Origin of the sequence: Buchnera aphidicola (Brevicoryne brassicae) (assembly GCF_005082825.1) — a bacterium.
Classification (GTDB): Bacteria; Pseudomonadota; Gammaproteobacteria; order Enterobacterales; family Enterobacteriaceae; genus Buchnera; species Buchnera aphidicola_AK.
Map to the genome: position 1 here is coordinate 499660 of NZ_CP034882.1, position 57671 is coordinate 557330.

Annotated in this window: 49 protein-coding genes, 3 tRNA genes, 2 rRNA genes, 1 other RNA gene and 2 pseudogenes (2 of these 57 only partly in view); 26 read left to right on the forward strand and 31 right to left on the reverse strand. The window is 25.4% G+C overall.

Translation table 11 applies throughout. From position 1 onward, the window contains the following. From mscS to recD, 4 genes are all read left to right on the forward strand, one after another. Positions 1–156: the final stretch of a small-conductance mechanosensitive channel MscS gene (mscS, locus tag D9V66_RS02310; RefSeq protein WP_158365833.1), read on the forward strand. Its footprint begins 690 nt before the window's first position; the window shows 156 of its 846 coding nt (coding positions 691–846); its start codon lies beyond the left edge, outside the window; the stop codon is at positions 154–156. A gap of 75 nt (positions 157–231) precedes the next feature. After that, positions 232–3459, forward strand: coding sequence for an exodeoxyribonuclease V subunit gamma (gene recC / locus D9V66_RS02315; RefSeq protein WP_158365834.1), 3228 nt, complete (start codon positions 232–234; stop codon positions 3457–3459). A 10-nt stretch (positions 3460–3469) separates the two neighbouring features. Beyond that, complete coding sequence (gene recB / locus D9V66_RS02320) at positions 3470–6982, forward strand: exodeoxyribonuclease V subunit beta (RefSeq protein WP_158365835.1); 3513 nt, start codon at positions 3470–3472, stop codon at positions 6980–6982. Between the two features lie 24 nt (positions 6983–7006). Then, positions 7007–8836 carry an exodeoxyribonuclease V subunit alpha gene (recD, locus tag D9V66_RS02325; protein ID WP_158366041.1) on the forward strand — a complete coding sequence of 610 codons (1830 nt, stop codon included), beginning with the start codon at positions 7007–7009 and terminating at the stop codon, positions 8834–8836. Between the two features lie 44 nt (positions 8837–8880). On the opposite strand, the gene argA is transcribed toward recD, so the two are convergent. Continuing rightward, a complete protein-coding gene (argA, locus tag D9V66_RS02330) occupies positions 8881–10209 on the reverse strand; it encodes an amino-acid N-acetyltransferase (protein ID WP_158365836.1) in 1329 nt (442 codons plus the stop codon). 180 nt (positions 10210–10389) lie between these two features. Continuing rightward, positions 10390–10466 (reverse strand) — tRNA-Met (locus D9V66_RS02335). A gap of 116 nt (positions 10467–10582) precedes the next feature. Between D9V66_RS02335 and mltA the strand changes: the two genes are divergently transcribed. From mltA to nusB, 5 genes and pseudogenes are all read left to right on the forward strand, one after another. Beyond that, positions 10583–11656, forward strand: a complete 1074-nt coding sequence (mltA, locus tag D9V66_RS02340; protein WP_158365837.1) for a murein transglycosylase A — start codon at positions 10583–10585, stop codon at positions 11654–11656. Between the two features lie 48 nt (positions 11657–11704). Continuing rightward, positions 11705–12187: a 6,7-dimethyl-8-ribityllumazine synthase gene (ribE, locus tag D9V66_RS02345; RefSeq protein WP_158365838.1), complete on the forward strand. Its 483-nt coding sequence runs from the start codon at positions 11705–11707 to the stop codon at positions 12185–12187. A 34-nt stretch (positions 12188–12221) separates the two neighbouring features. Next, the gene (gene thiL, locus D9V66_RS02350) at positions 12222–13193 is read left to right on the forward strand and encodes a thiamine-phosphate kinase (RefSeq protein WP_158365839.1); all 972 of its coding nucleotides are present in this window, start codon (positions 12222–12224) and stop codon (positions 13191–13193) included. Positions 13194–13260: 67 nt separating this feature from the next. Continuing rightward, positions 13261–14346 (forward strand): annotated as a pseudogene (ribD, locus tag D9V66_RS03250) (bifunctional diaminohydroxyphosphoribosylaminopyrimidine deaminase/5-amino-6-(5-phosphoribosylamino)uracil reductase RibD). Between the two features lie 31 nt (positions 14347–14377). Then, the gene (gene nusB, locus D9V66_RS02365; RefSeq protein WP_158365840.1) at positions 14378–14809 is read left to right on the forward strand and encodes a transcription antitermination factor NusB; all 432 of its coding nucleotides are present in this window, start codon (positions 14378–14380) and stop codon (positions 14807–14809) included. Between the two features lie 54 nt (positions 14810–14863). On the opposite strand, the gene dxs is transcribed toward nusB, so the two are convergent. The 3 genes and pseudogenes from dxs to D9V66_RS02380 form a co-directional block, all read right to left on the reverse strand. Further along, positions 14864–16693 (reverse strand): 1-deoxy-D-xylulose-5-phosphate synthase, encoded by a 1830-nt coding sequence (gene dxs, locus D9V66_RS02370; protein WP_158365841.1) that lies wholly within the window; start codon positions 16691–16693, stop codon positions 14864–14866. Between the two features lie 19 nt (positions 16694–16712). Beyond that, a pseudogene (locus D9V66_RS02375) lies at positions 16713–17557 on the reverse strand (polyprenyl synthetase family protein). Between the two features lie 29 nt (positions 17558–17586). Next, a complete protein-coding gene (locus tag D9V66_RS02380) occupies positions 17587–18759 on the reverse strand; it encodes an MFS transporter (RefSeq protein ID WP_158365842.1) in 1173 nt (390 codons plus the stop codon). A gap of 72 nt (positions 18760–18831) precedes the next feature. Between D9V66_RS02380 and D9V66_RS02385 the strand changes: the two genes are divergently transcribed. Beyond that, positions 18832–19176 carry a TusE/DsrC/DsvC family sulfur relay protein gene (locus tag D9V66_RS02385; protein WP_158365843.1) on the forward strand — a complete coding sequence of 115 codons (345 nt, stop codon included), beginning with the start codon at positions 18832–18834 and terminating at the stop codon, positions 19174–19176. 26 nt (positions 19177–19202) lie between these two features. On the opposite strand, the gene cyoE is transcribed toward D9V66_RS02385, so the two are convergent. The 5 genes from cyoE to cyoA are packed head-to-tail and all read right to left on the reverse strand — an operon-like array spanning position 19203 to position 23926. After that, positions 19203–20060 (reverse strand): heme o synthase, encoded by an 858-nt coding sequence (cyoE, locus tag D9V66_RS02390; protein ID WP_158365844.1) that lies wholly within the window; start codon positions 20058–20060, stop codon positions 19203–19205. A 19-nt stretch (positions 20061–20079) separates the two neighbouring features. After that, positions 20080–20406, reverse strand: coding sequence for a cytochrome o ubiquinol oxidase subunit IV (gene cyoD / locus D9V66_RS02395; RefSeq protein WP_158365845.1), 327 nt, complete (start codon positions 20404–20406; stop codon positions 20080–20082). After that, positions 20406–21026: a cytochrome o ubiquinol oxidase subunit III gene (gene cyoC, locus D9V66_RS02400; RefSeq protein WP_158365846.1), complete on the reverse strand. Its 621-nt coding sequence runs from the start codon at positions 21024–21026 to the stop codon at positions 20406–20408. Before cyoC ends, cyoD begins: the two co-directional genes overlap by 1 nt. Next, positions 21023–23011, reverse strand: coding sequence for a cytochrome o ubiquinol oxidase subunit I (cyoB, locus tag D9V66_RS02405; protein WP_158365847.1), 1989 nt, complete (start codon positions 23009–23011; stop codon positions 21023–21025). Before cyoB ends, cyoC begins: the two co-directional genes overlap by 4 nt. Positions 23012–23029: 18 nt before the next feature. Continuing rightward, positions 23030–23926: a ubiquinol oxidase subunit II gene (gene cyoA / locus D9V66_RS02410; RefSeq protein WP_158365848.1), complete on the reverse strand. Its 897-nt coding sequence runs from the start codon at positions 23924–23926 to the stop codon at positions 23030–23032. A 253-nt stretch (positions 23927–24179) separates the two neighbouring features. On the opposite strand from cyoA, the gene D9V66_RS02415 reads away from it, so the two are divergent. The 6 genes from D9V66_RS02415 (at position 24180) to D9V66_RS02440 (ending at position 32530) form a co-directional block, all read left to right on the forward strand. Beyond that, positions 24180–24485 carry a BolA family protein gene (locus D9V66_RS02415; protein WP_158365849.1) on the forward strand — a complete coding sequence of 102 codons (306 nt, stop codon included), beginning with the start codon at positions 24180–24182 and terminating at the stop codon, positions 24483–24485. A 168-nt stretch (positions 24486–24653) separates the two neighbouring features. Further along, positions 24654–25976: a trigger factor gene (gene tig, locus D9V66_RS02420; RefSeq protein WP_158365850.1), complete on the forward strand. Its 1323-nt coding sequence runs from the start codon at positions 24654–24656 to the stop codon at positions 25974–25976. 51 nt (positions 25977–26027) lie between these two features. Beyond that, positions 26028–26654, forward strand: a complete 627-nt coding sequence (gene clpP, locus D9V66_RS02425; protein WP_158365851.1) for an ATP-dependent Clp endopeptidase proteolytic subunit ClpP — start codon at positions 26028–26030, stop codon at positions 26652–26654. Between the two features lie 95 nt (positions 26655–26749). After that, positions 26750–28036: an ATP-dependent protease ATP-binding subunit ClpX gene (gene clpX, locus D9V66_RS02430; protein WP_158365852.1), complete on the forward strand. Its 1287-nt coding sequence runs from the start codon at positions 26750–26752 to the stop codon at positions 28034–28036. A 187-nt stretch (positions 28037–28223) separates the two neighbouring features. Continuing rightward, on the forward strand, positions 28224–30557 hold the full coding sequence (gene lon / locus D9V66_RS02435; RefSeq protein WP_158365853.1) for an endopeptidase La: 2334 nt from the start codon (positions 28224–28226) through the stop codon (positions 30555–30557). A gap of 125 nt (positions 30558–30682) precedes the next feature. Continuing rightward, a complete protein-coding gene (locus D9V66_RS02440) occupies positions 30683–32530 on the forward strand; it encodes a SurA N-terminal domain-containing protein (protein ID WP_158365854.1) in 1848 nt (615 codons plus the stop codon). A gap of 84 nt (positions 32531–32614) precedes the next feature. Here the strand turns inward: D9V66_RS02440 and queC are convergent, their stop codons facing one another. Further along, entirely contained in the window at positions 32615–33310 is a 696-nt protein-coding gene (gene queC / locus D9V66_RS02445; RefSeq protein WP_158366047.1) for a 7-cyano-7-deazaguanine synthase QueC, read from the reverse strand. A gap of 244 nt (positions 33311–33554) precedes the next feature. On the opposite strand from queC, the gene D9V66_RS02450 reads away from it, so the two are divergent. Together D9V66_RS02450 and D9V66_RS02455 are read left to right on the forward strand one after the other, a co-directional pair. After that, positions 33555–35300, forward strand: a complete 1746-nt coding sequence (locus D9V66_RS02450; RefSeq protein WP_158365855.1) for a SmdA family multidrug ABC transporter permease/ATP-binding protein — start codon at positions 33555–33557, stop codon at positions 35298–35300. A gap of 25 nt (positions 35301–35325) precedes the next feature. Beyond that, positions 35326–37068 carry a SmdB family multidrug efflux ABC transporter permease/ATP-binding protein gene (locus D9V66_RS02455; RefSeq protein WP_158365856.1) on the forward strand — a complete coding sequence of 581 codons (1743 nt, stop codon included), beginning with the start codon at positions 35326–35328 and terminating at the stop codon, positions 37066–37068. Between the two features lie 4 nt (positions 37069–37072). Here D9V66_RS02455 and ffs read toward each other — a convergent pair. Further along, an RNA gene (ffs, locus tag D9V66_RS02460) (signal recognition particle sRNA small type) lies at positions 37073–37168 on the reverse strand. A gap of 201 nt (positions 37169–37369) precedes the next feature. On the opposite strand from ffs, the gene dnaX reads away from it, so the two are divergent. The 4 genes from dnaX to adk all read left to right on the forward strand — a co-directional run bounded on the left by dnaX (position 37370) and on the right by adk (position 41725). Beyond that, the gene (gene dnaX, locus D9V66_RS02465; RefSeq protein ID WP_158365857.1) at positions 37370–38455 is read left to right on the forward strand and encodes a DNA polymerase III subunit gamma/tau; all 1086 of its coding nucleotides are present in this window, start codon (positions 37370–37372) and stop codon (positions 38453–38455) included. A gap of 267 nt (positions 38456–38722) precedes the next feature. Then, the gene (locus D9V66_RS02470) at positions 38723–39052 is read left to right on the forward strand and encodes a YbaB/EbfC family nucleoid-associated protein (RefSeq protein WP_158365858.1); all 330 of its coding nucleotides are present in this window, start codon (positions 38723–38725) and stop codon (positions 39050–39052) included. A 75-nt stretch (positions 39053–39127) separates the two neighbouring features. Then, entirely contained in the window at positions 39128–41002 is a 1875-nt protein-coding gene (gene htpG / locus D9V66_RS02475) for a molecular chaperone HtpG (RefSeq protein WP_158365859.1), read from the forward strand. Positions 41003–41077: 75 nt separating this feature from the next. Beyond that, entirely contained in the window at positions 41078–41725 is a 648-nt protein-coding gene (gene adk / locus D9V66_RS02480) for an adenylate kinase (protein WP_158365860.1), read from the forward strand. Positions 41726–41730: 5 nt separating this feature from the next. On the opposite strand, the gene D9V66_RS02485 is transcribed toward adk, so the two are convergent. After that, a tRNA-Arg gene (locus D9V66_RS02485) sits at positions 41731–41804 on the reverse strand. A gap of 152 nt (positions 41805–41956) precedes the next feature. Here D9V66_RS02485 and folD point away from each other — a divergent pair. Next, positions 41957–42817, forward strand: coding sequence for a bifunctional methylenetetrahydrofolate dehydrogenase/methenyltetrahydrofolate cyclohydrolase FolD (gene folD / locus D9V66_RS02490; protein ID WP_158365861.1), 861 nt, complete (start codon positions 41957–41959; stop codon positions 42815–42817). A 9-nt stretch (positions 42818–42826) separates the two neighbouring features. Here the strand turns inward: folD and cysS are convergent, their stop codons facing one another. Beyond that, positions 42827–44212, reverse strand: a complete 1386-nt coding sequence (cysS, locus tag D9V66_RS02495) for a cysteine--tRNA ligase (RefSeq protein WP_158365862.1) — start codon at positions 44210–44212, stop codon at positions 42827–42829. A gap of 219 nt (positions 44213–44431) precedes the next feature. On the opposite strand from cysS, the gene ybeD reads away from it, so the two are divergent. After that, positions 44432–44695: a DUF493 family protein YbeD gene (ybeD, locus tag D9V66_RS02500; RefSeq protein WP_158365863.1), complete on the forward strand. Its 264-nt coding sequence runs from the start codon at positions 44432–44434 to the stop codon at positions 44693–44695. Between the two features lie 93 nt (positions 44696–44788). On the opposite strand, the gene cspE is transcribed toward ybeD, so the two are convergent. The 7 genes from cspE to D9V66_RS02535 all read right to left on the reverse strand — a co-directional run bounded on the left by cspE (position 44789) and on the right by D9V66_RS02535 (position 50610). Beyond that, the gene (cspE, locus tag D9V66_RS02505) at positions 44789–44998 is read right to left on the reverse strand and encodes a transcription antiterminator/RNA stability regulator CspE (protein ID WP_009874442.1); all 210 of its coding nucleotides are present in this window, start codon (positions 44996–44998) and stop codon (positions 44789–44791) included. 206 nt (positions 44999–45204) lie between these two features. After that, positions 45205–45320, reverse strand: a 5S ribosomal RNA gene (gene rrf / locus D9V66_RS02510). A 94-nt stretch (positions 45321–45414) separates the two neighbouring features. Beyond that, a 23S ribosomal RNA gene (locus tag D9V66_RS02515) occupies positions 45415–48330 on the reverse strand. Positions 48331–48484: 154 nt separating this feature from the next. Further along, positions 48485–48557 (reverse strand) — tRNA-Glu (locus D9V66_RS02520). A gap of 138 nt (positions 48558–48695) precedes the next feature. Then, on the reverse strand, positions 48696–49514 hold the full coding sequence (gene aroE, locus D9V66_RS02525; protein WP_158365864.1) for a shikimate dehydrogenase: 819 nt from the start codon (positions 49512–49514) through the stop codon (positions 48696–48698). Further along, complete coding sequence (locus D9V66_RS02530) at positions 49507–50034, reverse strand: Sua5/YciO/YrdC/YwlC family protein (protein WP_187308387.1); 528 nt, start codon at positions 50032–50034, stop codon at positions 49507–49509. Before D9V66_RS02530 ends, aroE begins: the two co-directional genes overlap by 8 nt. Positions 50035–50136: 102 nt before the next feature. Further along, a complete protein-coding gene (locus D9V66_RS02535) occupies positions 50137–50610 on the reverse strand; it encodes a DUF494 family protein (RefSeq protein WP_158365866.1) in 474 nt (157 codons plus the stop codon). Positions 50611–50872: 262 nt separating this feature from the next. Here D9V66_RS02535 and def point away from each other — a divergent pair, with 262 nt between their 5' ends. Beyond that, the gene (gene def, locus D9V66_RS02540) at positions 50873–51382 is read left to right on the forward strand and encodes a peptide deformylase (RefSeq protein ID WP_158365867.1); all 510 of its coding nucleotides are present in this window, start codon (positions 50873–50875) and stop codon (positions 51380–51382) included. Between the two features lie 15 nt (positions 51383–51397). Beyond that, positions 51398–52342, forward strand: coding sequence for a methionyl-tRNA formyltransferase (fmt, locus tag D9V66_RS02545; protein ID WP_158365868.1), 945 nt, complete (start codon positions 51398–51400; stop codon positions 52340–52342). 81 nt (positions 52343–52423) lie between these two features. Here fmt and rplQ read toward each other — a convergent pair whose 3' ends face one another. The 10 genes from rplQ to rpsE all read right to left on the reverse strand — a co-directional run. After that, on the reverse strand, positions 52424–52816 hold the full coding sequence (gene rplQ / locus D9V66_RS02550) for a 50S ribosomal protein L17 (RefSeq protein ID WP_158365869.1): 393 nt from the start codon (positions 52814–52816) through the stop codon (positions 52424–52426). A 42-nt stretch (positions 52817–52858) separates the two neighbouring features. Next, on the reverse strand, positions 52859–53848 hold the full coding sequence (locus D9V66_RS02555; protein WP_158365870.1) for a DNA-directed RNA polymerase subunit alpha: 990 nt from the start codon (positions 53846–53848) through the stop codon (positions 52859–52861). Between the two features lie 28 nt (positions 53849–53876). Then, entirely contained in the window at positions 53877–54497 is a 621-nt protein-coding gene (gene rpsD, locus D9V66_RS02560) for a 30S ribosomal protein S4 (RefSeq protein ID WP_158365871.1), read from the reverse strand. 27 nt (positions 54498–54524) lie between these two features. Further along, on the reverse strand, positions 54525–54917 hold the full coding sequence (gene rpsK, locus D9V66_RS02565) for a 30S ribosomal protein S11 (RefSeq protein WP_158365872.1): 393 nt from the start codon (positions 54915–54917) through the stop codon (positions 54525–54527). 17 nt (positions 54918–54934) lie between these two features. Continuing rightward, positions 54935–55291, reverse strand: a complete 357-nt coding sequence (rpsM, locus tag D9V66_RS02570; RefSeq protein WP_158365873.1) for a 30S ribosomal protein S13 — start codon at positions 55289–55291, stop codon at positions 54935–54937. A 99-nt stretch (positions 55292–55390) separates the two neighbouring features. Beyond that, on the reverse strand, positions 55391–55507 hold the full coding sequence (gene rpmJ / locus D9V66_RS02575) for a 50S ribosomal protein L36 (protein ID WP_158365874.1): 117 nt from the start codon (positions 55505–55507) through the stop codon (positions 55391–55393). Positions 55508–55542: 35 nt separating this feature from the next. Then, a complete protein-coding gene (gene secY / locus D9V66_RS02580; protein ID WP_158365875.1) occupies positions 55543–56862 on the reverse strand; it encodes a preprotein translocase subunit SecY in 1320 nt (439 codons plus the stop codon). Positions 56863–56873: 11 nt separating this feature from the next. Then, complete coding sequence (rplO, locus tag D9V66_RS02585) at positions 56874–57308, reverse strand: 50S ribosomal protein L15 (RefSeq protein ID WP_158365876.1); 435 nt, start codon at positions 57306–57308, stop codon at positions 56874–56876. A 4-nt stretch (positions 57309–57312) separates the two neighbouring features. Beyond that, the gene (gene rpmD / locus D9V66_RS02590) at positions 57313–57492 is read right to left on the reverse strand and encodes a 50S ribosomal protein L30 (RefSeq protein ID WP_158365877.1); all 180 of its coding nucleotides are present in this window, start codon (positions 57490–57492) and stop codon (positions 57313–57315) included. Positions 57493–57502: 10 nt separating this feature from the next. After that, a protein-coding gene (gene rpsE / locus D9V66_RS02595) for a 30S ribosomal protein S5 (protein WP_158365878.1) crosses the window boundary here: on the reverse strand, positions 57503–57671 show its 3' end. It continues 335 nt past the right edge of the window; 169 of the gene's 504 nt are visible here — the last part of the coding sequence; its start codon lies beyond the right edge, outside the window; the stop codon is at positions 57503–57505.

The window sequence follows — 57671 nt, forward strand, 5'->3', positions numbered from 1 at the left end:
TCTTCTTTAAATTTTATAGTACGTTGCTGGAGTAATACAAATGATTTAAACATAGTATACTGGGACTTAATGGCTGAATTTAAAAAAGCACTAGATAAACATAATATTAATATTCCTTATCCTCAAATAGATGTTCATCTTTACAAGAAAAAATAATATACAAACAAAAATTATTTTAAAATTTGTTATATTTTTTAATATTTATTTAAAAACAATTAGGTATTCATATTTATGTTTATCATTTATAAATCAAATAAACTTGATGTATTATTATCGAAAGCATGTCAAATTATTCAAAAAAAACCACTTTCCAATATTTTTGAAAAAGAAATTTTTATTCACGATAGTAAAATATTATTTCAATACTTAAATGTATTCTTTGCTAATAAAATAGGAATATCTACAAATCTTGAATTATATCATCCTAAAAATTTTATATGGAAAATTTTTGAAAAAATTTTATACAAAAAAAAAATAAAAAATAGATTTACTAAATCTAGTATAACTTGGGATATTATGAATATTTTAAATAATAAAAACTTTTTTAAATATATTAGAAAAAAAGATAATATATCTAAAAAATTTAAATTTTCATATTTAATGGCAAATATATTTGAAAAATATCTTATTTATCGTCCTAATTGGATTAATGAATGGGAAAAAAATGAAAAAAGATTATTTATTGATAAAAATGAAAGATGGCAAATTAAATTATGGCAAGAAATAAAAAATCATAGAAAAAAAAATCATCAATCAATCTATCATTTTTCAAATTTATTTAATAAATTTCAATCCTTAGAAAACGAAAAAAAAATACAAAAAAAAGATTTTCCCAATCGTTTCTTCATCATTTCTTCTTTTGCATTAAACCCTTCATATATAAAAATTTTTAAAATAATTAGCCAGTACACAAACATTTACTTTTTATATCTCACACCTTTTAAAAAAAATATATTTCACTTTGATTTAATTCAAAACAGTAATATTTTATCAAAAGAAAAAACAAGAAAAGAAAATATCTTAAATCATACAATATTATCGTTATGGGGAAAATATGAAGAATATTACATTCTAAAAATTATTTATTCTAAAAAAACGAAAAAAATCAATTACTTTCAAAAAACAGAAAACACTAATTTACTAAATAATATTAAAAATAATTTTCTTGAATTTAATTCCTTAAAAAATAACAAAACAAAAAGAAAAATGTTATCTTTAACAGATGATTCAATTTCTATAAATATTTGTTATAATATACATAACGAAATTGAAATTTTATATGAAAAACTATTGATATTTTTTAATAAAAACAAAAATCTTAAACCTAATGATATAGTAGTTACATGCTATTCAATTACTAAGTATGTTTCATCTATCAATTCAATATTCAAATCAAAAAATATTAAAGAAAACATTCCATTTTTTATTTCTACAAAATTTTCTAAAAAAACAGAAATAATATTATTATTCTTTAATAAAATATTAGATTTACCAAACAGTCGTTTTGAAAATGAAGAAATATTAGAATTTTTTGATATTCCAGAAGTGGCAAATAATTTTAATATTTCAGAAGAGGATATAAATATTTTATATTATTGGATAGAAGAAGCTAACATTCGATGGGGTATCGATTGTAAACATAAAAAAAAATTATTTTTTCCTGAAAACGAAGAAAATACGTGGAGTTGGGGTATCGAAAAATTACTTCTTAGTTATGCCACTAATCATACAAAAGGTATTTGGAACGATGTTTTATCGTGTAGTATCATCAATGGTTCTAGGGCAGAACTAATAGGAAAACTAATTATTTTTATAAACACACTTAAAAAATGGCAAAAAAAAACATCTAAATTAAAATATCCTTCATCTTGGCGTTCATTATTTAAAGACTTAATTAAAGATTTTTTCGAAAAAAAAAATAGAATAACAGAAGATATTCAAATTCTTTATAAAAACTGGATAGAAATGATTGATGATATTTCATCATGTAATTATAACAACAAAATTTCAATTAAAATATTAAAAAAAAATTTTACTCGTAAAATAAACTATAAAAATCAAAAATTCTTACCTGGAGTAATAAATTTTTGTCATCCATATGATGTATGCTATATACCTTTCAAAATAATATGTATTATTGGCGCAGACTCCCAAAATATTCCTAAAAAAAACAATGTAGATAGTTTTATTAATTTATTACATAAATATCCATGTATGGGTGATACAGACGTTTATGAAAAATATTGTTATTTATTTCTTCAAAGTATTTCTTGCACTCAAAGATATTTTTACGTAAGTTATGTTGGATATTCTATTAAAGATGAAAGTAAAATACATCCTTCAATATTAATAGATCAACTATTAAATTACATAACATTAAATTTCTTTATTTTTAATAGTCATCGTCTAAACATAGAAGACAATAAAAAGAAAATTACTAATCATTTATGTAAAACATATAAAAAACAATATTTTTATAGAAAGAAAAAAATAAAAAATACTCAAGATGTATTTAAAAATATAATTATTAAAAAAAATAAAAACGAAATATGTAATAAAAAATTATCAAAAAATAATTTTTTTAATCCAATCACTTTAAAAGATTTAATTTATTTTTGGAAAAATCCCATACGTTATTTTTTTAATAATTATTTAAAAATAAATTTTATTTCTAAAAAAGAAAAAATTAATAACACTGAGCCCTTTTCAGTAAAAAAACTAGATTCTTTTAGAATAAAAAAAATTTTATTAAATAAAATAATTAAGAAACAAGATACTAAAGAATTCTTACAATATTATACTCTTTCTGGTAAATTACCTTATGGTTTTTTTGGACAATGTTTTCTTAATAAAATAAAAACAGAAATGGAATCTATAGCTAAATTAGTTATAAAATATAAATCATTAACAAAAGAAAAAAAAATTGATTTAACTTTAAAAAAATTTCGAATAAATGGTGTTTTAGATGAAATACAAAGTAATGGTTTACTACGTTGGAAACCAAATGCAATTAATTATAGTGATCGCATTGGTTTATGGATAGAACATTTAGTTTATTCTTTAATAGAAGGTTTTGGAGAGAGTAAAATCATAGGTTATAAAAATCAAATATGGTCTTTTTCTCCTCTTGATCCTCAAACAGCATATAATTATCTTTATCAGTATATCCAAGGATATATAAAAGGTTCAAAAGAAATTATTTTATTAACAAAATCAGGTTCATCATGGCTTGATCAAGTTTATGATATAAAAAATAATTTTATTAAAAATGATGATAATACAAAAACAAAAGGATACAAAAAATTATTAGAAACTTGGATCGGAAATAATTATATTGAAGGAGAAAAAGAAGATTTATATGTCAAAAAAACAATTGAAGCGTTAGATAAAAATAATATAGAAAAAATTTGTCACACAGCTAAAACATGGTTGATTCCATTATTAAAAAATAAAAAATAAATAAAAATATATGAATTCTTATACTCCACAAAAACTGAATATTTTTAAAATACCACTTCATGGAGTTAATTTAATAGAAGCATCGGCGGGAACAGGAAAAACTTTTACCATTATATTATTATATTTACGTTTATTATTAGGTATAGGAGAAAAAAATAATAAAGTAAAAAAACTTTTAATACATGAAATACTAGTAGTTACTTTTACTAATGCTGCAAAAGAAGAATTATACTTACGTATTAAAGATGCCATTCAAAATTTATATTTAAATTGCATCAAAAAAACACAAAAAAAATCTTTTTTTAGCTTTTTTTTAAAAAAAATACATAACATAGAAGAAGCAATTGATGTACTAAATGAAGCTCAAAAAAATATAAATAATTTATCAATTTATACAATACATGGATTTTGTCAAAAAATATTACAATCATATACCTTTGATTTTAATTTTATTTTTGAAGAAAAAATTGTTGAAAATGAAGAAAATTTATATTTACAAGCTACACAAGATTTTTGGCGACGTTTTTTTTATAAATTACCAAAAAATATAATTAATATAATTAATAAAGATTATAAGAACCCAGAATGTCTTTTAAAACAAATCAAACCATTTTTAAATATAAAACCACTAAATTTTAAAAAAAATATTTTTAAAAATGAAACATTAATTGTATATCACGAAAAAAATATACAAGAAATCAATGATTTTAAAAAAATTTGGTTAATTCATCATCAAAAAATATTACAAAAAATTAATAAATTAATAATAAATAAAAAAATATATAGTCAATTTAATATTAATAGATGGGTTAATGATATTACAAAATGGTCAAAAAATACTACTAAAGATTATATCATTCCAAATTCATTGAAATATTTTACAAAGCAATATATAGAAAAAAACACAATAGGAAGCATTAATTTACAACATGTTTTTTTTGATGAAATCAGAAATATACTAAACAAAAATTTTTCACTAAAGAATATTGTTTTGTTTTATGCGATAAAAAATATCCCTAAAATTTTATCTAAAGAAAAAGAAAAAAAGTCATTACTAGGATTTAACGATTTATTAAGCTTTCTTTTAAAAACTATAAAGAAGGAAAATATTTTAAGAAATGTAATCAGTAAAAAATATCCTGTAACGTTTATTGATGAATTTCAAGATACTAATATTGAACAATATAAAATATTTGACTTAATATATAAAAAAAAAGCAAAAACAGCATTATTTCTAATAGGAGATCCAAAACAAGCAATATATAGCTTTAGAGGAGCTGATATTTTTTCTTATCTATATGCAAAAAACAAAATAAAAAAATACTATTATTTAAATACAAACTGGCGTTCTTCAATTAATATGTGTAAAGGTATTAATTATTTATTTTCTAAAAATAACAACCCATTTATATTTGAAAATCTTTCATATATACCTGTTTTACCTGCTTATGAAAATTCAAAAATGGATTTTAAAATTAAAGGAATTTCTCAAACTTCACTAAGTTTTTTTTTACAAGAAAAAAAAGAAGTAAATATAGAAAATTATCAAATTTGGATTGCAAAACAATGCGCAAATGAAATTAATTATTGGTTACATTGCGCAAAAATAGGAAAAGCTAAAATAACTACTAAAAAAGGAGAAAAAAATTTAAAATCTAGTGATATTGCTATATTAGTTAGAAATGGAAAGGAAGCAGATATTATTCAAAAAGAATTAAATAAATTAAATATAGTTTCTATTTACTCCTCTCATAAGAATAATATATTTCAAACTTTTGATGCTCAGGAATTTCTATGGATATTAGAATCTATTTTAGAACCTACTAATGAAAAACTATTGCAACAATCTATTTCAACAAATATTTTAAATACAATATTTTCTAGAAATAAAAAAAAATCAAGAAATGAATATTTACATTTTATAATAGAAAAACTATATAAATATCAAAGCATCTGGAATAAAAAAAATATATTTCATATGACTAAAACCATAATATTAGACTATCAAAATACTTTAAGTTCTTTAAAAATGGATGTAGTAAACTATCAAACAATTTTAAATTTTTTACATATAGCAGAATTATTAGAAGAAAAATTTAGATGTTTTGTAAAAAAATTTTTTTTGGTAAAATGGCTAGAAAAAAAAATACAGAAAAAAACACAACCTTCGTACAGTGAATTAGTTAAATATTTTAATCAATCTCAATCAGTTAAAATTATTACTATACATAAATCAAAAGGATTAGAATACCCTCTTGTTTGGATACCTTTTAGTATAAATTTCACTCAATCAACATTACCTTTATATCACAATAAAAAAACCTTTAAAATGTTTTTTGATGAAACAAAGCACAATAAAAGTGTAGCAAAATCAGATAAAGAAAGATTAGCAGAAGATATTCGGTTTTTATATGTGGCAATTACAAGATCAATTCTTCATTGTAGTATTGGAATAGCATGCTTAAAAAAGAAAAGAAAAAAAAATATTAATAATAATGATCTTCATTTAAGTGGTTTAGGATATATTATTCAGAATGGCAATCCTATGAATTATGAAAATTTATTTAATAAACTAAGTGAATTAAAAAAAAACAATATTATAGAGATTAAAAGCAAAACGATTGATTTCAAATCAACTTTAGAAAAAAAAGAGAATATTTCTTTAATACAAGATCCTATTTTATTAAATAGAAAAATTGATAATGTTGAAAAAATAACTAGCTTTACTAAACTAAGTCAAGAAAATAAATTATTCGTCTATAATAATCAAGAAATTATTTTAGCAAATTTTTCAATAGAAAAAAAATCAAATAAAAATCATTTAGAAATACATAATTTTCCTAAGGGAAATATGTCTGGAATATTAATCCATGATATATTAAAAAATTTAAATTTTTCAAAGGAAAAAAAAATAAATTGGTTTGTTAAAATTTTAGAAAAATATAATATATCTCAAAAATGGTCTTCAATATTAATGTCTTGGACATATGAGATTATAAATACTCCTTTACATAATCAAAAAATTATTTTATCAAAGTTAAAAGAAAAGTCATATACAAAAGAGTTAGAATTTTTTTTACCTATTAAAAATATTTTATGTTGTAAAAAATTAAACAAAATCATTCAAAAATTTGATCCTATATCTACACTTGCTCCAAAAATATTTTTTAATCCTGTTTCAGGAATATTAAAGGGATTTATTGATTTAGTTTTTTTTTGGAATCACAAATATTACATAATAGATTATAAATCTAATTGGTTAGGAAAAAATGAAAGTTTTTATTCTTATGAATATATAAAAAAAGAAATTATAAAAAAACGATATGATATACAATATCAAATATACACTATAGCAATAAATCAATATTTAAAAACAAAAATAAAAAACTATGATTACAAAACTCATTTTGGTGGTATATTTTATATTTTTTTACGAGGTATAAAAAATAAAAAAAATAATGGAATTTTTTATATTTTTCCAGATAATTTATTAATAGAAGAATTAATTGTTTTAATTTCATAAACAATAGGTTATAAAACAATGAGTATATTTATATTAATGAAAGAAGCTCTACAAAAAAAAATGATACGGCCAATTGATTTTTATTTTGGAGAATTTATTTCACAAAAAAATAGTATTTTGATGTTAGTCGCAACCTGTGTAAGCTATGAAAACAGCAATGGTCATATTTATTTGCCAATTAAATATTTTAAAAAAAATTATTTTTTTTCTGTTTTTAATCAAAAACTAGTTGAAAAAATTTTAATTATTTTAGGAAAAAAAGCAAAATGGGAAGAAGAATTACTAAAACATTCATCTGTTGGTAACGGTTCTATTTTAACCCCTTTGGTTTTATTTAAAAAAAAAATATATCTTTATAAAATGTGGAAAGCTGAAGATAATATTTTAAAAATTTTAGATAAAGAATATAAACCAAAAATTAATAAAAAAATATGTTCTAGAATATTAGATAATTTATTTCCTACTAATAAAAAAAATATACAAAAAATAGCAGTAGCATTAACTTTAATAAATAATATAACATTTATTGTTGGTGGTCCTGGAACTGGAAAAACTACTACTATATTAAAAATAATTATTGCATTAATAAAAAGCTCAAAAAAATCAATAAAAATTCAATTATCTGCACCTACTGGAAAAGCAACAACGCATTTAAATGAAATTGTAAAAAATAATATTTTTAATCTTTATCTTTCCGAAAAAGAAAAAAAAAATATCCCTTATAATGCTTTAACAATACATAACCTGCTAGGTATTCAAAAAATATCCCAAAAAAGTTTTTTTGAAAGAAATAGTGTATCACGTTTAGATGTACTAATTGTTGATGAAAGTTCAATGATAGATATTTTAATGATGGAAAAAATATTTTGTTCAGTATCAGAAAATACCAAATTAATTTTTATAGGTGATCATAAGCAATTACGTCCAATAGAAGCAGGTTTTATTTTAAAAGATATTTGTTACTATGCTAATTATGGATATAATTCAAAAACTTTAGATTATATTAAAGAACTAACAAAGTATATTTTTTTAAAAAAAAGTAATAAAAAAAAATCAAATTTTATAAGTAATAAGATATGTACATTAAAAAAAGTTTATAGATTTAATAAAAATTCAGGAATTTATTTTTTATCAAATGCTATTTACAAAAAAAATAAAGAAATTATTGCAAATTTATTTAAAAATACTATAAAAAACATTTTTTTTCATGAAACAAATTCTATTAAACAATACAAAAAAATGATCGAATATATTACTTCTAATTATAAAAATTTTTGGGATAAAATACACAAAAAAACTAAAATAAAAGAAATAATAAAAACTTTTCAAAGTTATCAAGTATTATGTATGTTAAACCATAGCCCATTTGGTGTATATGCTTTAAATCAACAATTAGAACAAGACATGCATAAAAAAAAAATGATTAAATATTTTTACGTTAATGATAAAACATGGTACATCGGAAAACCTATTGTAATTACTAAAAATAATGAATGCTTAGAAGTATTTAATGGGAATATAGGTATCACAAATGTCAGTGAAAAGGGTATTTTACAAGTATCTTTTTTACAGGCAAATGATAATATTCAAAATATTCCAGTAAAAATTTTAAGAGATTATGAGACGGCTTGGACTACCACTGTCCACAAATCTCAAGGATCTGAATTCACTAACACAATTTTAATATTACCAAATTTTTATTCACAAATTTTAAACAAAGATATTTTATATACTGGCTTAACAAGATCTCGAGAAACATTAAATATTTTTTCAACAAAAGACATTTTTCTAAAAACAATTGCAAAAAAAATAGATATAAAAAATAGTTTAATAGATAGAATTAATGATTTTTAATCATACTTAAAAAAACTTTTAATAAAATCTTTGAAAAAGATATTTTAAAATACATCAGTTATTAAAATTTTAGAACCACGCTGATAATTATACATTTTCTTTTTGCTTTCAGGAAGTGTTTCAATATTAGCTAAAACAAAACCTTTCTCTTGAAACCAATGAATACTTTTAGTAGTCAATACGAAAATTTTCTTTAAATTCATTTTTTGAGCACGAATTTTTATTTTTTTTAATAAAAGATTTCCTCTAGAAGAATTTCGATAGTCTGGATGAACTGCTACGCAAGCCATTTCTCCTATTTTTTCTTTTATAAAAGGATATAATGCTGCACAAGCAATTGTTAAATTATCACGTTCAATAATGGTAAATTTATCTATTTCTATTTCTAACTGTTCTCTTGATCTGCGAACTAAAATTCCTTTTTTTTCTAAAGGACGAATTAATTCTAATATACCCCCAATATCATTAATACTTGCTTCTCTAATTTTTTCTGCAGATTCCATTACTATTTGTGTACCAATACCTTCACGTGAAAATAATTCTTGTAATAATGCTCCATTTTTATGATAACTGATTAAATGACTACGATTTACTCCACTTTTACATGCCTTTATCGCTCCTCTTAAAAAACGCACGGTTGAAGAAATATAATCACCTAAATTTTCTAATTTTTTAATTTTACTTCTAATTTCATCTGGAAGTAATTCAGAAATAGTTTTACCTTTATCATTTATAACTCCTTGTTTACAACAAAAACCTATCATTTTTTCTGCTTTTAAAATAATACTAACTTGAGTTGCTATTTCTTCAGAAGTTACATTAAAACTTTCTCCTGTAACCGAAACTGCAACAGGACCAATTAAAACTATAGATCCATTTTTTAATTGACAATCAATTGCATTTTTATCGATTCTTCTAATTCGACCACTGTGACAATAATCTATACCGTCATCTACACCTAATGGTTGAGCAATAATGAAATTACCACTTACTACATTAATGTTTGCTCCTTGAAGAGGAGTGTTATTTAAACTCATTGATAAACGTGCTGTAATATCTAGTTGCAATCTTCCTGCTGCTTGTTTTACTTGTTCTAAAGATGCTAAATCAGTTATACGTATATATTTATGATAAATAATTTTAATGTTTTTTTCACTTAAAATAGCATTAATTTGAGGGCAAGAACCGTATACGACTACTAAACGAATACCTAAACTATGTAATAATCCTATATCATTAATGATACCAGAAAAATTTCCATATTTAATTGCCTCACCGCCTAACATTATTACAAACGTTTTACCACGATGAGCATTAATGTAAGGAACACTGTGACGAAAACCCTGAACTAATTCAGTAGTACGTTCTTTCATGACAATCCTCTTGCATTTTTACTGCAACCTATATATTATTTTTATACACATATAATTGAAATAGTAAGAATTTTAAAAATAAATAAAAATATTAATTTATATAAAAAAATTTGGAAGGTTTTTAAAAAAAGATGGGATTTAAGTTAAATTAAAAATTTTAAAACTTGACTGGTAATAAATTGGTTGCGGGGGCTGGATTTGAACCAACGACCTTCGGGTTATGAGCCCGACGAGCTACCAGACTGCTCCACCCCGCGTTTATAAACAGAATAATACACCTTTATAAAAAATAATACAACATTTTTTTATAAAAAAATCATTTTTATTTAAAATAAATATTACTAAAAAAATATATTTTATATATAATAAAAAAATGAATAAAATAGAAAAAATAATATTTTTAATCTTGTTGTCTATATTTTTAATAAGTTGTAAAAATAAATCTTTTAACCGAGGACAACAATATAAAAAAATACTAGTAAAAAATGTAACAAAAATTAAAAAAATAAATATTACAAGCAAAATAATCAATCAAGAATCATTTCTTATTCAAATTAAAGCTATTAAAAAATCATCTCCATCTTTATATTTAAAAAATAAATCTATATATAATAAAATTACATATTGGCTAAAAAAAAACTCTAATATTAATGAATTTAATAAATTCGGTATTAATTCATTTCAAATGAAAGGTATAGATAACTATGGAAATGTTAAAATAACCGGTTATTATACTCCAATAATAGAAGCTAGAAAAATCAAAAAAGATAAATTTAAATATCCGATATATTCTATGCCTTATGATATTAAAAAACATCAATTTTTACCGAAAAGAAAAGATATATATAATGGAATTTTAGATAAAAAGTATATTTTAGCTTATAGCAATTCTTTAATAAATAATTTTATCATGGAAATTCAAGGAAGTGCTTTTATAAATTACGGTAATAAAAAACCATTAACTTTTTTCAGTTATGCAGGAAAAAATGGTTGGCCTTATAAATCCATTGGTCAAATTTTAATTAATCGGGGTCAAATAGAAAAAAAAAATATGTCTATGCAAGAAATTAAAAAATGGTGTAATAAACATACACAGAAAGAAATACAAAATTTATTTGAAGAAAATAAATCGTTTGTATTTTTTAAAGAAACAAAAAGAAAACAAGTATATGGCGCAAGTGCTATTCCATTAATATCTAAAGCTTCGATAGCCGCAGATAGTTCTATAATAAAAAAGGGTAGTGTGATCTTATTACAAATGCCTATATTAAACAAAAAAGGTATATTTATTAACAAATATGAGATGCGTTTAGTTATTGCATTAGATGTAGGAGGTGCCGTTAAAGGACAACATTTTGATGTTTACGAAGGAATTGGAGAAGAAGCAGGAATATTAGCAGGATTTTATAATCATTATGCATATGCTTGGATATTAAATACAAAATAATTAAAAAAAATTATATCATTCACATACTTAAAAACTAACTATAAAAATATGAACATAATTCAATCAGGAATTACAGCAAAAAATGCTTCTGTTGCTATAATCATTGCTCGATTTAACGAATTGATTAATAAATACTTATTATCAGGAACAATAGATACATTAACAAGAATAGGCCATATAAATAAAGAAAACATCTTAAAAATCTATGTTCCTGGAACATATGAAATACCTGTTGTCGCTAGTTATATTGCAAATTCTAAAAAATATGATGCAATTATTGCAATAGGAACAATTATAAAAGGAGAAACTGATCATTTTAAATATATTTCTGGCGATACTAGCAGTAGTCTTTTAACTATTAGCACTAAATATTTTATACCTATAACATCAGGAATATTGACAACAAAAAACATTGAACAATCTCTTGAAAGATCAGGGGCAAAAATGGGTAATAAAGGTTCTCAAGCTGCTTTCGCTGCATTAGAAATGATTAACGTCATGAAAAATTTAAAAAAATCACTGAAAATATAGCATATTTTATGTTTTTAAAAATTGATTATAAATTATGAAATTTACCGAATTTGAAATTATCTCTCAATATTTTCAACGTAATCAAAAAAAAGATTTCAATGAAATTCAAGGAATTGGAGATGATAGTGCTTTGTTAAAAATACCAAAAAACTACGTTCTTGCAATTAGTACTGATACATTAGTTAAAGGAATTCACTTTTTACAAAACATCACCCCTGAAGATTTAGCATTTAAAACAGTAGCAGTAAATTTAAGTGATCTTGCTGCGATGGGTGCTCAACCAAAATGGATAACTTTATCTATTACATTACCAAAAGCTAATAATATATGGCTGGAAAAATTTAGTAATAGTTTTTTTAACATATTAAATCAATACAATACAAAATTAATCGGTGGCGATACAACACGAGGTCCTTTAAGTATTACATTAAGTGTATATGGAATATTAAAAAAAAATACGGGACTATTAAGAAGTAATGCCAATATAGGAGATTTAATTTATGTTACTGGAAGTCTCGGTGAAAGTGCAGCAGGTCTTTTTTTGCTTAAAAAAAAATTTTTTATAAAAAACTCAATTATACGAAATTATTTAATAAACAAACATCTTCGTCCTACTCCGAGAGTTTATGAAGGAATAGCTATCAAGGACGTTGCCAATTCTGCTATTGATATATCAGATGGATTAATTTCTGATTTAGGTCATATATTAAAAAACAGTCAATGTGGAGCAAATGTTAATTTAAATAAAATACCAATTTCTACAATTTTAAAAGACAATTTTCAACATCAAAATTACTTAGATTGGGCATTAAACACAGGAGAAGATTATGAACTGTGTTTTACTATATCTAAGAAAAATATTAAAAAACTAAATATAATCATTAAAAATTTTTCGATAGATTTTACATGCATTGGTTATATTACACCTTTCGAAAAAGGTTTTAATTTGTTATATAATAACAAAAGAGTTGTATTTAAAAAAACAGGATTTAATCATTTCGATTAAAAATCATTTTAAAATAATATTTTTTTAAAAATATATTTCGGTTAAAAAAATGAACGATATATTTTATATGAAAAGAGCAATAAAAATTAGCAAATTAGGTCAATTTACTACTTCACCTAATCCTAATGTAGGATGTGTAATAGTAAAAAATAATAAAATAATTGGAGAAGGATGGCATAAAAAATCAGGAGATCATCATGCAGAAATAAATGCATTAATGATAGCCGGTAATAAAGCAAAGGGAGCAGATGTTTATATAACACTTGAACCATGTAATTATTTTGGAAAAACACCACCATGCTGTGAAGCGCTAATCAAGGCTGGCATCAATCGTGTCATCATATCAAACATAGATCCTAATCCTAAAGTTTCTGGTCGGGGAGTCTTATACCTTAAAAAAAATGGTATTGCTGTTACAACAGGTTTATTATCAAAAGAATCAGAAAAATGTAATAAAGGTTTCTTTAAAAGAATGAAAAGTGGATTACCATGAATACAACTTAAATTAGCAATGTCTATAGATGGTAGAATAGCCATGCAGAGTGGTGAAAGTAAATGGATTACTTCAAAATATGCGCGTCAAGATGTTCAAAAATTTCGAGCAAAAAGTTCAGTAATTTTAACTAGTAGTTCTACTATACTAAAAGACAATTCTTTATTTAATGTACGTCATAATGAACTTGACAAAAATACATTGTCAATGTTCCCTAAAAAAATATTTCAACATCCAATTAGAGTAATTATAGACAGCAAAAATCGTCTAACACCATCATATAAAATTTTTAATACAGAAGGAAAAATTTGGTTGATGCGTTTAAAATCAGATAAACGTTTATGGCCTGAAAATACAAAGCAAATCATAACAAAAGAATATAATAAAAAAATAGATATTTTATCTGTTTTAAAGTTTTTAGGAAAATCAGAAATCAACAATGTATGGATAGAAGCAGGAAGTACTTTATCTGGATTCTTATTAAATAAGAATTTAATAGATGAGTTAATTATATATATAGCACCTAAAATACTTGGACATGAAGCCAAACCATTGTGTTTTATTTATAATAAACTTAAATTAATTGATTCTCTTCAATTTCAATTCCAAAAAATTTGCAAAATAGGTCCAGATATAAGATTGATATTACATCCTAAATAATTTTAATTAATAATTAAGAGATTTTTTGTTTATGAAACCATCTTCTCGAAGAAAAGCTCGAGCACGTGCTTTACAAATACTATATTCTTGGGAAATATCTCATAATAATATTAAAGAAAGTGCTATACAATTTTTAAAAGAAAGAAATCAAAAAAATATTGATATCACATATTTTTATGACTTAATCTTTGGAATTACACGTAATTGCAAAAATATAGATAATTTAATGAAACCCTATTTATTTAGATCATTAAAAGAATTAGGACAAATTGAAAAGGCAATTCTTAGAATTTCTTTCTATGAATTATATAATCGAAAAGATATACCTTATAAAGTTTCTATTAATGAAGGAATAGAATTAGCAAAATTATTTGGTTCTAAAGATAGTCATAAATTTATAAATGGTGTTTTAGATAAAGCAGCAATAAAAATAAGATATAACAAGACCAATATTATTATATAATATTTGTTTGTTAATAATTTTGTTTTATAAAATGTAAAACAACAAAAATTTATACTATTGTCTTAACCAATAAAAAATTTGTTTATGGATTCCTTCTTTATCCAATTGATAATCATGTCTAATTTCTTCTTGAGTACCCTGTGGAATAAACGTATCTGGTAATCCAATATTTAACACTGGTAATAGAATTTTTTTGACCATAATAAATTCGTTTACCGCACTGCCTGCTCCACCAGAAATCACGCCTTCTTCAAGAGTAATAAAAAACTGATGATTAGAAGAAAGTTTTAAAATCATATTTTTATCTAAAGGCTTAACGAAACGCATATCAACTAATGTTGCATCTAGACTGTTTGCCGAAAAAAAAGCATTTTTCAATAAAGTACCAAAATTTAAAATTGCTATTTTTTTTCCCATTCTTTTTATAAGAGATTGTCCTAATGGAATTTTATTCATTGGCATTAATAATGCTCCAATACCATTTCCTTTAGGATATCTTACTACACTAGGTCCCTTATTATGCATATAACCAGTATAAAGCATTTGTCTGCATTCATTTTCATCACTAGGCGTCATAATAACTATTCCAGGAATACATCTTAAATACGCTAAATCAAAAATTCCTTGATGAGTTTCTCCATCGTTGCCAACAATACCACCTCTATCAACTGCGAATAAAATAGCTAATTTTTGCAATGCAACATCATGTATAAATTGATCGTAAGCTCTTTGTAAAAAAGTAGAATAAATAGAGACAATAGGTTTATAGCCACTAATCGAAAGACCTGCAGCAAAAGTAACTGCATGTTGTTCAGCAATAGCAACATCAAAATATTGATTTGGAAAAAGACGAGAAAACTTAAGTATACCAGAGCTTTCACACATTGCAGGAGTTATAGCTATTAACTTTTTATCTGATTTAGCTATTTCACAAAGCCAAGATCCAAAAACATCTGAATAACTGATAACAGATTCCGAAACTAATGGACTACGAGGAGGAATAGAATGCCACTTAATAGGATCTAATTCTGCTGGAAGGTAACCTTTTCCTTTCTTAGTAACAAGATGTAATAAATAAGTACCTTTTTTACATTTGATTTTTTTTAATATATCAATAATAGAAAAAATATTATGTCCATCAAATGGACCTAAATATTTAAAACCCAAATTAGAAAATATTGAATTAAAAGAAAAAAAATTACTATTAATATTTTTTTTTTTAAAAAATAATTGTTTTTGAAAAAAATCTATTTTTTTTCTATTATTTTTATTTTTTCTATAATTTCTCAAAAATTCTAAATGATTACTTAAAGCTCCGACATTTTTTGAAATAGACATTTGATTATCATTTAATATGACTAACAAATTAGATTTAATTGTACCAGCATGATTCATCGCTTCAAATGCCATACCTGCTGTCATTGCACCATCACCAATGACACAAATAGTTTTTCTGTTTTTACCTTCTTTTAAAGCAGCAATAGACATTCCTAAACCTGCGCTAATAGAAGTAGAAGAATGACCGACATTTAATATATCATATTCACTTTCTTCTCTACAGGGAAATGAATGTAAACCATTTTTTTTCCTAATACTTTTAATTCTTTTACTTCTTCCAGTTAATATTTTATGAGGATATGCTTGATGTCCTATATCCCATATTAGATTATCAAATGGAGTATTATAAATGTAATGTAATGCTACAGTAATTTCGACTACACCTAATCCAGAAGCAAAATGTCCTTTAGAAAATGTAACAACTTCTAATAAATATTCACGCAATTCAAAACATAATTGAGGTAACTGATCAATGGGCAATAATCGTAAATTTTCTACTGAACTAGCAAAATACAAAACTGGATATTTTTTAGAATTAAAATTCATTACATACTCTTTAGTGAATTTATTTAATGTCTTTAATTATAAATTTTGTCAATTGTTCTAAAAAACTAACGTTAAAACCTTTTTTCTTTAAATTATTCAACGCTAAAAATGCTTTTTCATATAACTCATTTATTTTTATTTTTGATTTTTGTATATTTTGTATTAAAGGATAAGTGTCATTTTTTAAATCTGAGATATCATCTTTAATTTGAAATGCTAAACCGACACAAATTGAAAAAAAATCTAAAATTGATAAAATAGATTTAGAAAAATTATATGAAGAAAAATATGCTAAACGTACAGCAGAACGTATTAAAAATGCTGTTTTATATAAATTAATGCTTTCTATGTTATGTAAATTAAGTTCTTTTTTTTTTCTAAATCTAACATTTGACCAATACACATTCCAGATGAACCAATCGCACTAGATAATTCAGTAATCATATTTATACGTTTAAAATTAGAAACTCCTGGCATAAAACTTTTAGATAGAATATTAAAAGCAAGACTTTGAAAAGCGTCACCAGCAAGTAAAGAAACATTTTCATTATACTTAATATGACAAGAACTTTTTCCTCTTCTTAAATCATCATTATCCATACAAGGTAAATCATCATGAATTAAAGAATATATATGAATACATTCAATAGCTGAAGATATTACATCTAATGTAATCAGATTTACTCTAAACATTATTCCAGTTCCATATACTAAACAAGGACGCAATCTTTTTCCACCTGGAAACATACTATATTTCATAGCTTTTAAAAGATTATATTTTTGAAAAGGCAACTTATTTAATACATGAGATAACTTCTTATTTACACGATATTTATATATATTATATAGATGAAGAAAATTCATTTTTAAACACCTAAAAAATCAAAAAATAATTATTTTATAAACAGTCTATTTCTTGAATAAAAACTACAAATAAACCACACAGAAACAATAAAGATTTCAAATAAAAACATCTGTGAGATAGTTAAAAAACTATACAACCATCCACTTATAATCCCGCCAAATGATATACCTAAAAATTGACTAGTAGAATAAATACTCATTACACTTCCTTTATAACAATTTAATTTTTGTTTTCTTAAATTTTCAGGAAGAAAAACTTCAAGAAAATTAAAAGAAATAAAAAAAACTTGTAAAGCAATTATAAAAAATAATAAATTATTTTTAGAAATAATAAAAATAATTTCTGATAAAAAAATAAAAAAAATACAAATTTCAATAATATTTTCTAAAATAGTTTGTAATTTACAGTAAAATATAAAAAAAAACAAAAGAAAAAAAGAAATTAATATGGTAATTAAGTATATTTTCCATTGATCATTTACATTACAACCAGATATTTCAAACTGATCAGGTATTATCATAAAATTCATCATCAATAAGAAATGCAAAAAAAATACACCTAAATAAGATTTAAAAAAAGTTTTATTAAAAATAAATTTTAATAATTCTTGATATGAACTTTTTTTCTTGGATTTTAAAATGTTTTTTTCTGAAAGCGGTAACACAAAAAAAACAAATATTATAGATATAATGGATAAACATGAAGATATCCAAAAAACAGAAAAAAAACCAAAATTGTGAACAATTATAGGTCCAGTAACCATAGAAATTAAAAAAGAACATGCAAAACTTAGACCTATACAAGCAATTGATTTGATATAATTTTCTTTACGAATTAAATCAGATAAAAAAGCCATACATACACCAGAAATTGCACATGAACCTTGCAAAAATCTACCAATAATTAATCCCCAGATAGAATGAAAATTAGCAGATATAATATTCCCAATTAAAAATATGAATAAACCTAATATAATTATTTTTGTTCGACTGAATTTATCCGATAAAACTCCAAATGGAATTTGAAAAATAACTTGAGCAATTCCATATATTCCCATTGATAAACCAACTAAAAATTTATTACTACCATCTAAAAGAATACCATATTTACTCAAAACAGGAACTACCATAAACATTCCTAACATACGTAATAAAAAAATCATACAAAAACTAAATGTAACTTGTAATTCTAAAAAGTTCATTTTATAATTTTCCATACTTAATTTTTTAATTAAATTTCATATTTAATAACAATATTTTTTTCTAAAAAAATAATGAATACTCAAAATAAAACTTCATATACATATCAAGAAGTCGCAAAAGATCAAGAAGGTTATTTAAAAAGAAGTAAAGATTGGACTATAAAATTAGCAAAAGAAATTGCAAAAAAAGAAAATATTCACTTAAATTCTGATCATTGGAAAGTGATAATATTCATACGAAATTTTTATAATCAGTTTAATATTACACCATCAATGAGAATGTTAATCAGTAGTATAAAAGAAGAAATAGGAGAATCTAAAAGCAACAGTATCTATTTGTTTACACTTTTCCCTAAAGGACCAGCTGAACAAGCTAGTAAAATTGCTGGAATACCTAAACCTGTAAGGTGTTTATAAAAAAACTCATGAGATATTATTAATATTTAAAATAAAAAATCTATTGATATTAAAATGTTAAATATAATAACTACTAAAATAGAGTAATAAAATAATTGAATTGCATTTTTTTTATTATTATCTTTTTTAAGATTAAAAAAAGATAAAAACAACCAATAAAAATTAAAAATAGAAGAAAATAATAAAAATATAAAACTTGTATATCCTAAAAATGTCAATGATGAACTAAAGAAAGTAAAACTAAAAATATAATAAAAAATATGTCTTTTTGTAATAAAAACACCTTTAATAACAGAAAAAACGGGAATATTAGCTTTTTTATAATCCTCTATTCTAACAATAGAAATAGAATAAAAATGAGCCATTTGCCAAAATATAAAAATAGAAAACAATAAAACAGAACATAAATCAATAGTATTAGTGACTGCAGTATAGCCAATTATAGATGGTGTAGAACCTGAAAAACTTCCAATAAATGTTGAATAAATTGATTTTCGCTTATATAAAAGGGTATATAAAACTATATAAACAAAAAATCCAAAAATAGACAAAATCATTGATAAATAATTTACTAATAAACCTAATATAAATATTCCTGAAATCCCCAAAAAAATAGCAAAGACTAATACTAATGTAGAAGAAAGTATTTCTTTTGGTAAAACTCTGTTACTTGTACGTTTCATTTTTTGATCTATATCACGATCAATTAAATTATTAAAAATACAAGCAGATGAAATTACTAAAGATGTACCTATAACAGTATAAAAAAATAAACATAAACAAAAAAATGAACGGCTAGAAGCAAATAAAAAACTTCCTATTATTAAAATAACATTTCCAAAAACAATTCCAGGCTTTATTATCTCCAAATAATATTTAAACATAAATAATATATTCTTATTTTTAACAATTCAACAAAACATGATGATTTAAATTAGACATAATCCATACAGAACCAAACAAAACAATGAATATTATCATTATTACAAACAATAACGTTATTATATTCCATATTCCTTCTGAAGAACAATTTAAATGTAAAAAATAGAAAAAATGAATAACAATTTGAATTATTGCTAAAATTAAAATAATTAAATAATTTACTTCACTGGAAAAAATTTTTTCTGTTGCTATAAAAAAGGATAATACAGTTAATATTATAGAAAACAAGAACCCTAATAAATAAGATGTTACTTCTTTGTCAATATTTAACTTGATGGAATTATACATTAAATAGCTCCATTTAAATAAACAAAAGTAAAAACACAAATCCATATAATATCTAAAAAATGCCAAAAAATACTAAGACATAAAATTCTAGTACAAATAGAATTGGTTAAACCTAGTTTTTTTATTTGACAAACAATTGATATTATTAAAATTAAACCAAAAAAAATATGAACTCCATGAGTTCCTACAAGAGTAAAAAAAATAGAAAAAAATGCATGTTGATCAGGACCAAAATTATTCACTAAAAGATCATAAAATTCATTGAATTCTATCAACAAAAAAATTAAACCTAAAATAAAAGTTATTATTAAATATGAATAAATCATCTTAATATTTTTTTTATTCATAGCTAATACGACAAATCCACAAGATAAAGAACTTAATAATAATAAAAACGTTTCTAAAAAAACAGAAGCTAAATTAAAAATTTTATTATAAACTAAATTAGTTGATATATTCGAAGAAATAATAGCATAAACAGCAAATAACACTGCAAACATAATACAATCACTCATCAAATATATCCATAGACCAAATAATTTATTACTTTCTGTTTTTTTTTCTTCCACGTTTAATTTCCTAGAATTTAAATTTATACTATTTTTTTTATCTTCTATCATTTTAAACCTGCTTTTCGAATATTTTCCCAATATTGATCTTCAATTTTTTTTATTTCTTCTACTGATACAGTACGTTCGGTTTCTTCATCAATGCTTTTTATAAATAAAGCAATAATAATCGCAAAAAAAGACGAAAAACACAACCAATTAATATGCCATACTGCTGCAAAACCAAATAATAATGAAAACACACTGATCAAAAAACCTAATCCTGTATTTTTAGGAATATGAATTTCATGATAATTAAAATTATTTAGTATTGTTTTTCTATCTTGTTTTTTTTTCATTTCCCAAAACTCATCTCTAGAACTAACTCTAGGAATAATAGCAAAATTATATACTGATGGAGGTGAGCTGGTAAACCATTCTAGAGTTCTACCATTCCAAGGATCTCCAGTTAAATCTAAATTATCATAACGATCTCTTACTGAAACAAAAAACTGAATGATTTGACATACAATTCCTATTGCAATTAAAACAGCTCCAACAGCGGCAATACATAATAAAACATGAAAATTAGAATCAATATTTTGACTTAAACGACGAGTCATTCCCATAAGTCCTAAAAAGTATAAAGGTATAAAAGCTACAAAAAAACCTAAAATCCAAAACCAAAAAGCACGTTTACCCCATACTTCATTTAAAGTAAATCCAAACAATTTAGGAAACCAATAATTAATTCCAGAAAAACATCCAAAAACAACACCACCAATAATTACATTATGAAAATGTGCAACTAAAAATAGACTGTTATGTAAAATAAAATCAGCAGGAGGAACTGATAAAAGTACACCGGTCATTCCACCAATAGAAAAAGTTACTAAAAACCCTAAAGTCCATAAAACAGAAGAATGCATATATATACGACCTTTATACATAGTAAATAACCAATTAAAAATTTTTACTCCAGTAGGAATAGCTATTATCATAGTGGTGATGCCAAAAAAAGCATTTACATTTGCTCCTGCACCCATAGTAAAAAAATGATGAAGCCAAACAATAAAAGATAAAATTGTGATAGATAATGTTGCCCATACTAAAGAAACATATCCAAATAGACGTTTTTGAGAAAAAGTAGCAACTACTTCAGAAAAAACTCCAAATACAGGTAAAACTAAAATATATACTTCTGGATGACCCCAAATCCATATTAAATTAACATACATCATTGCATTTCCACCTAAATCATTAGTAAAAAAGTGAAAATTAAAATAACGATCTAAAGTTAATAATATAAGAGTAATAGTTAAAACTGGAAATGAAATTACAATAAGAATATTGGTGCATAAAGCAGTCCAAGTAAAAACCGGTATTTTAAAAAAAGACATACCAGGTGCTCTCATTTTTAAAATTGTTACTAAAAAATTAATCCCTGTTAATGTAGTTCCAACACCTGCAATCTGTAAACTCCAAATCCAATAATCTACACCTACACCTGAGCTATATTGTATACCAGATAAAGGAGGATAAGCCAACCAACCAGTTTGAGCGAATTCTCCTATTCCTAAAGATAAAGTGAGTAATACAGTACTGCTTACATTTAACCAAAAACTCAAATTATTAAGGAACGGGAAAGCTACGTCACGAGCTCCAATTTGCAATGGTACAACTAAATTCATTAAACCAATAACAAGTGGCATAGCTACAAAAAAAATCATTATTACACCGTGAGCTGTAAATATTTGATCATAATGATGGGGTGGCAAAAAACCTTTATGACCTGATGATGCAATCACTTGTTGAGTACGCATTAATATTGCATCTACGAACCCCCGGAATAACATAATAAATGCAAGTATTCCATACATAATAGATATCTTTTTATGATCAACTGTAGTAAACCATTCAGACCATAAATATTTCCATTTTTTATAATAAGTAATACTTGATGCAATTAAAAATCCAATTAAAATAATTGCAGTGTATGTCACCATAATAATAGGTTCATGATATGGTATAACATCAAATGTTAATTTCCCAAACATTTTCTTAATATCTCCATATTAATACTTTTTATTAATAGTATATTTATTCAAAATACTCAAATTTTTTAAAGAATATTGATTAACAATCTGATTAAATAAATCTTTTTTAACATAGGAAAAATACTCTACTGAACAATTTTCATTGGGTATAGATATTACGTTAAACATTTTTGATGTGTTTAATTTATTAGGTGATTTTTGTATTTTTTTTATCCAATTTTTAAATATAACATCATTTAACGCAGAAATTACAGTAAATTTCATATTAGAAAATCCTCGACCACTGTAATTAGAGGATATACCTTTATATTTTCCTGGACTATTAGAAATTAAATTTAATTTTGTCACCATTCCTGGCATAGCATATATTTGACTTCCAAGAGATGGAATAAAAAATGAATTCATAACAGAATTAGATGTAATCTCAAAACTTATAGGTCTATCAACAGGTAACATAATTTCATTAATTGTGGCAATATGGTAATCTGGATAAATAAATAACCATTTCCAATCTAGTGCAATTACATTTATTTTAATAGGTTTATAAAAAGATACTATGGGTTTTTTTGGTTCTAATTTATGAGTATAATCCCATGATAAAAATGCTAAAAAAGAAATTATTAAAATAGGAACGCTCCATATAACTATCTCTATTTTTTTTGAATCAGACCAATCAGGTTCATATGTTTGATTTTTATTTTTTGAGCAGTATTTAACTGGAAAATATATACTCATAAAAATTACAGGAATGATGATAAATAACATCATTATAAATGATATTAATATTAACGAAGACTCTTCTACAGCAATTAATCCATGAGGATCTAACAATAAAGTATTACATCCATTCAAAGAAAAAAATATTATGATTAATGATAATTTTTTAAAAAAATTATTATAAGTGAAACATGTCATTCAAAACCTCAAAATAATGTAATATTTATTAGCAAAAATTTTTAAAAAAATATTTTTTCATTAAAAACTTTATTAAAAAAATCTAAAAAACCAATTTTTTATAAAAGTTAATAATTTGCGAAATAATTGAATTATTTTTTAAAAATTGATAAAATTTAAAAAACAAAAACATATTTATAAAACAGTTAAAAATATTTTTTCTGAATTTTTTATAAAAAAATTATAATAAAAAAACAGGATATAACATTAATTAATGATTTTAAAAAAAATAAACCAATATCTCATATCTAAGTTAAAAATAAATTTTATTAAAATTTATGACGATAGCTTATTCCATAATCGTTCAAAAAAAAATATTACGCACGTAACAATAATTATTGTTAGCAATGATTTTATTAATCGACCAATTATAACTAGACATCGTATGATTTTTTCTATTTTATCAAAAATAACAAAAGAAAAAATATATTCAATAACATTGAATACTTATACTTCTGATGAATGGAAAGTTAAAAAATACAAAAAAATTAGTATTTCTAAGTGTTTTAAAAAAAAATGATATTTTATCCGATTACTAAAAAATTATTATACGATATATTAAAATTATTAAAAAATAAAAAAACAACTATTTTTAATAATAACTTTATAAAGAAAATATTTCTAAAAATTTTAAAAATACAAAATATCTACAATAGATTAATAAAAATAATCGTTTGAGGTAATTAAGATGAAATTTTCTATGGAAAAAAATAAAAATGCAGGTCATCGTGTTACAATTCATATTCCAAATAAAACAGTGAATAATGCAATTTTTACAGAATTTATAAATATTAGAAAAAAAACAAACATCAATGGTTTTAGAAAAGGAAAAGTTCCTATACATGTTATCAAAGAAAAATATGGTAATACAGTTTATTATGATGTATTTAAAGATCTAATGCAAAAATTTTTTTATGAATTTATACATAAAGAAAAAATAAACATTATTGGTATTCCAAAATATTATATGAATCAAAATATAGATAAAAAAAAAGAATATTTTGAATATTTTGTAATATATGAAACATATCCAAAATTTGAAATAAAAGATATAGCATCTATAAAAGTAAAAAAAATAATTGTAAATATCACAGATGAAGACATTAAAAAAAGTATAGAAAAAAACAAACCCACAAAAATAAATTGGAATAAAGTTGATAAACCCATTAAAATTTATGATCGTGTAACAATTAATTATAGTGTTTATAATGAAAAAAATCAAAAAATAGAAAAATTCAGCAGAGAAAATATTATATTTATTGTATTTAAAAATAAATTAGTTACTCAATTAGAAAATAAAATAATCAATCATTTCGTTAATGATATTTTGTTTTTTAAAATTAATTTTCATGAATTTCATCCCGAAAAAGAACTACAAAATAAAGATATAACATTTAAAATTCAAATAAAAAAAATTGAAAAATTACAAGAAATAGAAGAAAAAAATACCAAAAAAGATAATGAAAAAATAAATAAATTAGAATATCAAACCTTAAAAAACAATCTTAATAATGAAATACACAAAATAACTGAAAAATATCTAGAAAATCAAATTATAGAAAATATAATTAAAAAAAAACTCATAGTAATACCTCCAATTTTACTTCAAGAAGAAATTAAAAACTTATATCAGCAATATAAAAAAGATTACAAAAACAACAATCATAGTATCTTAGAACAAAGATACCATTTCAATATACATTTAAAAGCAAAAAAAAGACTATACCTAAGAATTATTATAGAAAAAATTATTTTTGAAAATCAATTGGTTCCAAATGAAAAAAATATAGAATTACTAATAAAAAACATATCTTCAAATTATAAAAAATCATTAGAACTTATTGATTTATATAATCAAAACAACGATTTTAAAAACACAATAAGATACATAGATTTAAAAAATCAAGCTATCTCTTTATTAAAAAAAGAAATAGAAATCGTTAAAACAAAATGGAATTTTGATCAATTCATAAATTACAACTGGAAGATTCATAAAGAATTATTTAACTAAATTTATAGTTTGATATTAATTATTTAAAATCAATATTTTTAGGAATAAAAAATGTTATATACTGAAAACAACAATAGTCATAAAAATTTTTGTACAACATTAATCCCTATGGTTGTTGAACAACATTCTAGAGGAGAGCGTTCATATGATATATATTCAAGATTATTAAAAGAAAGAATAATTTTTATCACCGGTGCTATTGAAGATAGTATGGCAAATAATATTATAGCTCAGATATTATTTTTAGAGGCTGAAAATCCAAAAAAAGATATATTTTTATATATTAATTCTCCAGGAGGTGTTATTACATCTGGTATGTCTATTTATGACACAATGCAATTTGTTAAACCAGATATTAATACTATTTGTATTGGCCAAGCATGTTCAATGGCTGCTTTTTTACTAACATCTGGAACTAAGGGGAAAAGATTTTCTTTGCCTAACTCAAAAATTATGATTCATCAACCATTAGGAGGGTTTCAAGGGCAAGCTTCAGATATTGCTATTCACGCTCGAGAAATAATACAAATGAAAAAAAAATTAAATAAATTAATGTCATTTCATACAGGACAAAGTATAAATAAAATAAATAAAGATACAGAACGTGATTGTTTTTTATCAGCAAATGAATCAATTAAATACGGTTTAATTGATGTTATTTTAACTCAACGTCAATAAAAAAATAAAATTTATAAACACATGTTAATTGCTAAAAAATTTATAGAATCTATTTACTCAAAAAAAATAAAAAATATAAAAAAAGAGGTTAAAACATGACTGATAAGAGTAAAGATGATTCTAAGAAGTTTCTTTGTTGCTCTTTTTGTGGAAAAAACCAAAAAGAAGTACGAAAGTTAATAGCGGGTCCAACAGTATATATATGTGACGAATGTATTAAACTATGCAATGATATTATAACTGAAGAACTAAAACAAATAAAAACAACAGAAACTGAAAACCAAATAAATTATTTACCTACACCTCATGAAATAAAAAAATATCTTGATAATTATGTTATTGGACAAGATTACACAAAAAAAGTTTTATCTGTTGCAGTATATAATCATTATAAACGTCTACGTAATTATAGTAAAAATTTAGATTCAGTTGAATTAGGTAAAAGTAATATTTTATTAATAGGTCCAACTGGTAGTGGAAAAACATTATTAGCAGAAACACTTGCTAAATTATTAGACGTACCTTTTATTATTGCTGATGCAACAAGTCTTACAGAAGCTGGATATGTTGGAGAAGATGTAGAAAATGTCATACAAAAATTATTGCAAAAATGTAAATATAACGTAAAAAAAGCAGAATTGGGTATTGTCTATATAGACGAAATAGATAAAATAGCAAGAAAATCCGATAACCCATCTATTACTAGAGATGTGTCTGGAGAAGGAGTTCAACAAGCCTTATTAAAATTAATCGAAGGAACACTAGCATCTGTTCCTCCTCAAGGAGGAAGAAAACATCCTCAACAAGAATTTTTACAGGTAGACACCTCAAATATTTTATTTATATGTGCAGGAGCATTTTTAGGGTTATCAAAAATTATTTCTAAAAGACTCAATACAAGAACAGCAATAGGTTTTAATGCCAGTGTTAAAAAAAATGAAAAAAAAACATCAGAAGATGCAGTATTAAAACAAGTTGAACCTAAAGATTTAATAAAATTTGGATTAATCCCTGAATTTATTGGTCGCTTACCTATAATCACTATATTAAATGAATTAAATGAAGATGCATTAATAAAAATATTATATGAACCAAAAAATGCTTTAATTAAACAATATAAAACTCTATTTAACTTAGAAAACGTAAAATTAGAATTTGATAAAAAGTCTGTTATAGCTATTGCAAAAAAAGCAATGCAAAAAAAAACAGGTGCTCGAGGATTAAGATCTATTATTGAAAACATTTTATTAGATATAATGTATCAATTACCGTCTATGATTAATACAGAAAAGGTATTAATCAACGAATCAGTTGTAAATTACAATTCATTACCAAAAATAATATATGGAAAAAACAAATCAAAAAAAGCATCAGGTGAATAAAAACATATAAAACGTCTGATGATCTAAAAACAAAAGTAATTCCTATTTATTTTATCAAACGCTCTTAGCGTTGAATATCAAGCGATAATCCCGATATACTTTAACTGATTATAGATATAACTGCATATTTTACTTTTAACTTGCAGTTTTTAAATAAATAGCGGAAATTCAACTAAGAGAGAGCTCTATGAATTCTGAGCGTTCTGAACGCATTAAAATCCCAGTTTTACCGTTAAGAGATGTAGTTATATATCCTCATATGGTGATTCCATTATTTGTAGGTCGTAAAAAATCAATTAAATGCATAGAAAATTCTATGGATAATGATAAGAAAATCATGTTGATTGCACAAAAAGAAGCTTCTAAAGATGAACCGACCAAAAACGATTTATTTAATATAGGAACTATTAGTTCAATTTTACAAATGTTAAAATTACCAGATGGTACAGTAAAAGTATTAGTAGAAGGATTACAACGTGCCTGTATTGTAAATTTAACAAATAATGGACAGCATTTTATTGCAGAGGTTGAATTAATTGTTTCATCTACTATTTTAGACAAAGATCAAGAAATATTAATTCGCACAACAATTAATCAATTTGAATCTTATATCAAATTGAACAAAAAAATTCCATCAGAAATATTAAATACTTTAAATAACATTAAAAATTCTGAAAAACTAGCAGATACTATTGCTGCTCATATGCCATTAAAACTAAATGATAAACAGTCAATTTTAGAAATACGCAATGTTAATGAAAGATTAGAATTTTTAATGGCAATCATGGAGACTGAAATAGATTTGTTACAAGTAGAAAAAAGAATTAGAAATCGTGTTAAAAAACAAATGGAAAAAAGTCAAAGAGAATACTATTTAAACGAACAAATTAAAGCTATTCAAAAAGAGCTTGGTGACATGGATGAAATTCCAGATGAAAACAAAATTTTAAAACGCAAAATTAAAGCTTCAAAAATGCCAAAAGAAGCAAAAGAAAAAACTGAATCAGAACTTCAAAAATTAAAAATGATGTCTCCTATGTCAGCAGAAGCAACAGTAGTACGAAGTTATATTGATTGGATGATACAAGTTCCTTGGAGCACAAGGACAAAAACAAAGAAAAATATTGAAGAAGCTAAAAAAATTCTTGATGTTGATCATTTTGGACTTGAAAAAGTAAAAGATAGAATATTAGAATATTTAGCAGTACAAAGCAGAAAAAATAAAGTTAAAGGACCTATTTTATGTTTAATTGGACCACCTGGTGTGGGGAAAACATCATTAGGAAAATCTATTGCTAGATCCACAGGTAGAAAATATGTAAGAATGGCTTTAGGAGGAATAAGAGATGAAGCAGAAATTAGAGGACACAGACGTACATATATAGGTTCGATGCCTGGAAAATTAATTCAAAAAATGGTGAAAGCAAAAGTTAAAAATCCTTTGTTTTTACTAGACGAAATCGATAAAATGTCTTGCGATATAAGAGTAGATCCAGCATCTGCTTTACTAGAAGTACTAGATCCAGAACAAAATATGACATTCAATGATCATTATCTAGAAGTAGATTATGATCTTTCAGATGTTATGTTTGTTGCTACATCAAATTCTATGAATATACCTGCTCCATTACTTGATCGAATGGAAATTATTCGTCTTTCTGGTTATACTGAAAATGAAAAATTAAATATAGCAAAAAAATATTTATATCCAAAACAAATAGAGAGAAATGCTTTAAAGAAGAACGAATTAACAATAACTGACTGTGCGATAATAAATATTATTCAATATTATACTCGTGAAGCAGGGGTTCGTAATTTAGAACGTGAAATATCTAAAATATGCAGAAAAGTAGTAAAAAATCTATTATTAAATAAATCTTTAAAACAAATTGAAATAAACAGCAAAAACATAAAGAAATATTTAGGAATAAAACGTTATGATTATGGAAAAATTAATAATCATAATCAAATTGGACAAGTTATTGGATTAGCTTGGACAGAAGTAGGTGGAGAATTACTAACAATTGAAACAGCTTGTGTCTCAGGAAAGGGAAAATTAAATTATACGGGTTCTTTGGGTGAAGTTATGCAAGAATCTATTCAAGCAGCTTTAACAGTTGTTCGATCTCAAGCTGATCAATTAGGCATAAAAAAAGATTTTTATGAAAAACATGACATTCATGTCCATGTTCCTGAAGGAGCAACACCAAAAGATGGACCAAGTGCTGGTATAGCAATGTGTACAGCTATAGTTTCATCTTTAACAAAAAACCCCGTAAAATCTAATGTTGCAATGACTGGAGAAATTACATTACGTGGAAAGATATTACCTATTGGAGGATTAAAAGAAAAATTATTAGCTGCACATCGTGGAGGTATTAAGATAGTATTAATACCATATGAAAACAAACGTAATGTAGAAGAAATACCTAAAAATATTATTGAAGGATTGCTAATACATCCAGTTAAAAATATTAAAGAAGTATTAAATTTAGCATTAGAAAAAAAACCTTATGTTTAAATATAGATAAAAAAATAATACCAAGATAAAAAACTTGGCTGACAAAAAATTGTCAGCCTTTTTTGAAAATTTAAAATTATATTTATATTTTACGTAATATTAAAAATATTTAGGATCGTTATATTATGACAAAATATGCAAAATTACGATCAACTCATATCATAGTTAAATGTATTTTAGGAATGATTATTTTATCTTTGATATTAACTACAATGAACACTTATACAAATCAAAATATCAAAAAATATATCGCAACAGTAAATGGTGAAAAAATTAGTTTTAATGTATTTCAAAACATGTATTCTATTGAACAAGAAAAACAAAAAAAAATATTAGGAGAAAAATTTTTTCAATTAAATAAAAATAAACAATTTATAAAAGAAACATACAATTATATTTTATCTCAACTTATTAATAATGTTCTTTTAGAACAATATGCAAAAAAAATAAAATCAGAAGTTGACGATGATCAAATCAAAGAAATAATATTAAATTCTAACTTATTTCAAAAAAATAAAAAATTTAATAAAGGAAAGTATTTTGATTATCTTGCATCTGTTAATTTAACTCATAATGAATATATAGATCTACTCAAAAAAAAATTAAATACTGAACACTTAATCAATGCTATTATTGATAGTAATTTTATTTTAGAACAAGAAAAATTAGGTATAATAAAATTATTATCTCAAAAAAGAACTATTAAAAAAGCAACTGTAAATCTAGATTTCTTGGTTAAAAAACAAAATGTAAAAAATTTAGAAATACAAAATTATTTTTATAAACACAAAAACGATTTTTATATTCCTAAAAAATTTAAAGTTGATTTTGCTCAAATAAAACTTAAAGATTTTAAAATCAAGTGTAATGAAAATGAAATTACTCAATGGTATGAAAAAAATATTAAAAAATATTCAACAAAAGAAAAAAGAAGATATAGTATTATTCAAATAAAAAATAAAAATGATGGATTATTAATATTATCTCAATTATATAATGAAAATAAAGATTTTTCAAAAATAGCTGAAAACAATTCAACTGATCCAATTTCATCTAAAAGGGGTGGAGATATTGGATGGATATATAGTGACTCGATTCCAGATGAAATTAAAAAATCAAATTTAAATCAAGAAAATCAAATATCTGATATTATCCCATTTCATAATGAATTTTTAATTATTAAATTGAATAAAATTAAAAAAAGTCACCAAAAAAAGTTATCTGAAGTATATGAAACTATTAAAAAAGAAATACAAGTTCAAAAATCTTTATACCTATATAATAAAATACAAAAAGAAATATCTAATGTTTCTGAAAAAAACTCAAATGAACTTGATCAAATTCTTAAAAAAAATAATATACCTATTCAAAACACAGATTGGTTTGATAAAAATTCAATTCCTGATGTATTAAATATTTCTGCTTTAAAAAAAATTATTTTTAGTAATAAAAAACAATCATATTCACATTTTGTTATTTTAAAAAACAATCAATCATTTTTAATCAGAATTAAAGATTTTAAAAATAAGAAAATGCAAGTTCTTAATGATGTAAAAGAAGAAATAAAAAACAAACTGAAAAATATAAAAGCAATAAAAGAAGCAAAAAAAATATCAAAAAAAATTATTTTAGAATTAGAACAAGGTAATATGAATTTATTTAAAAAATTCAATCTACATTTTAACAATTCAGAAACTATATCTCGTTATGATGATAATCCAATTACATCAATAATTTTTTCTTTACCACATCCAAAAAATGAAAAAAAAATATATACTTTATACCAAGATCAAAATAACAAAATTGTAATTATATTACTTGATAAAGTTTATGATAAAAATTTTTCTAAAAAAGAAGAAAATATTATTACTGAATACTTAGAAAAAAATTACATTGAATCAATATTTAATTGTATTCTTAATAATCTTCGTGAAACGTCAATAATTAAATATGAAAAAATAGAGGGAATATAAATTTATTTTAAAAGTTATTCGATATATTAATTATTTATCAATACGAATAACTTTCTAAAAAATTTAATTCTTTAAAAAAATATATTATAATAATTTCATCTTTGTTTTCATACTATTCATATAATAAGAACGATTAGATTTCCATTCATCAAATCCTTTTTTACGAATAGTACATGATTTACATTCACTACAGCCTATTCCTTTAATACCATTATAACAAGTAACTGTATCATTTAAAATAATATCAGTAATATTACAATAATCTGATAAAGCCCATATTTCTGGTTTGTTAAGATTCATCAAAGGTGTTATAAAACTGATATTGCAATTCATACCTATTTGAATAACATAATTCATATTTTTAATAAATTCGTTCCTGCAATCTGGATATCCAGAAAAATCAATTTCATTTACACCTAAAATTACTGAACTAATTTTATTACTGTAAGCATATATAGAAGATAAAGTTAAAAACAAAATATTACGACCAGGAACAAATGTACTGGGAAACAAGTTATCTAAAGGATGATTTCTATGAATTGAAATATTTTTATTTGTCAAACTACTAAAAGAAATTTTTTGTAAATACTGAACATCCAAAATTATATGATTTTTTATTCCTAATTTTTTTGAAATCAAAATAGCAGAGTTAATTTCAGATTTATGCAATTGATTATAATCGAAAGTTATACAATGAATTTCTTTATATACATGCGTATAATACGCTAAACAAGTTGTCGAATCTTGTCCACCACTTAAAATTACTAATGCTTTTTTCATTTTTTTATAAGTTGTCATTATTTGAAAAATATATTTTTAAAAAAATCAACAATATGTAGTATAAAATATTTCTAAAAAAATTGACTTTTATATTGAATATAGATAAAAAGAATGTTTTGTAAAAAATATTTTTTATATTATCACAGAAAATAATTTTTTTTTTATTAAAATTTTTTATAATTTATACAAAGTACTGCAATATTCAAAAAAACATTTATAAAAATTTAACTTTTAGGACTTTTTTGTGAAATTGTTTAACCAATTAAGATGGTTTTTTATAAGAGAATGGAAAAGATATTTAGGAGCTATTGTACTATTAATAATAATTTCTATTTTACAATTATTACCTCCTAAAATAGTTGGTATTTTAATAGATTTAATTATAAAAGAAAAAATGCATGGTATGCAAATATTACCTTGGATTTGTATTATCTTTTTAATAGCTCTAATTGTATATACATTACGATATTTATGGAGAATATTGTTGTTTGGAGCTTCTTATCAACTAGCTACAGAACTTCGAGTAAAATTTTATTCTTATCTTAGTCATCAAAGTCAAAAATTTTTTTTAGAAAACAGAACTGGAGATTTAATGGCAAGAGCTACAAATGATGTCGATCGTGTAGTTTTTGCTGCAGGAGAGGGTGTTTTAACATTAGTAGACTCATTATTTATGGGTTTTTCTGTTTTAATTATAATGAGTACTCAGATTAGCTTTTTTTTAACAATGATTTCTTTAATACCAATGCCTATTATGGCAGTTTTAATCAAAAAATATGGACAAGAACTTCATGAAACTTTTCGTCATGCTCAAGCTTCTTTTTCTTTATTAAACAACCAAACACAAGAAATTTTAACCAGTATTAGAATGATCAGAGCATTTGGTTTAGAAAAAAATCAGTCAAATAAATTTGATATTATTGTAAATAAAACTGGAAAAAAAAATATGGAAGTAGCAAAAATAGATGCTCGTTTCGATCCAGTAATTTATCTATCAGTCGCTTTTTCTAATTTATTTTCTGTTATAGGCGGGGGTTATTTAGTTTGGAATAACAAAATTACTATAGGACAACTTACCAGTTTTATCATGTATCTTGGATTAATGATTTGGCCAATGTTAGCACTAGCATGGATGTTTAATATAGTTGAAAGAGGGAGTGCGGCTTGGGACAGAATATATTCTATTATCAATAAAAAATTGTATATTAACGATGGAGACAAAAAAATTCCACATTCTCCTGGTAGATTAAATATTAATATTAATCTATTTTTCTATCCAAAAAATAAAATTCCATCATTAAAAAATATAAATGTTGTTCTAGACCCTGGAAGAACATTAGGTATTTGTGGTCCTACAGGATCTGGTAAAAGTACATTATTAAAACTAATTCAACGCGAATTCAAAATTCAAAAAGGAGAAATATCTTATCATTCTATACCATTATCAGAATTAAAAATTGATGAATGGAGAAGTCGAATTGCAATTGTAAATCAAAATTCTTTTTTATTTTCAGAAAGTATTGCCAATAACATTGCTTTAGGTAAACCAAACGCATCTCAAAAAGAAATAGAATCAGTTGCAAAATTAGCTGACATACATAAAGATATTATTTCTTTAACAAAGGGATATAAAACTCAAGTTGGTGAACGTGGCGTAATGTTGTCAGGAGGTCAAAAACAACGCATTGCCATCGCTCGTGCATTATTATTAAATTCAGAAATATTAATATTAGATGATGCATTATCTGCTGTTGATGGTCAGACAGAAAATAATATATTGAACAATATTAATAAATGGAAAAAAAATGGACATTCTTTAATTATTACAGCGCATCGTTTATCTGCATTAATTAACTCGGATGAAATTATAGTAATAAAAAATGGTTCAACTATACAAAGAGGAAATCACTTAAAATTAACTAAAGAAGAAAATTGGTATAAATCTATGTATTCATATCAAAAATTAAAAATGGAACTTGAAGATAATTAAAAAAAATAGGTGAAAAATTTATAACATGGATCATTTAATCGAATTTTGGCCAATTTTAAAACGTTTATTAGTTTATTTAATACCTTTTAAAAAACAGTTGATCTTAGCATTTATCTTACTTTTAAGTGGGTCAATATCAGAAGTAATAGGACCAATTTTAATAAGTTATTTTATTAATAATATTTTATCTAAACATGAATTACATTTCAAAATAATATGTATTATTATTATAATATATATAATATTACAAATATTATCAGTTTTTTTTAATTATTTTCAAAGTATTTTATTTAACAAAATAGCAGTAAAAGTTATTAGTAAATTACGTCAAGATGTTATGAATGCTGCATTGAGACAACCTATTAGTCAATTTGACTCTCAGCCTATTGGACAAATGATTTCTAAAGTAACTAATGATACTGAAGCAGTAAAAGAACTATATGATACTGTTGCACCTACGTTATTTAAAAGTATTACATTAATTTTTATTATATTATTTGCAATGTTTACTCTTGAATGGCACATGGCAATGATAGCTCTGCTCATTTTACCATTAGTAATAACAATAATGTTAATTTATCAAAAACATAGTACTCCACTTTTAAGAAAAGTACGATATTATTTAGCTGATATTAATAATAAATTCAACGAAACTATTAATGGAATAAATGTAATTCAACAATTCCGACAACAAAATAGATTTAAAAAATCTATTCAAAATAGCAGTGAATTACATTATATAGCACGTATGAAAATATTAAAATTAGAAGGTTTTTTATTAAGACCTCTTCTTAGTTTATTATCTGCTTTAGTTTTATGTAATTTTATTTTGTTGTTTAGTTGTTTTAAAATTGGAGCTTTTGAAGTAGGAGTTCTTTATGCATTTATTACTTATCTTGGAAGATTAAATGAACCTTTAATTGCAATTACCATACAACAATCTGTATTACAACAATCTATTGTTGCAGGAGAGAGAATTTTTACTCTCATAGATTCACCAAAACAAAAATATGGAAACAATAAAACAATACTAAAAAGTGGAAAAATTAATATTAAAAATGTTAGTTTTAACTATGATAACTGTAAAAAAAACATACTTAAAAATATTAATATATGTATTCCTTCAAAATATTTTGTTGCATTCGTAGGACATACAGGTAGCGGAAAAAGCACTTTAGCAAATTTGTTAATGGGCTATTATCCTATAAAAATGGGAAAAATATATTTAGACGATAAACCCATTAATTCAATTAGTCATTCTAGTTTAAGAAAAAATATATTAATGGTACAACAGGATCCAATAGTTCTTTCAGATACTATTTTTGCTAATATTACATTAGGAAGAAAAATTTCTGAAAAAAAAATATGGCAAATATTAGATACAGTTCATCTTTCATCTTTAGTAAAATCTATGCCAAATGGAATTTACTCTCGATTAGGAGAAGAAGGAAATAACCTGTCTGTAGGTCAAAAACAGTTGTTAGCTATTGCTAGAATATTAGTTATGCCTCCAAAAATACTTGTATTAGATGAAGCCACCGCAAATATTGATTCTGGAACAGAACAATTAATTCAAAAAACATTATTATCAATAAGAACAAAATCTACTTTGGTAGTAATTGCTCATAGATTATCCACTATTATTGAAGCGGATTTAATTGTAGTTTTAAAAAAGGGAGAAGTTATTGAATTGGGTACACATGAGGAATTATTAAATAAAAAAAATTGTTATTGGAAAATGTATAAACTTCAATTATCTAGATCTTAGGAGAATCTGTTAGCTATATCATAACACCTGTATTAGCTGAATTGGCTGCTTCTTTCCAGATCTGACCAAGTGTTCAATTTTACAGTGTTAGAGGCTAACAGAAAACTCCATTTTATTTTTTATAATAAAATTATAAATTAAAATGAGAATACTATTGTATAGATCAAATTTAAAAATTACAACTAATATTTACAATCAATAGCTATAATAAAAAAATCATTTATAAAATAAATAAGAATTCTTTCATAATACAACAAATATTGTTAGCATAGTCTTTTGATAAAATATTATAAAATTTTATATGAATCATCAAATATTAGCACGAAAATGGCGACCACAGTCCTTTGAGGATGTAATTGGACAAAAACATATTATATCAGCTTTATGTAACGAATTTTCTCTAGGGCGTATTCACCATTCATGGTTATTATCTGGAACAAGAGGAATTGGAAAAACAACAATTGCTCGATTAATTGCTAAAAGTTTAAATTGTAAAACAGGTATCACATCACATCCCTGTAGAAAATGCATTATTTGTCAAGAAATAGAAAAAGGATTATGTTTAGACGTTTTTGAAATAGATGCAGCTTCTCGAACAAAAGTAGAAGATATGAGAGATATGTTAGATAATATTTATTATGCTCCTACGAAAAGTCGTTTCAAAGTATATTTAATTGATGAAGTTCATATGCTTTCTCGGAATAGTTTTAATGCGCTTCTTAAAACACTTGAAGAACCTCCTAAACATGTTAAGTTTATTTTAGCGACTACAGATATAGAAAAAATCCCTAAAACAATTATTTCTCGTTGTTTATGCTTGAAATTAAAAACACTTTCTGAAGAAAAAATATTTAATTTATTAAAAAAAATTTTAATAAAAGAATGTATTGATTTTGATAACGATTCTTTAAAAAGAATATCTTGTCATGCTAAGGGAAGTATACGAGATGCTCTTAACTTATTAGAACATGCTATAAATCTAGGAAATAATTGTGTCAATATAAAAAATGTAATGGAAATGTTAGGAATTCCATCTGAACACTATTCTTTTTTATTAACTAAGGCAATATTAAAAAAAGATTCAAAAAAAATAATGTTATTATTAGATGAAATTAGTAATATGGGAATAGAATGGGAAGAAATTTTAACAGAAATTTTACGTTTTTTACATCACATTTCTATGTCACAATCCTTTCCCTTAATATGGGCAAAAAATATTATAGGAAATTATAAAAATGAAATTCAAATGTTAGCAAAAGATATTGATAAAAAAAACGTACAATTATGTTATCAAATATTAATAAATGGAAAAAAAGAATTAAATTTTTCACCTAACGCTAAAATGGGAGTAGAAATGACGATATTACGTGCAATTGATACAGTATAAAAAATATTTATAAAAATAATATATATATAAAATTTAATAACAATAATACATAAATAATGTTTACAAAAATATTAAAATATAAAAAAAAGACCATACATATACTAAAATTTTTATAAAAATTGTAATAATATATCAAAAAACAATATTTCATTATATGAAATTCCTAAAATTTCACTCTAAAAAAATACATTTTTTTAAAAAAATTAATTTTAATATTATTTCAATGAAAAAAATATTATATAATTTAACATAACGAGATAAAAATATATGTTTACTAAAAATGGATTAGGTAATTTGATGCAACAAGCACAACAAATGCAAGAAAAAATGGCAAAAATTCAAGAAGAAATTGCTCAAATAGAGGTTACAGGAGAATCTGGTGCTGGACTGGTTAAGGTAACTATTAATGGTGCTCATAATTGTAGACGTGTGGAAGTAGATCCCAGTTTACTTAAAGATGATAAAGATATGTTAGAAGATTTAGCTGCAGCTGCTTTTAACGATGCAGCAAGAAGAATTTCTGAAGTGCAAAAAAAGAAAATGTCTGCAATATCTACAGGAATGCAATTTCCAACAGGTTTTAACATACCTAAATAAAAAATAAAAAATTTATATTAAACATAAATTTATTTAAAAAAATTATAAATATATATTATATAAAGAGATATCTGTATGACAACACAAAAAAAAGAAGTATATAATTTTCAATCCGAAGTAAAACAATTATTACACTTAATGATTCACTCATTATATTCTAATAAAGAAATTTTTTTACGAGAATTGATATCCAATGCATCAGATGCAATAGATAAATTACGATTTGAATCAATATCATCACCATTATTATATGAAAATGACAGCCAAACAAAAGTTCAAATATCTATTAATAAAGCCCAAAGAACTCTAATTATTAGTGATAATGGAATTGGAATGACTCGAAAAGATACAATAGAAAATCTTGGTACAATTGCTAAATCAGGTACGAAGTCATTTCTTCAATCTTTAGAAAAACAACAAAGCAAAAAGAACGAACTTATTGGAGAATTTGGCGTTGGTTTTTATTCATCATTTATTGTATCAGAAAAAGTATGTGTTAGAACTAGATATGCTGGTACAAAACCTGAAGAAGGAACATTATGGGAATCTTCAGGAGAAGGAGAATATAATGTAACAAATATTATAAAAAAAACAAGAGGAACTGAAATTACTTTATTTTTAAAAAAAGAAGAAGAAGAATTTTTAGAAACATGGCGTATTAAAAACATAATTAGCAAATATTCTGATCATATTACCGTACCAGTAAACATACAAAATTATGATGAAAAAAATAAAACATATTTTTGGGAACAAATTAATAAAGCTAAAGCATTATGGACACTAAATAAGTCTTCTATTACTAATGATGAATATAAAGATTTTTATAAACACCTTACTAATGACCAAAATGATCCATTAATATGGAGTCACAATCATGTAGAAGGTAATCAAGAATATATTAGTTTATTATATATACCTAAAAAAGCAGCTTGGGACATATGGAATAGAGATAATAAACATGGTTTAAAACTGTATGTAAAACGTGTTTATATTATGGATAATTCTCAAGAATTTCTTCCTAATTATTTACGTTTTGTAAGAGGACTAATAGATTCTAGTGATTTACCCTTAAATGTTTCTCGCGAAATATTACAAGATAATTCAATTACAACTAATATCAGAAAAGCATTAACAAAAAGATCTTTAAAAATTCTAGATAAACTATCAAAAGATTCTAATGAAAAATATAAAACTTTCTGGAATCAATTCGGACTTGTTTTAAAAGAAGGTCCCGCAGAAGATAATGAAAATTTATCAAAAATTGCCAATCTTTTACGTTTTGCTTCCATTAAAAATAATAGCGCTGAACAAACATTATCTTTAGAAGAATACATATCTAACATGCATGAAAAACAAGAAAAAATATACTATATTACTGCAGATAGTTACATATCAGCAAAAAATAGTCCACATTTAGAGTTGTTTAAAAAAAATAATATCGATGTTTTATTATTATCGGATAGAATAGATGAATGGATGATGAATTATCTTGTAGAATTCAAAGGAAAAAAATTTCAATCTATTAGTAAAGAAGATATATCACTTAATAAGCTAACAGAAGACAAAAAAATAAAAAACAATGAATTGTCGAAAGAAATGATTGAATTCTTAAAGAGAGTAAAAAAATTTCTTGGAAATCAAGTAAAAGACGTAAGATTAACATATCGATTAACAGAAACTCCATGTGTTCTTCTTAGTGATTCTAATGAAATGACTACACAAATGGCTAAACTTTTTTCTGCGGCGGGACAATCTATTCCAGAATTAAAATATATTTTTGAAATAAATCCAAAACATTTATTAATAAAAAAAATATGTTTAATCAATGATGAAATTGAATTTAAAGAGTGGATTAAATTATTATTAGATCAAGCTTTTTTAGCCGAAAGAGGAAATTTAGAAAATCCACATGAATTTATTTCTAGAATGAATAAATTACTTATTCAATAAAAATATTATGATTACTACTATAATAGTAGTAATCTCGAAGCGATTTATAAATTAATATATAATAAGAAAAAAATTATGCGTATTATTTTACTAGGTGCACCTGGTACAGGAAAGGGAACACAAGGGAAACTTATTTCAGAAAAATACAACATTCCACAAATATGTACAGGTGATATGTTACGAGAAAATATTTATTTAAAAAATGAAATTGGTAATATCATAAAAAATACAATTAAAAAAGGAAAATTAGTTTCTGATACAATTGTATGTGATTTAATAAAAATAAGAATTAAAAAAAAAGATTGTAAAAATGGTTTTTTATTAGATGGTTTTCCAAGGAGTATTGAACAAGCTTATTACCTATCTAAAAATAAAATAATTATAGATTATGTGTTAGATTTTATAATGCCAAATAAAGCAATATTAGAACGTATATCCGGTAGACGAACACATCTTCAATCAGGCCGAATTTATCATATAAAATTCAATCCACCAAAAATTCATAACAAAGATGATTTAACTGGAGATACTTTAATTGTAAGAGAAGATGATAAAAAAGAGATTTTAGAAAAAAGACTAAGAGAATATGAAAAAATAACTCATCCATTAAAAAAATACTATTTGAATCAAGCATCACAAAGAAAATTACAATTTTTTACAATTAATGCTATGGATTCTCTTCTAAATATTAAAAATAAAATAGAAAATTTTTTAAAAAAATAGTTTTTTGCGTTCTACAGGATTTGAACCTGTGACCTACGGCTTAGAAGGCCGTTGCTCTATCCAGCTGAGCTAAGAACGCATAAATTATTAAATTAAAATCTAACACTAATATAATATATATACAAGTAAAATGTTATTAATATTATCATATTTTATAATCTAGATGTTTATTATAACAATAATTTAGTATATGATTTGAAATAATTCAAAAATTAATCGAGTTAATTAATAATGCCAGCAATAATTATAGATGGTAATAAAATAGCAAATAAAATACAATTAAATATTTTAAAGAAAGTTAATCAAAGAAAAAAAAATGGTAAAAAAATTCCCGGATTAGCTATGATCTTAATTGGGAATAATATTCCTTCTCAAATTTATTTAAAAAAAAAACAAATAGCATGTAAAAATGTTGGTTTTTTTTCGGAATTTTGGAACTTTCCTGAAAATACAAATGAAATAAAAATTTTAAATTTAATAGAAAAATTGAATAATAATACAAAAATAGATGGAATTTTAATACAACTTCCACTTCCTAAACATATCAATCATATAAAAATTTTACGAAGTATTACTCCTAACAAGGATGTAGATGGATTTCATCCCTATAATACAGGTTCCTTGTGTCAGAGAAGCCCAACATTAAGAGCATGTACACCTAGAGGTATTATTACAATGTTAAAACATAATAAAATAAAAACTCATGGATTAAATGCAGTAATGGTTGGAGCTTCTAATATAGTTGGAAGGCCTATGAGCTTAGAATTATTACTAGCAGGATGTACAACTACCGTGACACATAGATTTACTAAAAATTTAAAGAATCACGTCAAGAATGCCGATTTATTAATTGTGGCTGTAGGAAAACCAAAATTCTTAAAAGGAGAATGGATTAAAAACGGTTCTATAGTGATAGATGTTGGTATTAATCGATTAGAAAATGGGAAAATAGTAGGTGATGTAGATTTCAAAACAGCGTATTTAAAAGCTTCTTACATAACTCCCGTTCCAGGAGGCGTTGGTCCTATGACTGTTGCTATGTTACTTCAAAATACATTAGAAGCATGTGAAAAAAAGAATTATTTTTTTTAAAAAATTTTTTTATTTTTTACGCCATATTGTTTTATCAGGTAAATCTTCTAAAACTACGTCTAAAGATGTTAATTTTTTTCTTATATCATCTGCTTCTTTCCATAATTTAGAATTTCTTGCAATATTTCTTTTTTGTATCAGTTTTTCTATTCTTTGAAACATAGATTCTTCTAAAATATGTTTTTTTTGCAAAAAATCTTCAGGTGTTTGTGATAAAAAACCTAAAAAATTTCCTAAAGATTGTAATCTAAAAGCAAATTTATTTGCTTTTAATATATCCTTTTTTTTGAAAAAATTAATTTTTCTCGCTATTTTAAAAAAAATAGAAAATACCTTAGGTGTATTAAAATCATCATTCATTGCATTATAAAATTCAAATTCAAAATTCATACCTTCTTCAATGTTAGGAAAAGGTTTAGTATTAGATAATGAAGTGTATAAATATTTTAATGATACATATGCTTGTTGTAAGTTTTTTTCACTATAATAAATAGGATGACGATAATGTGTTGATAGAAAAAAATAACGTAGAACCTCAGAATTATAATTTTTTAAAACTTCTTTTAAAAGAAAAATATTGCCTAAAGATTTAGACATTTTTTGATTGTTAGTAATGACTACTCCTGTATGCATCCAATAATTTACTATAAATTTATTATTTAAGCATGCAGACTGAGCTCTCTCATTTTCATGATGAGGGAAAAGAAGATCAGAACCACCTCCATGAATGTCTATAGAATTTTTAAAAAAAACATTATTAATAGCACTACATTCAATATGCCATCCTGGACGACCTTTACCCCATGGAGAATTCCAATAATATTCACCTTTTTTAGAAGCCTTCCAAAGTAAAAAATCTAACGGGTTTGCTTTAGTATTGTTTAATGGAATACGGCATCCAGATTGTAATGATTTTAAAGATTGACCAGATAAAATCCCATAATTATCACAACTATTTATAGAAAAAAAAACATCACCATGTTTATTCATATATGCATGTTGATTGTTAATCAATTTTATTATTATTTTAATAATATCATCAATATAATCTGTAACACGAGGTTCTTCATCAGGAGGAAAAATGCCTAACAGAGAAAAATCTTTATGCATGGCATCAATCATGTTAGTAGTTAAGGTATTAATATTAATTTTTTCTTTAATTGATTTGAAAATAATTTTATCATCAATATCAGTAATATTTCGCACATATTTTACTTGAAATCCACAAAGTCGTAAATAACGAACTATCATATCAAAAGCAACAAAAGTACGACCGTGACCAATATGACAAAAATCATATACAGTAACACCGCATACATACAAATTTACTTTATTTTTATTAATTGGTTTAAAAATTTCTTTTTCTTTGGTTAATGTATTAAAAATTTTTAACATAATTCGCATCCTATGGAAATACACTTAAAGAAAATAACATAAAATATGTTATTTTCTATATTATCAATATGATAAAATGATAAATTATTATTTATTAAAAATATCAAAAAAATTTTTTAATATTTCCTTAATATAAAATATATAAAAAAATATTTTTTTAAAATTCATAATTAAAAAAAATAATAGAATATTTTATTATAAAAAAAATTGGAATTAATAATGAAAACAAAATTGAGAGAAATGTTAAAATTCCCTTGTTTTTTTACTTATAAGATTATCGGTTTGGCACAACCTGAACTTATTGATCAAATAATAAAAGTCATTCAAACCCAAATTCCTGGAGATTATACACCTCAAGTAAAATCAAGTAATAGGGGTAATTATCTTTCAGTTTCAATCACAATATGCGCTAAAAATTTTGAGCAAATTGAAATTTTATATCATGAAATTAGCAAAATTAATATAGTTAGAATGGTTTTATAAAAAATTGTATCTTTAATATAGTACAGCCCTATTAAAGAGCCGTACTATAAAAAGTATACTTATGTTTTTTTTAGAAAAAACATTTAAATAACTTTACAAACTAATAACATTAGCGGCAGATGGTCCTTTCGCTCCTTCGGTAATTTCAAATTCAACACTTTGACCTTCTGCTAAAGTTTTAAATCCATTACTTTGTATTGCTGAAAAATGAACGAATACATCTTTGCTTCCATCTTCTGGAGTAATAAAACCAAAACCTTTAGATTCATTAAACCATTTAACATTACCTTTAATCTTGGACATCTATATTACCTTCACATGAAAAAACATACTAAATTAAAAAAAGAGATCAATTATCAATTATATTTTTATTTTAAAAATTCAAAATAAAAATTATGATAAAAAAAGTTTAAATTCTAAATAGATTAACATGTAAATCTATTTTTATCTAGAAAGTAATTTATTTTAAATATAAAAAAACCCGAAAAAAGATATTTCGGGTTTTTTTTACCTGGCTTTTACCTACTCTTACACGGGGAGACCCCGTACTACCATCGGCGTTGAAGCGTTTCACTTCTGAGTTCGGAATGGATTCAGGTGGTACCACTACACTATTTTTGCCAGGCTTTTTAATAAAAGTTGTGTTATTAAAACATAATTATTAATTCAGTAAAACAAGCTTTTTATTAAATTTATTTTAAAAACACCTCTGGTGTTGTAAGGTTAAGCCTCTTGGGTCATTAGTACTAGTTAGCTCAACATATTGCTATGCTTACACATCTAGCCTATCAACGTTGTAGTCTTCAACGTCCCTTCAGTAAACATTTCTGTTTCAGGGAAGACTTATCTTGGGGCAAGTTTCGTGCTTATATGCGTTCAGCGCTTATCTTTTCCGCATTTAGCTACCGGGCAATGCCATTGGCATGACAACCCGAACACCAGTGATGCGTCCACTTCGGTCCTCTCGTACTAGAAGCAGCCCCCCTCAATCTTCCAACGCCCACGGCAGATAGGGACCGAACTGTCTCACGACGTTCTAAACCCAGCTCGCGTACCACTTTAAATGGCGAACAGCCATACCCTTGGGACCTGCTTCAGCCCCAGGATGTGATGAGCCGACATCGAGGTGCCAAACACCGCCGTCGATATGAACTCTTGGGCGGTATCAGCCTGTTATCCCCGGAGTACCTTTTATCCGTTGAGCGATGGCCCTTCCATACAGAACCACCGGATCACTAAGACCTGCTTTCGCATCTGCTCGCGTTATCACGCTCACAGTCAAATTGGCTTATGCCTTTACACTAACCTCACGATGTCCGACCGTGATTAGCCAATCTTCGTGCTCCTCCGTTACTCTTTGGGAGGAGACCGCCCCAGTCAAACTACCCACCAGACACTGTCTCTGTACCGGATTACGGCACTAGGTTAGAATACCGAATTTTAAAGGGTGGTATTTCAAGTTTGGCTCTATTAAAACTGGCGTTTTAATTTCATAGCCTCCCACCTATCCTACACATTAAAATTTAGAATTCAGTGTCAAGCTATAGTAAAGGTTCACGGGGTCTTTCCGTCTTGCCGCGGATATACTGCATCTTCACAGCAATTTCAATTTCACTGAGTCCCAGGTGGAGACAGCCTGGCCATCATTACGCCATTCGTGCAGGTCGGAACTTACCCGACAAGGAATTTCGCTACCTTAGGACCGTTATAGTTACGGCCGCCGTTTACCGGGGCTTCAGTCTAGAGCTTTAAGTTTCCTTTGACTCTTTCGATTAACCTTCCGGCACCGGGCAGGCGTCACACCGTATACTTCCACTTTCGTGTTTGCACAGTGCTGTGTTTTTAATAAACAGTTGCAGCCAGCTGGTATCTTCGACTAGTTTCAGTTAGAGGAGTAAATCCTTTCGCTTAATACTAGCGTGCCTTCTCCCGAAGTTACGGCACTATTTTGCCTAGTTCCTTCACCTGGGTTCTCTCAAGCGCCTTAGTATTCTCTACTTAACCACCTGTGTCGGTTTAGGGTACGATTTAATTTTACCTGATGCTTAGAGGCTTTTCTTGGAAGCGTGGTGTTAATTACTTCATCACCTTAGTGATTCGTCATCATGCCTCAGATTAAAGATAACCGGATTTGCCTAATTATCATACCTACACATTTAAACCAGGGCAACCGTCGCCTGGATAATCTAACCTTCTTCGTCCCCACTTCGCAGTAATATTAAGCACAGGAATATTAACCTGTTGTCCATCGACTACGCTTTTCAGCCTCGCCTTAGGGGTCGGCTTACCCTGCCCCGATTAACGTTGGACAGGAAACCTTGGTTTTTCGGCGAGCAGGTTTTTCACCTGCTTTATCGTTACTCATGTCAGCATTCGCACTTCTGATACCTCCAACATATTTTACAATATATCTTCACAGGCTTACAGAACGCTCCCCTACCCAGCAATAAAAAAAATTTATGCTGCCGCAGCTTCGGTACATAGTTTGAGCCCCGTTACATCTTCCGCGCAGGCCGACTTGACCAGTGAGCTATTACGCTTTCTTTAAATGATGGCTGCTTCTAAGCCAACATCCTGGCTGTTTATGCCTTCCCACATCGTTTCCCACTTAACTATGATTTTGGGACCTTAGCTGGCGGTCTGGGTTGTTTCCCTTTCCACAACGAACGTTAGCACCCGCTGTGTGTCTCCCGTGATAGCATTCTACGGTATTCGGAGTTTGCATCGGATTGGTAAGCCGGGATGGCCCCCTAGCCGAAACAGTGCTCTACCCCCGTAGATGAATTCACGAGGCGCTACCTAAATAGCTTTCGGGGAGAACCAGCTATCTCCCGGTTTGATTGGCCTTTCACCCCTAGCCATAGGTCATCCGCTGATTTTTCAACATCAGTCGGTTCGGTCCTCCAGTTAGTTTTACCTAACCTTCAACCTGCCCGTGGCTAGATCACCGGGTTTCGGGTCTGTACCCTGAAACTTAACGCCTATTTAGGACTCGGTTTCCCTTCGGCTCCCCTATTTGGTTAACCTTGCTACAGAGTACAAGTCGCTGACCCATTATACAAAAGGTACGCAGTCACATGTTTATTTGAAAACATGCTTCCACTGCTTGTACGTACACGGTTTCAGGTTCTATTTCACTCCCCTCGCCGGGGTTCTTTTCGCCTTTCCCTTACGGTACTAGTTCACTATCGGTCAGTCAGGAGTATTTAGCCTTGGAGGATGGTCCCCCCATATTCAAACAGGATTTCTCGTGTCCCGCTCTACTTTTCGAACCCACAATAAAAATTATTTTGTATACTGGGCTATCACCTTGTATCGCTGAATTTTCCAAATCATTCTACTGTAATTTATATTGATTATGGTTCTGGGCTGTTCCCCTTTCGCTCGCCACTACTAAGGGAATCTCGGTTGATTTCTTTTCCTCAAGGTACTTAGATGTTTCAGTTCCCTTGGTTTGCTTTATTAACCTATTTTATTTAGTTAATAATGATGTATTAAATACATCGGGTTTCCCCATTCGGAAATCGACGGTTATTGCGCTTCATATCAGCTTACCGACGCTTTTCGCAGATTAGCACGTCCTTCTTCGCCTCTGACTGCCAAGGCATTCACCATGTACGCTTACTTGCTTAACCTTACAACCCACAGGTGTTTTAAAAAATAATTTATTTATGCTTGTTTTCCGAATTTTTAAAGAGCATTTTTATATTTTAAACTTTTTTAAAGTTATAAGCTAAAGAATAACACAATAATTTCAATTAGTATATATTATTTTTTAATTTTTTTTATCGTCCCCTAGGGGATTTGAACCCCTGTTGCCGCCGTGAAAGGGCGGTGTCCTAGACCTCTAGACGAAGGGGACATTTAAAAAAATACAGAAAACTATTTTTTTAAACTATATTATAAATAATACAGATCGAAAAAAAAGAGTCAAGTATTTTCTTCATTATTCATTAAATATTAAAAAAATTATTATAAAAACATTAAAATTATTTTATTTCTATTTCATATTTCTTTTTAAAGAATTTATAATATAATTTGTTTCTGGAAAAATATTATGCCATAAAAAAAAAGAATGAGCTGCTTGAAAAACTAACATTCCTATACCATTAGATCTTTTTTTAATATATGAACTAAAAAAAGGTGTGTCATACTTGTGATAATTCATATCATAAAAACAAGTTTTAGATGACACAAAAGATACATCTATATTATTTTCGTTATTTTTATCATATTTTGATGTTGCGTTAATAATTAGATCAAAATGCTTCTTTTCTGATGAATTTTTATCAAAAATATTAATTTTTCCATATTTACTAAATTGAACAACTAATTTTTCAGCATTTGATAAAGTTCTATTTAAAATAAACACAGAACATCCAAATGACAATAGAGGAAAAAGAATTCCTCTAACTGCTCCGCCAGCACCAAGTATTAATATTGAATTATTTTTTTTTATAAAATTTAATCTAATTAAATCAGATAATAATCCAATTCCATCTGTATTATCTCCTAAAATATATTTATTATTGACTTTTTTTAAAGTATTAACAGATTGAGCAATTCTAGCTCTTTCTGTTAATTTATCACAAAATAAGTACGCTTCTTGTTTAAAAGGTGCAGTAATATTCGCACCTTTACCATGTTTTTTAAAAAACTTAAGTAAAAAAGAAACAAATTCATCTAATGGCACATTAACAGATTCGTAAGTATGAAAAACATTTGTTTGATTAGAAAAAAAACCATGAATTTCAGGTGATTTACTATGATTAATAGGATTACCAAATACAGCATAATTAAAATTTTGATTTTTAAACATGACGAATTAATTTTCCGTTAGTAATATTAATAATCTTAGAAGGATTTCTTTCATTACCTATTTCTCCATGTAATAGTGGAAAATCTTCACCAAAATATTTAAAAACTTCTTTATAAGTAATACTTGGAGTCATATTAGTAATATTAGCACTTGTAGATACTAAAGCTTCACCAAAAGCATCACATAACTTTATTATACTTGTATGTGCACTGATACGTACAGCTATAGTATCAAATTTCCCTGTTAACCAAAAAGGAACCTTAGAATTTGCTGGAACTAAAAAAGTAAAGGGTCCCGGCCAAAATGAAAAAATTTTTTTCTTTTGTTCTTTTGATAAAAGATTTTCATTAATATACTTTTTGATCTGATGAAAATTTGAACCTACTAATATTAATCCTTTTTCTATATTTCTTTTTTTTAAACGTAGTAATTTTAATACAGCTTCTTTACTATTAGGATCACAACCTAGTCCAAACATCGATTCTGTAGGATATGCGATCACATTTTTATCACGTAACATTTTTATACAATACAAAAGTGAATTTGAAAAACAATCTTTATTCATTAAAATCTTCTCACTATAAAAAAATATTATAATATTTTTCATAAACATAAAAAATATTTAATGAATAATTTCTTCTTTAAAATTAAATAATAAATTTTCAAGTTTTCTATAAACTAATTCACATCCAGGAACTGTAAATAATACAATTAATATAATCCATTTTAAATCTTCAAGATTAATTTCATTAATATCTAATTCCATAATTCTTTCAATAATCATTTCGCGTGTATCTAATGTTAATATTTCTAATTGTTCTAAAAAAAGTATAAAACCACGACAATCAGAATTTAATTTAAGAGATTCTTCTTGAGTATAAATTCGAATAGACATTTTTTTTGATAATGAATTAATAGGTGAAATAATATTCTTTTTATAACAAGATAAATTTTTTAACCAACGTAACGTATTATAAATATCTCTTTGTTGAAAGCCTATATCTGATAAATCATTTGTCAAACTATCGTAATCAATAGAAATTTTAGATTTACTATGTACATAAGTTTCAAACAAGTATATTAATATATCAAACATTAGATCCTCGATTACATATTAAAAAATTTAAATATTTAGTAATATATTTTTACATGCGTATAAATTTATTATATTTATATTAATGTATAAATAATACACAAAATTAAATAATGCAATATCAAATAAATTTTACTAAAAAATTTTAAATAAATAATAAAATTATTTTTTTAAAAAAAATATAAAAACAATATAAGTAAACTTTTAATTATAATAAAAAAGTCTATACTAATACATAAAATTCAAAAATTTTAAATTTAAATCTATGTCCTTTTTAAAAATATTATATTATCCAGATAAACGTTTAAGACTCAAAGCTAAACCTATAAATAAAATAGATACAAATATAAAAAATATTGCAAAAAATATGATTGATACAATGTATCGAAAAGAAGGAATTGGTTTAGCTGCAACTCAAGTTAATATTCAATTACAAATTATAGTCATAAAAAAAATGGAAGAACAAAACAACAACTTGATACTTATTAATCCAGTCATTCTTAAAAAAGAAGGTCAAATTAGTATTGAAGAAGGATGTTTATCAATTCCGGAATATCGTGCTATTATTCCCCGATCAAACTATATAAAAGTCCAAGCTATAAATATAGATGGAAAAAAAATAGAAATAGAAGCACAATCAATAGTATCTATTTGCATACAGCATGAAATAGATCATCTTCACGGTAAATTGTTTATTGATTATTTATCAAAATTTAAAAAAGATAGAATTCAAAAAAAATTCAAAAAAATAGAAAAACAAAAAACGTTTTATTAAAGGAATAATATAAATTTGAAAAAATTAAAAATTATATTTGCCGGGACAGCACATTTTTCTGCTGAACATTTAAAAATATTAATTAATTCTTCACAAACAGTAATCTCAGTAATCACACAACCAGATCTTCCTTCTGGAAGAGGCCAAAAAATTATTTTTTCTCCTGTAAAAACAATATCTATAAAAAACCAAATTCCTGTTTTACAGCCTTTAAATTTAAATGATCAAATATTTCAAGATAAAATATCAAAACTTAATGCAGATATAATGATAGTTGTATCGTACGGAAAAATCATACCAAAGAAAATTCTAGGTATGTTTCCCAATGGTTGTATTAATGTTCATGCCTCACTGTTACCTCGATGGAGGGGTGCAACTCCGATTCAATCATCAATTTCACATGGTGATAAAAAAACGGGCATTAGCATAATCAAAATGAATGAAAAAATTGATACTGGTAATATACTGCATTCTGTTGAATGTAGTATATCCTCAAAAGACACATATGAAAGTTTATCTTTTAAACTAATGAAAATAGGAGTTCAAGCATTATTAGAAGTTTTAAATAAAATCTCTAAAAATACAATTATTGAAAAAAAACAAAATGAAAAAGACGCTATTTTATCAAAAAAAATTCATAAAAAAGACGGTCTTTTAAATTGGAATTTAAAAGCATTAGAATTAGAGCGTTTAATACGAGCATTTAATCCATGGCCTGTCTGTTATTTTATTTTAAATAATCAAACAATTAAGGTATGGAAGGCAGAAGTGATTCCTATTTCGCAAACTAATGCTTCAATAGGAGAAATTATATTTTGTAGTAACGATGGAATTAAAATAAATACTTCTGATAAAATATTAAACATTCAAAAAATACAATTACCTGGGAAAAAAATTATAGATGTGAAAAGCTTACTTGCTTCAAAAAAAAATTTTTTTAAAATAGGTATGATTATATAAAAAATTTTTACTATTCCAAATGTGAATATCAAAAAAAACAGCAAACGGTAAGTTTCCGTTTGCTTTAGACGAAAAAATTTTTTATTTCTCTACAATTACTTCTTTTTTATTTTTTTTAACGCGATCAACTAATTCAATATAAGCCATAGGAGCTTTATCTCCGGATCGAAAACCACATTTTAAAATACGTGTATACCCTCCTGATCTACTAATAAAAGAAGGTCCTAATGTTGTAAATAATTTTGCTACTATTTCATTATCACGAATACGAGAAAACACTAATCGTCTATGTGCAATAGTATCTACTTTAGATAAAGTTATAAGTGGTTCTACAATACGTCGTAATTCTTTTGCTTTTGCAAGTGTAGTTTTAATAATTTCGTGTAAAAATAGTGAACAGGCCATATTTTTTAACATGGCTTTAAGATGACTGCTATTACGATTTAATTGGCGACCGCTTTTTCTATGACGCATAAATTTATCCCTTATATCAAAATATTTTTAAAATATATAAAATTATTCATCTAAAATACTCGAAGGTGGCCAATTTTCTAATCTCATCCCAAGAGATAAATTTCGAGAAGCTAATATATCTTTAATTTCAGTTAAAGATTTCTTTCCTAAATTAGGTGTTTTTAAAAGTTCTACTTCAGTTCTTTGTACTAAATCACCAATATAATGTATTGCTTCAGCTTTAAGACAATTAGCAGAACGTACTGTTAGTTCTAGATCATCTACAGGACGTAATAAAATAGGTTCAAATTCAGGTTTTTCTTCTTTTACTTCAGGTTCACGAACATCTCTTAAATCAACAAAAGCTTCTAATTGTTCTGCTAAAATAGTAGCAGCCCGACGAATTGCTTCTTCTGGATCAATTGTTCCATTTGTTTCCATTTCAATAATTAATTTATCTAAATCAGTCCTTTGTTCTACACGAGCTGCTTCTACGTTATAAGAAATTCGATCTATTGGACTATAGCATGCGTCTACTAGCAAACAACCTATAGGACGTGAATTGTCTTCTATATGAACTCTAGAAGAGGCTGGAATATAACCTCTTCCACGTTGTACTTTTATCCGCATTTTAATAGAAGCTTTTTCATAAGTTAAATGACAAATTACATGTTCTGGTTTAATAATTTCTACATCACCATCATGTGTTATATCTGCTGCAGTGACACAACCAATACCAGATTTATTCAATGTAAGAAAAACTTCATCTTTACCATATACTTTTACAGCTAATCTTTTTAAATTTAATAATATTTCTAAAATATCTTCTTGTATTCCTTCTTTAGTACTATACTCATGAAGCACACCATCGATTTCAACTTCAGTTACAGCACATCCTGGCATAGAAGAAAGAAGAATTCTTCTTAATGCATTGCCAAGTGTATGACCAAATCCTCTTTCTAAAGGTTCTAAAGTTACTTTTGTATGAGTCATACTAATTTGTTCAATATCTACAAGTCTTGGTTTTAAAAACCCTATAATAGCATTCTGCATATAATCCTCTATTTAATATTAAACTTTACTACTTAGAATAAAGTTCAACAATCAAGTGTTCATTGATCTCTGCAGATAAATCAGAACGTTCAGGAAATCTTTTAAATACACCTTCCATTTTTGTTGAATCAACGTCTAACCAAATTGGTTTTTCTCTTTGCTCAACAAGTTCCAAAGATGCTTTGATACGTGATTGATTTTTAGACTTTTTTCTAATAGATATTCGATCATTAGGTGATATTTTATATGAAGGTATATTTACAACTATATCATTAACCATAATAGATTTATGACTAATTAATTGTCTTGACTCAGCACGTGTACAACCGAAACCCATACGATAAATTACATTATCTAATCTACTTTCTAACAACTGTAATAAATTTGCACCAGTATTACCTTTTAAACTAGCTGCAATTTTATAATATATTTTAAATTGACGTTCTAAAACACCATATAAACGACGTACTTTTTGTTTTTCACGTAATTGAATGGCATAGTCAGATAACCTAGGTTTTCGAATACCATGCTGTCCAGGAGGTTGCTCTAATTTACATTTTGATTCTATTGGACGTAATCCTGATTTTAAAAACAAATCAGTACCTTCACGTCGACTTAACTTTAATTTCGGACCTAAATATTTCGCCATTTTATTCTCCAAAACTTCCTAAAAAAATTATACACGACGTTTTTTAGGAGGACGGCATCCATTGTGAGGGATTGGTGTTACATCAGTTATATTTGTAATACGAAATCCAGCAGCATTTAACGCTCTAATAGTGGATTCTCTTCCTGGACCAGGACCTTTAACCATAACTTCTAAATTTTTTATACCATAATCTTTAACAATTTCTGCACAACGTTCAGCAGCAATTTGTGCAGCAAAAGGAGTGGATTTACGAGAACCTCTAAAACCAGAACCACCAGAAGTCGCCCAACCTAAAGCATTTCCTTGTCTATCTGTAATAGTTACAATAGTGTTATTAAAAGAAGCATGAATATGAGCTATTCCATCTAAAATTTGTTTTTTAGCACGTTTCCGTGTACGAATTACTGAGTTTTTTACCATTATTAAAATTACCTAAATTATTTTTTTATTGGTTTTCGAGGGCCTTTGCAGGTTCTAGCATTAGTTTTAGTTCTCTGTCCATGTACTGGAAGATGTCGTCGATGACGTAAACCACGGTAACAACTTAAATCAATCAAGCGTTTAATGTTTAAAGTTTTTTCTCTTCTTAAATCACCTTCAATAACATATTTTGCAACATTAGCTCTTAAAAGTTCAATTTGTGCTTCACTTAAATCTGTAATTTTAGAGTTTTCAGGAATTTTTGTAATAGAACAAATTATTTTAGAACGTTTTTTCCCGATGCCATATATTGCAGTCAATGCAATTATAGTATGTTTGTTTTCTGGAATGTTGATTCCTGCAATACGTGCCATATAATAAAACCTCATCTATTTGATTATAGATTTACATCTTATAAATAATAGTTAGTTTTTCAAAAAATTATGAAAAATTTATTATTATTTAGTAAAAAATTAACCTTGACGTTGTTTGTGTTTAGGATCATTGCTACAAATTACTCGTACAACATTATGTCTTCGTATAATTTTACAATTTCGACAAAGTATTTTCACAGAAGCTTTTACTTTCATGATAAACTCCTTAAATATTTTTTCTAAAAATTTTTTTAATTTAAGTTAGATTTTTTTAATATAGAATCATATTGATTAGACATCATTAATGTTTGAATTTGAGAAATAAAATCCATAATAACCACAACAACAATTAATAAAGAAGTACCACCAAAATAAAATGGAACATTCATAATACTCCTCATAAATTCCGGCATTAAACAAATAAATGTAATATAAAGAGAGCCAAAAAATGTTAGTCTTAACATTATTTTATGAATATATTTAGCAGTTTGTTCACCAGGTCTAATTCCTGCAATAAAAGCACCTGATCTTTTGAGATTATCTGCTGTTTCACGAGGATTAAACACTAATCCTGTGTAAAAAAAACAAAAAAACACTATAGCAGATATATATAGAATTAAATACAACGGTTGATTAGGTTGTAAACAAAAAGAAACAGTCCTTAAAAATTCCCATTTATGACTTACTTTAAACCACGATATAATAGTTACAGGAAAAAGAACTATGCTAGAAGCAAAAATTGCAGGTATAACACCTGACATGTTAATTTTTAAAGGTAAATGAGTACTTTGGGCAGTGTAAATACGTCGACCTCGTTGACGTTGAGCATAATTTACAATAATTTTTCTTTGTGCACGTTCAATAAAAACTACAAAGAAAATAACTGAAAACATTAATATTAAAATAAATAAAAATAATAAAAAATGTAAATTTCCTTGTCTTGTTTGTTCAATAGTATTACCGATAGCTGCTGGTAAACCTGCTATTATTCCTGCAAAAATAATAATTGAAATTCCATTACCAATACCACATTCTGTAATTAGTTCCCCTAACCACATTAAAAATATAGTACCAGTAACTAAACTGACAATTGCTGTTAAATAAAAATAAAAATCAGGATTTATTATAATAGTATGCATTCCTAAAATATTAGGCAAACTTGTAGCAATTCCAATAGACTGTAATAAAGATAATATTAAAGTAGCATATCTAGTATACTGATTTATTTTATGACGTCCAGATTCTCCTTCTTTTTTAATTTCTGCCAAAGTTGGATGTACTAATGTTAATAATTGAATAATAATAGAAGCTGATATATACGGCATAATACCTAAAGAAAAAATAGAAGCACGACTTAAGGCACCACCGGAAAACATGTTAAACATATCAACAATAGTACCTTTTTGTTCATTTAATATTTTTGATAAAATTGTAGTATCAACTCCAGGAATTGGGATAAAAGAACCAATACGAAAAACAATTAGAGCTATTATTAAAAAGATAACTCTTTGTTTTAGTTCACTAATATTTTTTTTAGTATTTTTTAAATTCAATCCTAATTGTTTTGCCATATCTTTATTTCTTATCCTTCAATTTTACCACCAGAGTGTTCTATTGCAGTCCGAGCACCTCTAGTCACAAGTAAACCTCTTATGATTAAAGGAACTTTTAATTTTCCTGTAAAAATAATTTTTACATGTTTAATGTTTTTTTTGATGATATTTTCTTTTTTTAATATATCAAGATCAATGACATTTTTAGATAAATTTGATATATCTGTCAAACGAACTTCAGAAGTGCTCTTTTTTTTTCGAGAATTAAAACCAAACTTAGGAAGACGTCTATATAAAGGCATTTGACCTCCTTCAAAACCCCGACGAATACTACCCCCTGATCTAGATTTTTGACCTTTATGACCTCGACCTGAAGTTTTTCCTAAACCAGAACCAATACCTCGACCTAACCTTCTACGATTATGACGTGCTCCATATGCTGGAGAAAGAGTGTTTAAATACATGATTTTATTCCTCTTGTATTTTTAAAATATAAGAAACTTTTCTTATCATACCTTGAATAGCAGGTGTATTTTCACGTATTACAGTATGTCCAATGTAACGTAATCCAAGTCCTATCAATGTTTTCTTATGTTTAGGCAATCTTCCTATAGCACTTTTTATTTGAGTAATTTTTATATTTTTCATAAAGTAAAATTTATCCCAATATATCTTCAATACGTTTATGTCTCTTAGCAGCTATCATTTCTGGAGATTTCATATTCATTAAACCATTCATAGTAGCTCGAACCACATTAATTGGATTAGTAGAACCATAAGTTTTAGCTAATACATTATGTACTCCTGCTACTTCTAAAACCGCACGC

Coding starts and splice junctions, on each gene's coding strand:
- aroE (WP_158365864.1), bottom strand. CDS start 49,514: ATGTTTAAAAATCAAAATTTTAATTATGCTGTATTTGGTAATCCTATT.
- adk (WP_158365860.1), top strand. CDS start 41,078: ATGCGTATTATTTTACTAGGTGCACCTGGTACAGGAAAGGGAACACAA.
- rpsK (WP_158365872.1), bottom strand. CDS start 54,917: ATGGTAAAAAACTCAGTAATTCGTACACGGAAACGTGCTAAAAAACAA.
- D9V66_RS02470 (WP_158365858.1), top strand. CDS start 38,723: ATGTTTACTAAAAATGGATTAGGTAATTTGATGCAACAAGCACAACAA.
- D9V66_RS02455 (WP_158365856.1), top strand. CDS start 35,326: ATGGATCATTTAATCGAATTTTGGCCAATTTTAAAACGTTTATTAGTT.
- cyoC (WP_158365846.1), bottom strand. CDS start 21,026: ATGATAGAAGATAAAAAAAATAGTATAAATTTAAATTCTAGGAAATTA.
- cyoB (WP_158365847.1), bottom strand. CDS start 23,011: ATGTTTGGGAAATTAACATTTGATGTTATACCATATCATGAACCTATT.
- folD (WP_158365861.1), top strand. CDS start 41,957: ATGCCAGCAATAATTATAGATGGTAATAAAATAGCAAATAAAATACAA.
- rpmD (WP_158365877.1), bottom strand. CDS start 57,492: ATGAAAAATATAAAAATTACTCAAATAAAAAGTGCTATAGGAAGATTG.
- cyoA (WP_158365848.1), bottom strand. CDS start 23,926: ATGACATGTTTCACTTATAATAATTTTTTTAAAAAATTATCATTAATC.
- rpsD (WP_158365871.1), bottom strand. CDS start 54,497: ATGGCGAAATATTTAGGTCCGAAATTAAAGTTAAGTCGACGTGAAGGT.
- D9V66_RS02530 (WP_187308387.1), bottom strand. CDS start 50,034: ATGTTACGTGATAAAAATGTGATCGCATATCCTACAGAATCGATGTTT.
- secY (WP_158365875.1), bottom strand. CDS start 56,862: ATGGCAAAACAATTAGGATTGAATTTAAAAAATACTAAAAAAAATATT.
- tig (WP_158365850.1), top strand. CDS start 24,654: ATGAAATTTTCTATGGAAAAAAATAAAAATGCAGGTCATCGTGTTACA.
- nusB (WP_158365840.1), top strand. CDS start 14,378: ATGAAACCATCTTCTCGAAGAAAAGCTCGAGCACGTGCTTTACAAATA.
- clpX (WP_158365852.1), top strand. CDS start 26,750: ATGACTGATAAGAGTAAAGATGATTCTAAGAAGTTTCTTTGTTGCTCT.
- argA (WP_158365836.1), bottom strand. CDS start 10,209: ATGAAAGAACGTACTACTGAATTAGTTCAGGGTTTTCGTCACAGTGTT.
- recC (WP_158365834.1), top strand. CDS start 232: ATGTTTATCATTTATAAATCAAATAAACTTGATGTATTATTATCGAAA.
- cspE (WP_009874442.1), bottom strand. CDS start 44,998: ATGTCCAAGATTAAAGGTAATGTTAAATGGTTTAATGAATCTAAAGGT.
- def (WP_158365867.1), top strand. CDS start 50,873: ATGTCCTTTTTAAAAATATTATATTATCCAGATAAACGTTTAAGACTC.
- ybeD (WP_158365863.1), top strand. CDS start 44,432: ATGAAAACAAAATTGAGAGAAATGTTAAAATTCCCTTGTTTTTTTACT.
- thiL (WP_158365839.1), top strand. CDS start 12,222: ATGAAATTTACCGAATTTGAAATTATCTCTCAATATTTTCAACGTAAT.
- D9V66_RS02440 (WP_158365854.1), top strand. CDS start 30,683: ATGACAAAATATGCAAAATTACGATCAACTCATATCATAGTTAAATGT.
- cysS (WP_158365862.1), bottom strand. CDS start 44,212: ATGTTAAAAATTTTTAATACATTAACCAAAGAAAAAGAAATTTTTAAA.
- rplQ (WP_158365869.1), bottom strand. CDS start 52,816: ATGCGTCATAGAAAAAGCGGTCGCCAATTAAATCGTAATAGCAGTCAT.
- queC (WP_158366047.1), bottom strand. CDS start 33,310: ATGAAAAAAGCATTAGTAATTTTAAGTGGTGGACAAGATTCGACAACT.
- rplO (WP_158365876.1), bottom strand. CDS start 57,308: ATGTATTTAAACACTCTTTCTCCAGCATATGGAGCACGTCATAATCGT.
- lon (WP_158365853.1), top strand. CDS start 28,224: ATGAATTCTGAGCGTTCTGAACGCATTAAAATCCCAGTTTTACCGTTA.
- cyoD (WP_158365845.1), bottom strand. CDS start 20,406: ATGTATAATTCCATCAAGTTAAATATTGACAAAGAAGTAACATCTTAT.
- rpmJ (WP_158365874.1), bottom strand. CDS start 55,507: ATGAAAGTAAAAGCTTCTGTGAAAATACTTTGTCGAAATTGTAAAATT.
- D9V66_RS02415 (WP_158365849.1), top strand. CDS start 24,180: ATGATTTTAAAAAAAATAAACCAATATCTCATATCTAAGTTAAAAATA.
- dnaX (WP_158365857.1), top strand. CDS start 37,370: ATGAATCATCAAATATTAGCACGAAAATGGCGACCACAGTCCTTTGAG.
- htpG (WP_158365859.1), top strand. CDS start 39,128: ATGACAACACAAAAAAAAGAAGTATATAATTTTCAATCCGAAGTAAAA.
- mltA (WP_158365837.1), top strand. CDS start 10,583: ATGAATAAAATAGAAAAAATAATATTTTTAATCTTGTTGTCTATATTT.
- D9V66_RS02535 (WP_158365866.1), bottom strand. CDS start 50,610: ATGTTTGATATATTAATATACTTGTTTGAAACTTATGTACATAGTAAA.
- recB (WP_158365835.1), top strand. CDS start 3,470: ATGAATTCTTATACTCCACAAAAACTGAATATTTTTAAAATACCACTT.
- D9V66_RS02555 (WP_158365870.1), bottom strand. CDS start 53,848: ATGCAGAATGCTATTATAGGGTTTTTAAAACCAAGACTTGTAGATATT.
- D9V66_RS02380 (WP_158365842.1), bottom strand. CDS start 18,759: ATGAACTTTTTAGAATTACAAGTTACATTTAGTTTTTGTATGATTTTT.
- dxs (WP_158365841.1), bottom strand. CDS start 16,693: ATGAATTTTAATTCTAAAAAATATCCAGTTTTGTATTTTGCTAGTTCA.
- ribE (WP_158365838.1), top strand. CDS start 11,705: ATGAACATAATTCAATCAGGAATTACAGCAAAAAATGCTTCTGTTGCT.
- cyoE (WP_158365844.1), bottom strand. CDS start 20,060: ATGTTTAAATATTATTTGGAGATAATAAAGCCTGGAATTGTTTTTGGA.
- rpsM (WP_158365873.1), bottom strand. CDS start 55,291: ATGGCACGTATTGCAGGAATCAACATTCCAGAAAACAAACATACTATA.
- clpP (WP_158365851.1), top strand. CDS start 26,028: ATGTTATATACTGAAAACAACAATAGTCATAAAAATTTTTGTACAACA.
- D9V66_RS02385 (WP_158365843.1), top strand. CDS start 18,832: ATGAATACTCAAAATAAAACTTCATATACATATCAAGAAGTCGCAAAA.